At 71.8% G+C, this 57,671-nt stretch carries 48 protein-coding genes, 1 tRNA gene and 2 pseudogenes (2 of these 51 running past the window's edge); 29 read left to right on the top strand and 22 right to left on the bottom strand.

What is annotated here, in order from left to right; translation table 11 throughout:
• The 5 genes and pseudogenes from AB0I22_RS13250 to AB0I22_RS13230 form a co-directional block, all read left to right on the top strand.
• Positions 1–735, top strand: a pseudogene (locus AB0I22_RS13250) (ribokinase); its annotated part reaches 177 nt to the left of the window's first position; the annotation flags it as partial.
• 233 nt (positions 736–968) lie between these two features.
• Positions 969–1,367: a D-ribose pyranase gene (gene rbsD, locus AB0I22_RS13245; RefSeq protein WP_363130834.1), complete on the top strand. Its 399-nt coding sequence runs from the start codon at positions 969–971 to the stop codon at positions 1,365–1,367.
• 139 nt (positions 1,368–1,506) lie between these two features.
• Positions 1,507–2,910 carry a xylulokinase gene (gene xylB / locus AB0I22_RS13240; RefSeq protein WP_363130833.1) on the top strand — a complete coding sequence of 468 codons (1,404 nt, stop codon included), beginning with the start codon at positions 1,507–1,509 and terminating at the stop codon, positions 2,908–2,910.
• Between the two features lie 43 nt (positions 2,911–2,953).
• Positions 2,954–3,082, top strand: coding sequence for a hypothetical protein (locus tag AB0I22_RS13235; RefSeq protein WP_363130832.1), 129 nt, complete (start codon positions 2,954–2,956; stop codon positions 3,080–3,082).
• 192 nt (positions 3,083–3,274) lie between these two features.
• Positions 3,275–3,652, top strand: coding sequence for a hypothetical protein (locus AB0I22_RS13230; RefSeq protein WP_363130831.1), 378 nt, complete (start codon positions 3,275–3,277; stop codon positions 3,650–3,652).
• 60 nt (positions 3,653–3,712) lie between these two features.
• On the opposite strand, the gene AB0I22_RS13225 is transcribed toward AB0I22_RS13230, so the two are convergent.
• From AB0I22_RS13225 to AB0I22_RS13215, 3 genes are read right to left on the bottom strand one after another with little or no spacing between them, the layout of a single operon-like run.
• Positions 3,713–4,570, bottom strand: a complete 858-nt coding sequence (locus AB0I22_RS13225; protein ID WP_363130830.1) for a sugar phosphate isomerase/epimerase family protein — start codon at positions 4,568–4,570, stop codon at positions 3,713–3,715.
• Positions 4,567–5,724: a dihydrodipicolinate synthase family protein gene (locus AB0I22_RS13220; RefSeq protein WP_363130829.1), complete on the bottom strand. Its 1,158-nt coding sequence runs from the start codon at positions 5,722–5,724 to the stop codon at positions 4,567–4,569. The genes AB0I22_RS13225 and AB0I22_RS13220 overlap by 4 nt, the downstream gene beginning before the upstream one ends.
• Positions 5,721–6,872, bottom strand: a complete 1,152-nt coding sequence (locus tag AB0I22_RS13215) for a Gfo/Idh/MocA family oxidoreductase (RefSeq protein WP_363130828.1) — start codon at positions 6,870–6,872, stop codon at positions 5,721–5,723. The genes AB0I22_RS13220 and AB0I22_RS13215 overlap by 4 nt, the downstream gene beginning before the upstream one ends.
• Positions 6,873–7,236: 364 nt before the next feature.
• On the opposite strand from AB0I22_RS13215, the gene AB0I22_RS13210 reads away from it, so the two are divergent.
• From AB0I22_RS13210 to AB0I22_RS13190, 5 genes are all read left to right on the top strand, one after another.
• Entirely contained in the window at positions 7,237–8,049 is an 813-nt protein-coding gene (locus AB0I22_RS13210) for a sugar phosphate isomerase/epimerase family protein (RefSeq protein WP_363130827.1), read from the top strand.
• Between the two features lie 79 nt (positions 8,050–8,128).
• A complete protein-coding gene (locus AB0I22_RS13205) occupies positions 8,129–8,752 on the top strand; it encodes a helix-turn-helix domain-containing protein (RefSeq protein WP_363130826.1) in 624 nt (207 codons plus the stop codon).
• Positions 8,753–8,878: 126 nt separating this feature from the next.
• Entirely contained in the window at positions 8,879–9,550 is a 672-nt protein-coding gene (locus AB0I22_RS13200) for a hypothetical protein (protein WP_363130825.1), read from the top strand.
• Between the two features lie 294 nt (positions 9,551–9,844).
• Entirely contained in the window at positions 9,845–11,746 is a 1,902-nt protein-coding gene (locus tag AB0I22_RS13195) for a glycoside hydrolase family 3 N-terminal domain-containing protein (protein WP_363130824.1), read from the top strand.
• Between the two features lie 132 nt (positions 11,747–11,878).
• Complete coding sequence (locus AB0I22_RS13190; RefSeq protein WP_363130823.1) at positions 11,879–12,502, top strand: hypothetical protein; 624 nt, start codon at positions 11,879–11,881, stop codon at positions 12,500–12,502.
• 92 nt (positions 12,503–12,594) lie between these two features.
• On the opposite strand, the gene AB0I22_RS13185 is transcribed toward AB0I22_RS13190, so the two are convergent.
• The 7 genes and pseudogenes from AB0I22_RS13185 to speB form a co-directional block, all read right to left on the bottom strand.
• Complete coding sequence (locus AB0I22_RS13185) at positions 12,595–14,022, bottom strand: S28 family serine protease (protein WP_363130822.1); 1,428 nt, start codon at positions 14,020–14,022, stop codon at positions 12,595–12,597.
• 329 nt (positions 14,023–14,351) lie between these two features.
• Positions 14,352–18,191 (bottom strand): ABC transporter ATP-binding protein, encoded by a 3,840-nt coding sequence (locus AB0I22_RS13180; RefSeq protein ID WP_363130821.1) that lies wholly within the window; start codon positions 18,189–18,191, stop codon positions 14,352–14,354.
• Between the two features lie 395 nt (positions 18,192–18,586).
• Positions 18,587–18,823 (bottom strand): annotated as a pseudogene (locus tag AB0I22_RS13175) (helix-turn-helix transcriptional regulator); the annotation flags it as partial.
• Between the two features lie 196 nt (positions 18,824–19,019).
• A complete protein-coding gene (locus tag AB0I22_RS13170; protein WP_363130820.1) occupies positions 19,020–21,740 on the bottom strand; it encodes a discoidin domain-containing protein in 2,721 nt (906 codons plus the stop codon).
• A gap of 193 nt (positions 21,741–21,933) precedes the next feature.
• A complete protein-coding gene (locus AB0I22_RS13165) occupies positions 21,934–22,542 on the bottom strand; it encodes an RloB family protein (RefSeq protein WP_363130819.1) in 609 nt (202 codons plus the stop codon).
• Between the two features lie 68 nt (positions 22,543–22,610).
• On the bottom strand, positions 22,611–23,870 hold the full coding sequence (locus tag AB0I22_RS13160) for an AAA family ATPase (protein WP_363130818.1): 1,260 nt from the start codon (positions 23,868–23,870) through the stop codon (positions 22,611–22,613).
• Positions 23,871–23,950: 80 nt separating this feature from the next.
• A complete protein-coding gene (gene speB / locus AB0I22_RS13155) occupies positions 23,951–24,922 on the bottom strand; it encodes an agmatinase (protein ID WP_363130817.1) in 972 nt (323 codons plus the stop codon).
• Between the two features lie 218 nt (positions 24,923–25,140).
• Between speB and AB0I22_RS13150 the strand changes: the two genes are divergently transcribed.
• The gene (locus AB0I22_RS13150; protein ID WP_363130816.1) at positions 25,141–25,920 is read left to right on the top strand and encodes a phosphatase; all 780 of its coding nucleotides are present in this window, start codon (positions 25,141–25,143) and stop codon (positions 25,918–25,920) included.
• 165 nt (positions 25,921–26,085) lie between these two features.
• On the opposite strand, the gene AB0I22_RS13145 is transcribed toward AB0I22_RS13150, so the two are convergent.
• From AB0I22_RS13145 to AB0I22_RS13130, 4 genes are all read right to left on the bottom strand, one after another.
• Entirely contained in the window at positions 26,086–26,976 is an 891-nt protein-coding gene (locus AB0I22_RS13145; protein ID WP_363130815.1) for an acyl-CoA thioesterase II, read from the bottom strand.
• 158 nt (positions 26,977–27,134) lie between these two features.
• A complete protein-coding gene (locus AB0I22_RS13140; RefSeq protein ID WP_363130814.1) occupies positions 27,135–28,292 on the bottom strand; it encodes an acyl-CoA dehydrogenase family protein in 1,158 nt (385 codons plus the stop codon).
• Positions 28,293–28,376: 84 nt separating this feature from the next.
• On the bottom strand, positions 28,377–28,520 hold the full coding sequence (locus tag AB0I22_RS13135) for a hypothetical protein (RefSeq protein ID WP_363130813.1): 144 nt from the start codon (positions 28,518–28,520) through the stop codon (positions 28,377–28,379).
• 62 nt (positions 28,521–28,582) lie between these two features.
• Positions 28,583–29,176: a TetR/AcrR family transcriptional regulator gene (locus tag AB0I22_RS13130; protein ID WP_363130812.1), complete on the bottom strand. Its 594-nt coding sequence runs from the start codon at positions 29,174–29,176 to the stop codon at positions 28,583–28,585.
• Positions 29,177–29,312: 136 nt separating this feature from the next.
• Between AB0I22_RS13130 and AB0I22_RS13125 the strand changes: the two genes are divergently transcribed.
• From AB0I22_RS13125 to AB0I22_RS13110, 4 genes are read left to right on the top strand one after another with little or no spacing between them, the layout of a single operon-like run.
• Complete coding sequence (locus tag AB0I22_RS13125) at positions 29,313–30,944, top strand: carboxyl transferase domain-containing protein (protein ID WP_363130908.1); 1,632 nt, start codon at positions 29,313–29,315, stop codon at positions 30,942–30,944.
• A gap of 13 nt (positions 30,945–30,957) precedes the next feature.
• Positions 30,958–33,156 (top strand): biotin carboxylase N-terminal domain-containing protein, encoded by a 2,199-nt coding sequence (locus AB0I22_RS13120; RefSeq protein WP_363130907.1) that lies wholly within the window; start codon positions 30,958–30,960, stop codon positions 33,154–33,156.
• Positions 33,153–34,121, top strand: a complete 969-nt coding sequence (locus tag AB0I22_RS13115) for a hydroxymethylglutaryl-CoA lyase (protein ID WP_363130811.1) — start codon at positions 33,153–33,155, stop codon at positions 34,119–34,121. Before AB0I22_RS13120 ends, AB0I22_RS13115 begins: the two co-directional genes overlap by 4 nt.
• A gap of 5 nt (positions 34,122–34,126) precedes the next feature.
• The gene (locus AB0I22_RS13110; RefSeq protein ID WP_363130810.1) at positions 34,127–35,293 is read left to right on the top strand and encodes an acyl-CoA dehydrogenase family protein; all 1,167 of its coding nucleotides are present in this window, start codon (positions 34,127–34,129) and stop codon (positions 35,291–35,293) included.
• Positions 35,294–35,581: 288 nt separating this feature from the next.
• On the opposite strand, the gene AB0I22_RS13105 is transcribed toward AB0I22_RS13110, so the two are convergent.
• Positions 35,582–37,195 carry a beta-N-acetylhexosaminidase gene (locus AB0I22_RS13105; RefSeq protein ID WP_363130906.1) on the bottom strand — a complete coding sequence of 538 codons (1,614 nt, stop codon included), beginning with the start codon at positions 37,193–37,195 and terminating at the stop codon, positions 35,582–35,584.
• A gap of 222 nt (positions 37,196–37,417) precedes the next feature.
• On the opposite strand from AB0I22_RS13105, the gene AB0I22_RS13100 reads away from it, so the two are divergent.
• The 3 genes from AB0I22_RS13100 to glmS all read left to right on the top strand — a co-directional run bounded on the left by AB0I22_RS13100 (position 37,418) and on the right by glmS (position 40,713).
• Positions 37,418–38,335: a DUF4429 domain-containing protein gene (locus AB0I22_RS13100; protein WP_363130809.1), complete on the top strand. Its 918-nt coding sequence runs from the start codon at positions 37,418–37,420 to the stop codon at positions 38,333–38,335.
• Positions 38,336–38,523: 188 nt separating this feature from the next.
• Positions 38,524–38,799 carry a hypothetical protein gene (locus AB0I22_RS13095; protein WP_030875438.1) on the top strand — a complete coding sequence of 92 codons (276 nt, stop codon included), beginning with the start codon at positions 38,524–38,526 and terminating at the stop codon, positions 38,797–38,799.
• Positions 38,800–38,892: 93 nt separating this feature from the next.
• Positions 38,893–40,713, top strand: coding sequence for a glutamine--fructose-6-phosphate transaminase (isomerizing) (gene glmS / locus AB0I22_RS13090; protein ID WP_363130808.1), 1,821 nt, complete (start codon positions 38,893–38,895; stop codon positions 40,711–40,713).
• A 769-nt stretch (positions 40,714–41,482) separates the two neighbouring features.
• Here the strand turns inward: glmS and AB0I22_RS13085 are convergent.
• Positions 41,483–42,004, bottom strand: a complete 522-nt coding sequence (locus tag AB0I22_RS13085) for a universal stress protein (protein WP_363130807.1) — start codon at positions 42,002–42,004, stop codon at positions 41,483–41,485.
• Between the two features lie 444 nt (positions 42,005–42,448).
• Here AB0I22_RS13085 and AB0I22_RS13080 point away from each other — a divergent pair, with 444 nt between their 5' ends.
• From AB0I22_RS13080 to AB0I22_RS13065, 4 genes are all read left to right on the top strand, one after another.
• A complete protein-coding gene (locus tag AB0I22_RS13080; RefSeq protein ID WP_363130905.1) occupies positions 42,449–42,721 on the top strand; it encodes a hypothetical protein in 273 nt (90 codons plus the stop codon).
• Between the two features lie 368 nt (positions 42,722–43,089).
• Positions 43,090–44,364, top strand: a complete 1,275-nt coding sequence (locus AB0I22_RS13075) for a helix-turn-helix domain-containing protein (RefSeq protein WP_363130806.1) — start codon at positions 43,090–43,092, stop codon at positions 44,362–44,364.
• A 5-nt stretch (positions 44,365–44,369) separates the two neighbouring features.
• A complete protein-coding gene (orn, locus tag AB0I22_RS13070) occupies positions 44,370–44,978 on the top strand; it encodes an oligoribonuclease (RefSeq protein WP_363130805.1) in 609 nt (202 codons plus the stop codon).
• Between the two features lie 95 nt (positions 44,979–45,073).
• Positions 45,074–45,146: transfer RNA gene (locus AB0I22_RS13065), tRNA-His, on the top strand.
• 98 nt (positions 45,147–45,244) lie between these two features.
• Here AB0I22_RS13065 and AB0I22_RS13060 read toward each other — a convergent pair.
• A complete protein-coding gene (locus AB0I22_RS13060; RefSeq protein WP_363130804.1) occupies positions 45,245–45,778 on the bottom strand; it encodes a hypothetical protein in 534 nt (177 codons plus the stop codon).
• A 158-nt stretch (positions 45,779–45,936) separates the two neighbouring features.
• Between AB0I22_RS13060 and AB0I22_RS13055 the strand changes: the two genes are divergently transcribed.
• From AB0I22_RS13055 to AB0I22_RS13040, 4 genes are all read left to right on the top strand, one after another.
• Entirely contained in the window at positions 45,937–47,169 is a 1,233-nt protein-coding gene (locus AB0I22_RS13055) for a helix-turn-helix transcriptional regulator (RefSeq protein WP_363130803.1), read from the top strand.
• 108 nt (positions 47,170–47,277) lie between these two features.
• Positions 47,278–47,712, top strand: coding sequence for a hypothetical protein (locus tag AB0I22_RS13050; RefSeq protein ID WP_363130802.1), 435 nt, complete (start codon positions 47,278–47,280; stop codon positions 47,710–47,712).
• A gap of 150 nt (positions 47,713–47,862) precedes the next feature.
• Positions 47,863–48,033: a DUF6415 family natural product biosynthesis protein gene (locus AB0I22_RS13045; protein ID WP_363130801.1), complete on the top strand. Its 171-nt coding sequence runs from the start codon at positions 47,863–47,865 to the stop codon at positions 48,031–48,033.
• The gene (locus tag AB0I22_RS13040) at positions 48,030–48,653 is read left to right on the top strand and encodes a hypothetical protein (RefSeq protein ID WP_363130800.1); all 624 of its coding nucleotides are present in this window, start codon (positions 48,030–48,032) and stop codon (positions 48,651–48,653) included. The genes AB0I22_RS13045 and AB0I22_RS13040 overlap by 4 nt, the downstream gene beginning before the upstream one ends.
• 700 nt (positions 48,654–49,353) lie before the next feature.
• On the opposite strand, the gene AB0I22_RS13035 is transcribed toward AB0I22_RS13040, so the two are convergent.
• Complete coding sequence (locus tag AB0I22_RS13035) at positions 49,354–50,019, bottom strand: YdcF family protein (RefSeq protein WP_363130799.1); 666 nt, start codon at positions 50,017–50,019, stop codon at positions 49,354–49,356.
• A gap of 411 nt (positions 50,020–50,430) precedes the next feature.
• On the opposite strand from AB0I22_RS13035, the gene AB0I22_RS13030 reads away from it, so the two are divergent.
• On the top strand, positions 50,431–50,862 hold the full coding sequence (locus AB0I22_RS13030; RefSeq protein WP_363130798.1) for a pyridoxamine 5'-phosphate oxidase family protein: 432 nt from the start codon (positions 50,431–50,433) through the stop codon (positions 50,860–50,862).
• Positions 50,863–51,502: 640 nt separating this feature from the next.
• On the opposite strand, the gene AB0I22_RS13025 is transcribed toward AB0I22_RS13030, so the two are convergent.
• The 3 genes from AB0I22_RS13025 to AB0I22_RS13015 form a co-directional block, all read right to left on the bottom strand.
• Positions 51,503–51,865, bottom strand: a complete 363-nt coding sequence (locus AB0I22_RS13025) for a DUF4180 domain-containing protein (protein WP_363130797.1) — start codon at positions 51,863–51,865, stop codon at positions 51,503–51,505.
• 61 nt (positions 51,866–51,926) lie between these two features.
• Positions 51,927–52,853: a class A beta-lactamase gene (gene bla / locus AB0I22_RS13020; RefSeq protein WP_363130796.1), complete on the bottom strand. Its 927-nt coding sequence runs from the start codon at positions 52,851–52,853 to the stop codon at positions 51,927–51,929.
• Between the two features lie 77 nt (positions 52,854–52,930).
• Complete coding sequence (locus AB0I22_RS13015) at positions 52,931–54,652, bottom strand: penicillin-binding transpeptidase domain-containing protein (protein ID WP_363130795.1); 1,722 nt, start codon at positions 54,650–54,652, stop codon at positions 52,931–52,933.
• A 360-nt stretch (positions 54,653–55,012) separates the two neighbouring features.
• Between AB0I22_RS13015 and AB0I22_RS13010 the strand changes: the two genes are divergently transcribed.
• Both AB0I22_RS13010 and AB0I22_RS13005 read left to right on the top strand, forming a co-directional pair.
• Complete coding sequence (locus AB0I22_RS13010) at positions 55,013–56,026, top strand: LysR family transcriptional regulator (protein ID WP_363130794.1); 1,014 nt, start codon at positions 55,013–55,015, stop codon at positions 56,024–56,026.
• Entirely contained in the window at positions 56,023–57,027 is a 1,005-nt protein-coding gene (locus AB0I22_RS13005) for a serine hydrolase (RefSeq protein ID WP_363130793.1), read from the top strand. Before AB0I22_RS13010 ends, AB0I22_RS13005 begins: the two co-directional genes overlap by 4 nt.
• A gap of 88 nt (positions 57,028–57,115) precedes the next feature.
• Here the strand turns inward: AB0I22_RS13005 and AB0I22_RS13000 are convergent, their stop codons facing one another.
• A protein-coding gene (locus tag AB0I22_RS13000; RefSeq protein WP_363130792.1) for a class I SAM-dependent methyltransferase crosses the window boundary here: on the bottom strand, positions 57,116–57,671 show its 3' portion. 224 nt of this gene lie beyond the right edge of the window; only the last 556 of its 780 coding nucleotides appear in the window; its start codon lies beyond the right edge, outside the window; the stop codon is at positions 57,116–57,118.

The following is a 57,671-nucleotide window of genomic DNA, read 5'->3' as shown; positions in this document are numbered from 1 at the left end:
ACGGCCCTGCTCGCCCGGGTCGGCGACGACGCGCACGGCAGGCTGCTGCTGGACGCGCAGCGCGCGGCGGGCGTCGACACCGGCGGCGTCCTCGTCGGCGGCGCGCCCACCGGAGTCGCGCTGATCACCGTCGACCCGTCCGGCGACAACAGCATCGTCGTCTCCCCCGGCGCCAACGCCCGGCTCTCCCCCGAGGACGTACGGGCGGCGGGCGACCTGCTCGCGGCGGCGCGGGTCGTCTCCTTGCAGTTGGAGATCCCGCTGGACACGGTCGCCGAGACCGTACGGGCCGCGGGCCCCGAAACCCGCGTCGTACTCAACCCGTCGCCCCCCGCGCCGCTGCCCGACGATGTCCTGGCGGCCTGCGACCCGCTCATCGTCAACGAGCACGAGGCCCGTTATCTGCTCGACGGGCACCCGTCGGGGGCCTCCGACGACCCCGAGGCGTGGGCCGCGGCGCTGCTGGAGCGCGGCCCCCGCTCGGTGGTGGTCACCCTGGGCGCGGCCGGCGCGCTCCTCGCGGACGGGGACGGGCCGCCGGTCCGTGTGCCGGGCATCAAGGTGGCGGCGGTGGACACGACCGGCGCGGGCGACGCGTTCACGGCGGCGCTGGCCTGGCGGCTGGGCGTCGGCGACGGCCTGGAAGCGGCGGTCCGCTTCGCCACACGGGTCGCGGCGGCGGCTGTCACGCGGGCCGGCGCCCAGGAGTCGTATCCGGCAGCGGGGGAGGCACTGCCCGGCGGTGCGGAGGGGGGCGGGGCGGAGGAGGGCCGTCCCGATGAGGGCGGTGCCGACGAGCTGCCCGATCGACCGGCCAAGACCAAGGACGAGGCCGACACCGGCTCCGGCTCCGGCACCGGCACCGGCACCGGCACCAAGACCAAGGCCGAAGCCGAAGTTGAAGCTGAAACTGAGACCGACACCAAGGCCGACGGCCCGGCTTCCGCGCCCCAACAGGGAGAGCGCCGGTGAAGAAGTCCGGCATCCTCAACCGTCATCTCGCCGGGGCGATAGCCCTGTTGGGCCACACCGACACGGTGCTGGTCTGCGACGCGGGCATGCCCATCCCGGACGGCCCCGTCGTCGTCGACCTCGCCTTCCGGGCCGGAGTGCCCTCCTTCGCCGAGGTGCTGACCGGGCTGCTCGACGAGTTGGTGGTGGAGTCGGCGACGGCCGCCCAGGAGGTGCGGGCCGCGAACGCCGGGGCCACGGAGCTGCTGAACGGTTTCTTCCCAGCCCCCGACGCCCTGCGATTGATCCCCCACGAGGAACTCAAGGCGCGTACGGCCCGCGCCCGCCTGGTGGTCCGTACGGGCGAGGCGCGCCCATACGCGAATGTGCTGCTGCACTGCGGGGTGCCGTTCTGACGGCCCCCATGGTCACCACAGGCCCCATCACCACCACACCCCCCAAGCCCCCCGCCCCGGCCCTTGACACCCGCCCCTAGGATCCAATGGCGTCCCTGCGCCTGACCAGGCGTCATTCCCGTACGGAAGTGGATCCGCCATGCCGACAGTCGCCGGAGTGGACTCCTCCACTCAGTCCTGCAAGGTCGTCGTCTGCGACGCCGACACCGGAGAGGTGCTGCGCCAGGGCCGGGCCACTCACCCGGACGGCACCGAGGTCGCCCCCGAAGCCTGGTGGCGGGCGCTCCTCGACGCGGGCGACGGACTGCTCGCGGACGTGGACGCCATCGCGGTCGCCGGCCAGCAGCACGGGCTGGTCGCCCTGGACGACCAGGGGGCGCCGGTGCGCGACGCCCTGCTGTGGAACGACACGCGTTCCGCGGGGGCCGCGGCCGACCTCGTGGCCGAACTCGGCGGCCCGGAGCGGTGGGCCGAGGCGGTCGGCACCGTTCCGCTCGCGGCCATCACCGTGGCCAAGCTGCGCTGGATGGCCGAGCACGAGAGCGCCCTCGCGGACCGCACCGCGCAGGTGATGCTGCCGCACGACTGGTTGACGTGGCGGCTGCGCGGCGGCCCCGGCTCGGGCGCCGAACCGGTCACCGACCGCGGCGACGCCTCCGGCACCGGCTACTGGTCCCCGGCCTCCGGCGACTACCGCCGCGACCTTCTCTCCCTGGCCTTCGGCGGCCGCTCCCCCGCGCTGCCGCGCGTCCTCGGCCCGTACGAGAGCGCGGGCCGCACCCCGCACGGGGCGCTCGTCGCGCCCGGCACCGGCGACAACATGGGCGCGGCGCTCGGGCTCGGCATCGGTCCGGGCGACGTGGTCGTCTCGCTGGGCACCAGCGGCACGGTCTTCGCGATGGCCGAGCGGCCCACCGCCGACCCGTCCGGCGCGGTGGCCGGCTTCGCCGACGCCACCGGCCGCTTCCTGCCGCTGGTGTGCACGCTGAACGCGGCCCGGGTGCTCAGTTCGACCGCCCGCATGATCGGCACCGGGCTCGGCGACATCGACCTTCTCGCCCGTACGGCCGAACCGGGCGCGGGCGGTCTGGTCTTCCTCCCCTATCTGGGCGGTGAGCGCACCCCCAATCTGCCGGACGCCACGGGCAGTCTGCTGGGCATGCGCACCGACAACATGCGGCCGCCGCAGCTCGCGCGGGCAGCCGTGGAGGGGATGCTGTGCAACATGGCCGAAGCGCTGGACGAACTGCGCGCCCGGGGCGTCGAGGCGCGCCGGGTGCTGCTCATCGGAGGGGCCGCGAAGGCCCCCGTGGTGGGCGAGATCGCCGCCGACATCTTCGGGGCGCCGATCACGGTGCCCGAGCCCGAGGAGTACGTGGCGCTCGGCGCGGCCCGCCAGGCCGCCTGGACACTGGCCGGCACCCCCGAACCGCCGTCCTGGCCGCTCACCAGCTCCCGACTGATCCCCGCCCCCGCTGACGGCGCGTCGGGCCGCCGGGTCCGGGCGGCATACGCGCGGGCGCGCGCGTCGTCGCACGGCTGACCCGCCCCGGCGGCACCGCACCCAGGCCCGATTTCTCACAGCGATGCGATGTACGGCGCCGTACTACGAGGTGACGCGCTACAAGGCGCACTGCGAGACGTACTACGAGGCGACGCACTACAAAGCGCACTGCGAGACGCACTACGAGGGGGCCCGACCGGCTGTCCGCTGAGCGGCGTTGCACCGGTCCGACCCCCTCGGCCCCCCTCAAGGCCGGCTTCCCTGATTCCCCCCGGATCCCTCCCCAGGAAGCCCGATGCCAATTACGACCCGCCGATGCCCCCGAGGGTTGCAGTGATTTCCCGGAGTTATTCATCCGTTACTCAAGGTGCTGGGATATCGGCACAAACGTAGCGTTGTGACCATGACTGAGGATGCGCTGCACAACGATGTCATCGACGCGCTGGGCGATCAGCGGCTCAAGGCAGTCGCGGGTCTCCTCGGTACGGACACCAAGGAGGCCGCGTCCGTCGTACGCGCCGCGGCGACCGCGCTGAAGGTGCCGGCGGCCGAGGTGGCGGCGGCCGACGAGCAGCCGCTGGTCGGGCAGGTCACCTTCGGCGGCTTCGGCGAGGGCACCGGCGGCGGCACGACCGCCGACGGGCTGGCCAGGGCCATCGGGCCGGTCGCCAGGGCCCTCGCCAACAGGACCGGGCGGCCCGAGACCGAGGTCGCGGCCGCGCTGCGGGTGATCGCCCCGGTGCTTGTGACGGTGCTCGGCCGACGGTCCGCGCGGCGCTGAGCTGGGCGGCGCTGAACGGGGCGGCGCTGAACGGGGCGGCGCTGAACGGGTGACGCCGGCTCACAGCACATGGGCGCGGTAGCGGTCGACGGTCTCGGCGAGGACCGCCGCGCCGTCGCGCGCCCATAGCTCAGGGTTGAAGATCTCCGCCTCGACGGGCCCGTCATACCCCGCCGCGTCCACCAGCTCGCGGAAGCGACGCAGGTCCACGCAGCCGTCCCCGAGCTGCCCCCGCCCCAGCAGGACCCCTTCGGGCAGCGGCGTCACCCAGTCGGCGAGTTGGAAGGCCGCGATCCGGCCGCCGCGCCCGGCGCGGGCGATGCCCTCGGCCACCGTGTCGTCCCACCACAGGTGGTACGTGTCGACGACGACGCCCACCTGTTCGGCGGGGAAACGTTCCGCGAGGTCCAGGGCCTGGGCGAGGGTGGAGACGACGCAACGGTCCGCGGCGTACATCGGGTGCAGCGGTTCGATCGCGAGCCGCACCCCGCGCTCGGCGGCGTACGGGCCGAGCTCCGCCAGCGCGTCCGCGACCCGCTCGCGGGCGGCGGCCAGGTCGCGGCTGCCGGGCGGCAGGCCGCCGGAGACGAGGACGAGGACTCCGGTGGGCAGGGTGGCGGCCTCCTCGACGGCGGCCCGGTTGTCGGCGAGGGCGGCGGCGGGGTCGGCCGCGGTGAGGAAGCCGCCCCGGCAGAGGCTGCTGACGCTGAGTCCCGCGTCCCGTACGAGGCGAGCGGCGCGGGCCGGTCCGTACTCCTGCACCGGCCCGCGCCACAGCCCCACGTGCCGGACTCCGGCCGCCGCGCAGCCGTCGACCAACTCGGGCAGCGACCACTGCCGGACGGTCTCCTGGTTGATGCTGAAGCGGTCCGCGCCGCTCGCCCCGGCCGTCTGCGACCGGGGGCCCAGGCCGCTCACCCCGGCCCGCCGTGGCCGGCGATCAGCGCCTTCATCCGGGCCTCGGCCCGTTCGGGGTCCGGGAACAGGCCGAGCGTGTCGGCGAGTTCGTACGCGCGGGCGAGATGCGGCAGGGAGCGGGCGGCCTGCGCGCCGCCGACCATCGTGAAGTGCTCCTGGTGCCCGGCCAGCCAGGCGAGCAGGACGACGCCCGTCTTGTAGTGCCGGGTCGGCGGCTGGAACAGATGGCGGGCCAGCTCGACGGTCGGGTCGAGGAGCGCGTGGAAGCGCCGGACGTCACCGGTGTCGAGGACGCGTACGGCCTCGGCGGCGAACGGGGCCAGCGGGTCGAAGACGCCGAGGAGGGCGTGGCTGAAGCCGCGGTCGTCGCCCGCGATCAGCTCCGGGTAGTGGAAGTCATCGCCGGTGTAGCAGCGCACGCCGCGCGGCAGGCGGCGGCGGAGCGCGACCTCGCGGCGGGCGTCGAGGAGGGAGATCTTGACGCCGTCGACCTTGTCGGGGTGGGCGGCGATGATGTCGAGGAAGGCGCCGGTGGCGGCGTCGAGGTCGGAGTTGCCCCAGTAGCCGTCGAGGGCGGGGTCGAACATGGGGCCGAGCCAGTGCAGGATGACGGGTTCCGCGGCCTGGCGCAGCAGCCGGCCGTAGACCTCGTGGTAGTCGTCGGCCGTGGCGGCGCGGGCCGCCAACTGGCGCGAAGCCATGATCACGGCCTGCGCGCCGCTCTCCTCCACGAGGGCGAGCTGCTCCTCGTACGCGGCCGTGATCTCGCCCAAGGTGTGCGCGGTGCCGGGCGCGCCGAGCTGGTCCGTTCCGACGCCGCAGGCGATCCGGCCGCCGACGGCCTTCGCCTCGGCGGCCGAACGGCGGATGAGTTCGGCCGCCGCCGGCCAGTCCAGTCCGGCGCCGCGCTGCGCGGTGTCCATCGCCTCGGCGACGGCGAGTCCGTGCGCCCACAGGTGGCGGCGGAAGGCGAGGGTGGCGTCCCAGTCGAGGGCGGCGGTCCCCCGGTCGGCGGAGGGGGCCGCGACCACGTGGGCGGCGGCGAAGACCGTACGGGAGGCGGGCGGGGCGCCCGCCGGGGCGTGCGCGGCCGGTTCGGCGCGCGGCTCGTACGTGCGCGTCCCGCCGTCCTCGGTGGGGAGTTCGATGGTCACAGGGACAGCTCCGGTACGTCCAGGCGGCGTCCTTCCGCGGACGAGCGGAGGCCCAGTTCGGCGAGTTGCACGCCGCGCGCGCCCGCGAGGAGGTCCCAGTGCCAGGGCTCGTCCAGGACGACATGGCGCAGGAACAGTTCCCACTGCGCCTTGAAGCCGTTGCCGAACTCGCCGTTGTCCGGAACCTCCTGCCACTGCGCCCGGAAGTCCTCGGTGGCGGGGAGGTCGGGGTTCCAGACAGGCCGCGGAGTCCCGGCGCGGTGCTGGAACCGGCAGCGCCGCAGCCCGGCGACGGCCGAGCCCTCGACGCCGTCGACCTGGAACTCGACCAGTTCGTCGCGGGCCACGCGCACCGCCCAGGAGGAGTTGATCTGCGCGACGGCCCCGCCGGCCAGCTCGAAGATGCCGTACGCGGCGTCGTCGGCGCTCGCCTCGTACGGCTCGCCGTGCTCGTCCCAGCGGCGCGGGATGTGCGTGGCGACGTGCGCCTGCACGGTCCGTACGGGGCCGAAGAGCCCGTGCAGGACGTACTCCCAGTGCGGGAACATGTCGGCGGCGATGCCGCCGCCGTCCTCGGCGCGGTAGTTCCACGAGGGGCGCTGGGCGGGCTGCCCGTCGCCTTCGAAGACCCAGTAGCCGAACTCTCCGCGCACGGACAGCACGCGGCCGAAGAAGCCGCTGTCGACGAGCCGCTTCAGTTTGCGCAGGCCGGGGAGGAACAGCTTGTCCTGGACGACGCCGGTCTTGACGCCCGCGTCGCGCGCGAGACGGGCCAGCTCCAGGGCGCCGTCCAGGGTGGTGGCGGTGGGTTTCTCGCAGTAGACGTGCTTTCCGGCGGCGACGGCCTTCCGTACGGCGTCCTCGCGGGCCGCGGTGACCTGGGCGTCGAAGTAGACGTCGACGGCCGGGTCGGCGAGAACGGTGTCGAGGTCGGTGCTCCATGCGTCGAGGCCGTACCGGGCGGCGAGGGCCTCCAGCCGGGGCGCGGAGCGGCCGACGAGGACCGGCTCGGGCCAGAGCGCGGAGCCGTCGCCGAGGTCGAGGCCGCCCTGCTCGCGGAGGGCGAGGAGGGAACGTACGAGGTGCTGGTGGTGGCCCATGCGACCGGTGACGCCGTTCATGGCGATCCGCACCGTCCTGCGCGTCATCGCGGCGCCCCCTTCCGCAGCCGCCCGCCGCGTCCGTGGCGGGCGCCGGCCACTGATCGAGAAGCTAGCGCGGGGCGGCGGCGTCCACAAGAACGACTTCTGGGCAACGGTCGTCCGCCGCACCCCCACGCGACGAGATCCGCGGCCGTCGTCCGCCACGCCCCGCGCAACAAAATCGACGGCTGTCGTCCGCCACGCCACAAGACCGACAGCCGTGGTTTGCCACAGCCCCCGCAACGAACTCGCCGACCGCGACCCGCCCGGCATCCCCGCCCGCCGCGCCGCGCGCGACATGGTTGACCGGCGCGGTGCCGCTGCCTAGCGTCCGGCGAGGGGATCCGCCGACCATCATCCGGGAGTCCGCATGAAGTTCGCCTTTTCCACTCTCGGCGTGCCCGGCACGCCCGTACTCGACACGGTGCGGCTCGCCACCGACCACGGTTACGACGGCGTCGAGCTGCGCGCCCACCCCGAGGAGGCCGTGCACCCCGGCATCGGGCCCGGGGAGCGGGCGGCGGTGGCCGAGGAGTTCGCGGGGGCGGGCGTCGCGATCCTGGCCGTCGCCGGCTACGCGCGCGTGGCCGCGCCCGGCGACGACGGGCCGGTCCTGGAGGAGCTGGCCGGGCTGACACGGCTGGCGGAGGAGTTGGGCGCGCCCTTTGTGCGGGTCTTCCCCGGCGGCGGGGACGAGCAGTCCCCGGAGGACGCCGACGCGACGGCTGCCCGGAGGCTGGGGGCCGCCGCCCCGGACGCCGCCGACCGCGGTGTGCACCTCCTCCTGGAGACCCACGACTCGCACGCCCGGGGCGCGGACGCGGCTCGGGTGCTCGGGCCGGTGGGCCACAAGAACGTCGGCGCGCTCTGGGACGTACTGCACCCCTGGCTGGCCGGGGAGAGCCCGACGGCGACCTTCCCCGCGCTCTCCCCGCACCTCGGATACGTACAGGTCAAGGACGTGGCCTCGGCGGAGGACACCGCGCCGCTGCCGCTCGGCGCGGGCACGGTGCCGCTGGCCCAGTGCGTCGGCCTGCTCGGGGCCGAGGGCTGGGACGGGTGGCTGTGCTGGGAGTACGAGAAGCGGTGGTACCCGCACGCGGAGCCGCTGGAGGGGCTGCTCGGGCCGGGCCTGGAACACCTCCAACGGCTGGTCGAAGCGGCTCCCGACAGCACCCGGTAACGCCCCTTCCCCCGCTGACCAGGGCGTTTAACCAGTCGGTTGAACCGTATGATTAAGACTCGGTGAGAGGCGGGGGCGCATGACGACGGACACGAAGGACCGGCTGATCGAGGCCGCGACGGCCGTGCTCAAGACGCACGGCTACGCCGGTGCCAGCGCCCGTACGATCGCGAAGGCGGCCGGCGCCAACTCGGCGCTGGTCTTCTACCACTTCGGCGGCGTCGACCAGCTGCTGCTCGCCGCGCTGGACCGGTCCTCCGCCGAACGGATGGCGCTGCACTCCGCCACCGTCGCCCCGATCCGCACCATCGAGGAGCTGGCCGACGCCGCCACCCGCATCTACCGCGACGACCTCGCGGGCGGGCATGTCGCCGTCTTCTGCGAGCTGGTCGCCGCCGCCGTCGCCAAACCGGAGCTGCGCGGTCCGGTCAGCGAACGGGCGCAGCCGTGGCTCGCCTTCGTCGAGGAGACCCTGGAACGCGTCCTCGGCGGAACGCCGCTGGCCCGGCTGACCCCGCCGCGGGAGCTGGCGAACGCGGCCATCGCCTTCTACCTCGGGGTGAACCTCTTCACCGTGCTGGACACCGACCGGTCGCGCACCGAGTCGGTGTTCGCGTTGATGCGACGGCTGGCCCCGCGCGCCAAATTGCTGACGCTGCGACTGCCCAAACGGCGTAACGGAGTACGGCGCGCCGCTGATTAACGCCGCCTCGGGGCGCACGATGGGCCCATGCGTAACGGTGGTTACCCATCCAGCCGACGATTCCGGGCTCGCGCGCCCGACGCGGAACCGCGCCGAGGCTCCGTTCGTCAAAGTGGCGTGCTGTTGGTGAGTCTCCGCAGAGCGGTGTCGGCCTCGCTGCTGGCTGCGTTGCTGACCTCCCTCTCCGCCGCCTGCGGCCAGCAGCACACCGCCGCCGGCGCGCCCCCCTCCACTAGCGCCGGTGGCGGTTCGCCCTCCGCGTCCACGAGGTCCTCCCCGTCCACCGGAGCCCCCGCGACCACGCCCCCGGGACCGTCGTCCACGTCCCTGGGGCCGTCCACACCCCCGGGCGCGTCCACGGCCGCCCCTGGCTCGACCACGGTCTCCCCTGGCGCGTCGTCCTCTCACGACGACGGCCGTCCCCCCGCGGGCCGTATCGACACCGGCCTCGCCTATTTCGCGAGCGCCCCCGGCGCGGGCCCCGACCTGCACTCCGTCATCCGCGACCGGGCGGCCCTCGACGCGTTCGCCGCCAAGTTCGGCCGGCGCGGCCAGGACATCCGCGCAGCGGCGGCGGACACGGACTTCTCCCGGACCGCGCTGGTGGGCTGGTCGCGGACGACGGGCTGCGACCACTGGCCGTCGGCGTCGCTGGTCCGGTACGGACACACGCTGACGATGCGGGTGCCTCGGCACGCCGAGCCGCCGCCCGAGTGCCTGGCGGCGTTCCAGGTGGTGGCGGTCTTCGAAGTGCCCAAGGATCGGATCACATGGCAACCGCGTTTTGCCGCCAAGTGACCGGAACCGACCGCAGTCGACTGCCTCGTCTCGTCCCCAACCACACTCGTACCCAGGCCCGTCCTCGTCCGAACTATTGACCGATCGCGGCTCTACGGCTATCCGTTTCCTCCTGGGCCCCTCCGCACCCGAGGACCCGCCGGCCCGCAAGCCCCTCCGGCCCACCGCCCTCAGCTCCGCTTCGACCAGCCCTTCTCCGATCAGCCCTTCTCCGACCACCCGAGGAAACCCGGGGCGACGCCCGCGGCCCACCCCGCGGCGGCGCACACCACTCGGCCTCCGGAAGGAGCACACGTGCCCCACCCCACCTCCCGCCGCTCGCTGCTCACCGCCTCCGCGACCACCGCCCTCGCCGCCCTGACCCTCGGCACCCGAGGCATCGGAGAGGCCGAGGCCGTCGAGAACACCCGGGCCGCCCGGCCCGCCGGAACCGCCGGGACCACCGGCACCGCCGCGACCAGCGCCGCGCAGCGCGCCGGACGCGCCCGCGTGGACGCGCTCATCTCCCGGATGACCCTGCCGGAGAAGGTCGGCCAGCTCTTCGTCATGCGGGTCTACGGGGCCTCGGCGACCGACCCCGCCCCCGCCGACGCCGCCGCCAACCGCAAGGAGCTCGGCGTCTCGAACGCCGCCGAGCTCATCGCCAAGTACCACGTCGGCGGCATCATCTACTTCGCCTGGGCGCACAACACCCACGACCCGCGCCAGATCGCCGCCCTCTCCAACGGCATCCAGCGGGCGGGCCTGGCCCAGCGCACGCCCGTCCCGCTGCTGATCTCCACCGACCAGGAGCACGGCGCCGTCGCCCGCATCGGCGCCCCCGCCACGGGGCTGCCCGGCGCCATGGCGCTCGGCGCGAACGGCTCGCGCACGGACGCCCGCAACGCCGCCCGGATCGCCGGGGCCGAACTGGCCGCCATGGGCATCCGGCAGGACTACGCCCCGGACGCGGACGTCAACGTCGACCCGGCCAACCCCGTCATCGGCGTACGGTCCTTCGGCAGCTCCCCGCGGGCCGTCGCGGGCCTGGTCGCGGCGCAGGTCCGGGGCTTCCGGTCGGCCGGGGTCGCCGCCACCGTCAAGCACTTCCCGGGCCACGGGGACACCGGCACCGACAGCCATGTGGACCTGCCCGTGATCACCCATTCGGAGGCCGAGTGGGAGCGGCTGGACGCGCCGCCGTTCAGAGCCGCGATCGCCGCCGGAGTCGACTCGGTGATGACGGCGCACATCGTCTTCCCCGCCTTCGACCCCAGCGGCGACCCGGCCACCCTCTCCCGCCCCATCCTCACCGGCCTGCTGCGCGAGCGCCTCGGCTTCGACGGCGTCGTGATCACCGACTCGCTCGCCATGGAGGGCGTGCGCAAGAAGTACGGGGACGCGCGCGTGGCGGTCCTCGCGGTCAAGGCGGGCGTGGACCAGTTGCTCAACCCGCCGGACCTCCCCGTCGCCTGGAACGCGGTGCTCAGCGCCGTACGCGGCGGCGAGATCAGCGAGGCGCGCCTGGACGCCTCCGTGCGCCGCGTCCTCGAACTCAAGCTGCGCAGGGGGCTGTTCCAGAACCCGTACGCGGGCCGCCACGGCGTGGACCGGGCCGTCGGCATCCGCTCCCACCTGACCGAGGCCGACCGGATCGCGGACCGCACCACCACGCTGCTCGTCAACAAGGACAAGCTGCTGCCACTCTCCCGGAGACGCCAGAATTCGCTGCTCGTCGTCGGCGCCGACCCGGCCGCCCCCTCCGGCACCGGCGGCCCGCCCACCGCCGTCCTCGCCGCGGCCCTGACCGAGCTGGGCTTCACGGCCACCGCGCTGTCCACGGGCACCGGCACGCAGCCCGATCCGAGCCGGGCGCGGATCGACGCCGCGGTCGCGGCGGCCCGCGACAAGGACGCGGTGATCGTGGCCACGTACAACGTCACCGCCGCGTCCTCCCAGCGTGCGCTGGTGTCGGCGCTGGCCGCCACGGGCCGGCCGGTCGTCCAGGTGGCCATCCGCAACCCCTATGACATCGCGCTGCTGACCGGCGCCGGCGCGGCGCTGGCGGCCTACGGCTGGACCGATGTGGAGGTGCGGGCCGCCGCCCGCGTCATCGCCGGGAAGACCCGCCCGTACGGCAGGCTCCCCGTCTCCGTGCCCCGCGCGGACCACCCGGACCGCGTCCTCTACCCGATCGGACACGGCCTGCGGTACTGACCCGGCCGTACGGCCCGTACGCCCTGCCCCGCCGCGCGCCCCCGCCACGGGCGCAAAGCCCCCGGCACGCCTGGCGTGCGCCCGCCCGGCGGGCCACGCTGGCTGCGTACATGTCGGGGGATGGGGGACATCATGGGCCATCGCGCGCCGCCGTTCGCGGTGCTGGCGCTGCTGCTGCCGCTGGCGGCCGGGCTCCTGACGGCGTGTCAGCAGCAGTCCGGCCGCTCCGGCGCGGGGAACGACACGGGCACCGCCTCCGCCCGGCAGCCGACGGGCTACGGCGCGCTCTTCCTGGCCCGGGGCGAGTGCGGCACCCGCGGGCGTACGTCCTTCACGGAGGTCGCGTGCACCAGCGAGCGGGCGGCGGCGCGGGTCCTCGCCCGCTACAACGGCCCTCGCGAGAGCGGGCCGCGCTGCCCGGACGCCACGGACTTCGTCCTGTACATCAACGCGCTGAACAGGGGCGCTTCGGAGGAACGGAGCGTTCCGGAGGGCTACGCCTGTATGCGCAGCCTCCAGCCGCCGCACCCCGGCGACCCCGGCATGGGCGGCGGGCCGCTGACCGTCGCCGGGGACTGCGTCTACACCGAGCGGCGCGGCCTGGTGAAGGAGACGGCCTGCGACGGCTCGGGGGCGCGGACCCCCGAGTACCGGGTGACGCGCACGGTCCGCACCCGCGCCGCCTGCCCGCCGTCCACCGCGCTGTACGTACGGGTGGGCGGCCCGGACCCGGTCGGCTGCGCCCGCCGCCTGTAGGGGCGGCGGGCGGCCGTACGACGTCACACGGTCACGTCGTTGACAAGAACGACAAGGTCGACAAGGTTCGGCAAGCCCACGACGTCAGCGCGTCACGGACGCAGCGAGTGCTCCCGGTCGAGCGTCTGCCGGTCCAGCTTCGCGTCGTACGGCGCGAGCGGCTTCGCCAGTTTCGCGTCCTTCTTGACCGCGGCCGGGGCGACGCCCGCCCAGTCGAGGACCTCGGCCGTGGCCTTGGCCCGCTGGTCGGCGACGAGCTGGGCGATGTTCGAGCCGTGGTTGCCGCCGGGGGCGAAGAAGCGGTAGTCCTGCCGCTCCGCCGCGTCCCTGCCGAGCCGGAACGGCTCCGCGCCCCACGGGTCGTTCTGCCCGTACACGAACAGCATCCGCTCGCTGTCGTTGCGCACCCAGCGGTCGACGTCGCGCATCGCGCCGGGCTGGAACTTCATGGGAATGTCGCGCGGCACGTACGAGCGCGGCTGGTAGATGCCGGGGTACCGCAGCAGGCCCTTGAGGTGCGGGGACTTGAAGCTGGGCGCGCCGAGCTGGGTGCCCGCCTGGTAGTAGTACGGGGTGTACTTCTCCAGGCCCTGGTCGGTGTAGGCGTCGAAGCCCGAGATCGTGTCGACGAACTTGTACAGCTCATCGGTGGAGGCGCTGGTCGCGGGGACGGTCGCGCAGTCGCTCTGCAGGTGGTACTGCCAGAACGCCCAGATCAGGTCGAGCACGACGTTCTCGTACGCCTTGTCGGCGCTGCCCACGACCTTGAACGTCCTGCCGTTCGCGTCGGCCCACTTCTGGTAGCGGGCCACGATCTCGTCGCGGCGCACCAGCGCCTGGCGCTGGACGGAGTTCAGCTGCGCGCGGCACGCCTTGTCGCCGACGGTGGCGAGGAACCGGTCGTACGCCGAGTCCTCCTTGTTGTTCACGTCGTTGGGCGCGACGTACGCGACGGTGCCGTCCATGTCGTCGGGGTAGAAACGGCGGAAGTAGGTCGCCGTCATACCGCCCTTGCTGCCGCCCGTGGCCAGCCAGTTCTTGGTGTAGATCGGCTTGAGCGCCTTGTAGAGGCGGTGCTGGTCGTCGGCGGCCTGCCGGATGTCGAGCTTCGACCAGTCGGCGGGCTGCGGCCGGGACGGCGTGAAGTAACGGTACTCCAGGGAGACTTGGTTACCGTCGACAATGCGGGTCGGCTCGCTGCGGCTGGGCGTCGTGGAGACGTTGTAGCCGGAGGTGAAGAAGACCGTCGGCCGGTCCGTGGACTTGTTCAGCAGGGTGAAGCGCTGCTTGAACGTCCCCTTGGACGGGTGGCGGTGGTCGATCGGCTGGTCATAGGTGAACACGAGGTAGCGGTAGCCCTCGTAGGGCTTCTCCTCGACGAAACTCATCCCTGGAATCTTCAGGACGCGTTCCTTGACGTCCGGCTCCGCGGCAGTGGCCGCTCCTGCCGGTGCGGTGCCGGCTCCGACGGTGCCTATGAGCACCGCGAACGCCGGCAGCCATCTGAGTGCCTTGCGCATTCGCCCTCCCTGGGGTCCCTGGTTTCACAGAGATCGCCGTGAACCTATCGGGACACCACCCGCTCCGACTAGCCCTGTTCGGGGCGCGATCGGTCGGGGGCGGGGCGGAGGGCGGGCGGCCGGCGTCGGGGGCCTCGCCCGGAGGCCGCGCCCGGAGCGCCCCGGCGGGGGCCGCTCCGGGAGTGCCCCGCCGGGGTCGTACGGGCCCCCGTGCCGTACCGGCGTGCCCTCCGGCACGGCCTCGCCAAGGCTCACGCCGGTACGACCGCACAGCGGCTCACACCGGTACGGCCTCACCGGGGCTCACACGAGTACGGCCCCACCAAGGCTCACACCGGCAGGGCCTCGCCCGTGAAGGTCCGCCACAGGTGCGCGTACCGGCCGTCCGCCGCGAGGAGTTCGGCGTGCGTGCCGTCCTCCACGACGCGCCCGTGGTCCATGACCACCACCCGGTCCGCGCGCGCCGCCGTGGTCAGCCGGTGGGCGACGACCAGGGTGGTGCGCTTGCCCGCGAGCCGGTCCGTGGCCTGGTTGACCAGCGCCTCGCTGTGCAGGTCGAGGGCGGCGGTGGCCTCGTCGAGCAGCAGGATGTCCGGGTCGACGAGTTCGGCGCGGGCCAGGGCGATCAACTGCCGCTGGCCGGCGGAGAGGTTGCGGCCGCGCTCGGTGACCGCGTGCAGATAGCCGCCGTCCAGGGTGGCGACCATGTCGTGCGCGCCGACCGCCCGCGCGGCCGCCTCGACCTCGGCGTCGCTCGCGTCGGGCCGCCCGTACGCGATGGCGTCGCGGACCGTGCCGGGGAAGAGATACGGCTCCTGGGGCACCACGCCGAGCCGGTGCCGGTAGGCGGTCGGGTCCAGTTCGCGCAGGTCGTCGCCGTCGGCGCGGACCGCGCCCGCGGTGGGGTCGTAGAACCGGGCGACGAGCTTGACGAGCGTCGACTTGCCCGCGCCCGTCTCGCCGACGAACGCGACCGTCTGCCCGGCGGGGATCGTCAGATCGATCCCGGACAGCGCCTCCTCCGCCTCCTCGCCCGGTCCGTAGTGGAAGCGCACGCCCTCGAAGGCGATCTCCCCGCGCAGCCCCCGGACATCGCGCGGCTCCCGCGCGAGCGGCGTCGTGGTCGGCTCGCGCAGCAGTTCCTGGATGCGGCCGAGCGAGACGCTCGCCTGCTGGTAGCCGTCGAAGACCTGTGAGAGCTGCTGCACGGGGGCGAAGAACAGGTCGATGTAGAGGAGGTAGGCGACGAGCGCGCCCGCCGTGAGGGTGCCCGCGCCGACGCGTCCCGAGCCGACGGTCAGCACGAGGGCGGCGGCCACGGAGGACAGCAGTTGCACGAACGGGAAGTAGACCGATATCAGGAACTGCCCGCGCACGCGCGCCTGCCGATACCCGTCGCTGTGCTCCGCGAAACGCCGCGCGCTCGTGTCCTCCCGCCGGAACGCCTGCATGATGCGCAGCCCCGCCACGCTTTCCTGGAGGTCGCCGTTGACGGCGCTGACGCGCTCGCGCGCCAGCTCGTACGCCTTGACGCTCTGGCGGCGGAAGAAGACCGTCCCGACGATCAGCGGCGGGAGCGTCGCGAAGACGACGAGCGCGAGCTGGACGTCGATGACGAGCAGGGCGACGAGGATGCCGAAGAAGGTCAGCAGCGAGACGACGGCGGTGACCAGGCCGGTCTGGAGGAACGAGGACAGGGCGTCGACGTCGGTGGTCATCCGCGTCATGATCTTGCCGGTCAGCTCGCGCTCGTAGTAGTCGAGCCCGAGCCGCTGCAACTGCGCGAAGATCTTCACGCGCAGCGCGTAGAGCACCCGCTCGCCGGTGCGGCCCGTCAGCCGCGTCTCGCTGGTCTGCGCCGCCCACTGCCCCAGCACCACCAGCAGGGCCAGCCCGGACGCTGCCCAGACCGCGCCGAGCGCCAGCCGCTGCACGCCCTGGTCGATGCCGTGCCGGATCAGTACGGGCAGCAGCAGCCCGGCCACCGCGTCGACGGCCACGAGCGCCAGGCTGACGGCGAGCGGCTTGCCGAAACCGCGCAGCAGGCGGCGCAGTCCGTAGGACTCCTCGGCGCGCGCGGCTCTCGCCTCGTCCACGTCGGGAACGTCGTCGGCGGGCGGCAGCGCGGCCACCTTCGCGAGCAGTTCGGGCGTGGCGGGCATGCCGGCGAGAGCGCTGTCGGCGGGGGTCGAGGCGGTTGGGGAGGACGATGCCGCCTCGGGGCGGACCCAGAGTTCGGGGGTGACGGCGCCGGGGCCGCGCGGGTCGGCGACCGCCGCGGACTCCGCTTCCTCCGGGGCGGCGGCCACATCGATGAGCCCTGTAGCCGACGCCTCGCCCCCGAAGCCGCCGACGGTCGCGCTCGTACGGGCCCGGTCGGCCGTACCCGCTCCCAGCTCCTCCGGGTCCGTGAGCAGCCTGCGGTACAGCTCGCAGCGCTCCTCCAGCTCCTCCCGGGTGCCGATGTCGACGAGGACGCCCGCGTCCAGGACCGCGACGCGGTCGGCGAGGGCGAGGGTGGAGGCGCGGTGGGCGATGAGGAGCGTGGTGCGGCCCGCCATGATGGAGCGCAGCGCCTCGTGGATCTCGTGCTCGACCCGCGCGTCGACCGCCGAGGTGGCGTCGTCGAGGAGCAGCAGCCGGGGGTCGGTGAGGATCGCGCGGGCCAGGGCGACGCGCTGGCGCTGGCCGCCGGAGAGGGTCAGGCCCTGTTCGCCGACCTCGGTGTCGTAGCCCTGCGGAAGGTCGCTGATGAACCCGTCGGCCTGCGCGGCGCGCGCGGCGGCGCGCACCTGCTCGTCGGTGGCGTCCGGGAGCCCGTACGCGATGTTGTCGCGGATGCTGACGGAGAACAGGAAGCTGTCCTCGGGCACCAGCCCGATCGCGCCGCGCAGCGAGGCGGCCGTCAGGTCGCGTACGTCGTGGCCGCCGACGCGCACCGCGCCGCCGGTGACGTCGTAGAAGCGGGGCAGGAGCAGCGAGACGGTGGACTTGCCGCTGCCGGAGGAGCCGACGAGAGCGACGGTCTCGCCCTCTTCGATGCGCAGTGAGAACCCGTCGAGCACGGGGCGCTCGACGGCGGCCCCTCCCCCCTCTTCCTCGGCCGTGTCCCGCTTCGCGTAGCCGAAGGACACGTCGTCGAACTCGACCGTGGCGGGCGCGTCGGCCGGCAGCGCGATGGCGTCCGGGCGCTCCTTGATGACGGGTTCCGTGTCGATGAGCTCGAAGACGCGCTCCACGCCGGCCCGCGCCTGCTGCCCGACGGTCAGCATCATGGTGAGCATCCGCACGGGCCCGACGAGCTGCGCGAGGTACGTGGAGAAGGCGACGAACGTGCCGAGCGTGACCTGTCCCCGGGTGGCCATCCAGCCGCCGAGCGCGAGCATGGCGACCTGGCCGAGCGCCGGTACCGCCTGGAGGGCCGGGGTGTAGCGGGAGTTCAGCCGTACGGTGCGCAGCCGGCCCGCGAAGAGCCGGCGGCTGACCTCGCGGAGCTTCCCGGTCTCCTGTTCCTCCTGGCCGAAGCCCTTGACGACGCGGACGCCGGTGACGGCGCCGTCCACGACGCCGGCGACCGCGGCGGCCTGCCCCTGCGCGTACCAGGTGGCGGGGAAGAGCCGGGTGCGGCTGCGGTTGGCGAGGAACCACAGGGCGGGGGCGACGGCGAGGGCGACGACGGTCAGCAGCGGGGAGAGCGTCGCCATCACGACGAGCGAGATGATGAAGAGCAGGATGTTGCCGATCATCATCGGCAGCATGAAGAGCAGGCCCTGGATCAGCTGGAGGTCGCTGGTCGCGCGGCCGACGACCTGGCCGGTGGACAGCTCGTCCTGGCGTCTGCCGTCGAGCCGCGATATCGACCCGTACATCTCGGTGCGCAGGTCGTGCTGGACGTCGAGCGCGAGCCGCCCGCCGTAGAAGCGGCGGATGTAGGTGAGGGCGTAGACGGCGACCGCGGCGACGACCAGCAGCGTCGCCCAGGGGGCGAGCGGCCGGCTGTGCGAGCCGATCACGTCGTCGATGATCAGTTTGGGAACGAGCGGTACGAGCGCCGTGACGGCCATCCCGGCGAGCGAGGAGCCGAGCGCCAGCAGTACGTTGCGCCGATACCGCCAGCAGTAGCCGACCAGCCGCCGCGCCCAGCCCTGCTCCGTGTCCTGTGCCGTCACCCGAGTCCTCCCACCGGCGTCCACTACCGGAAGGCTGCAACACTCTGGCGTGCGGATTTCATCCTGCGGCAACAATCCGCAGCGATCTATGGCGATCTGTAACGACAAATCGATACTGCGATCGGGCGTAGGGGACGTACGCACGGCACCTCGATCGCACGCCTGGAAGGTACGTACGGAGCCGTGCGCAGGGCGCTATCACGAGGCGGACCGGCAGACAGGGCGGGCGCGCCGGCGCCGAGGCGGCGGCAGGCCCGCTCAGAGCCCTCTCAGGCGGCTACCGGCCCACCCACAGCGCCGGGCAAGCCGGACAGGCCAGGCAGACCGGACGGGCCTGACGGCCTCGGCACGCCCGGCACGCCCGGTACGTCCGGCGACTCCGCCGGCATGACCGCCGCGCACTGCGCCGCGAGCTCGTCCAGGGGCAGCCCGAGCGCGGTGGCCAGCGCGGTGACGGTGAAGAAGGCGGGGGTCGGCGCCCGGCCGGTCTCGATCTTGCGGAGGGTCTCGGCGGAGATTCCGGCGAGCGCGGCGATCTCGGCCATGCTGCGTGCGCCGCGAGCCTGCCGGAGCAGGATGCCGAGGTGGCGGCCGCGTTCGCGCTCCAGCTCGGTGAGAGGGGTGCGTACCATGCCTGCGATACTAATACCGGTATAAGAATTGTGCACGAGTCGGTGGAGAAGAACACTGGACCTGAGGGACAGGGCCTGCGTGGAGGCGATGACCCGCGCGTACTGACTGACGCTCCCTTGAGCGCCCGCCGCCTTGAGCACGGGCCCCGGAGTCACCCACTCCCCAGCACACACGGCCCACGCCTCCCTAGCCCTCCTACCGCTCCGCCTCCAATTCGGCAATCCCCGCGGGCTTCTTGGCGTCCGAGGAGCGGACCGTCACCTTGATGTAGCGGACGGCTCCGGCCTCGGTGCCCCGCCGGACACCACTCCAGTGCCGCCCGTCCGGCGAGGTGCGGATCTCGTACGAGGCGGGCCGTACGGCCGTCCAGCGCGGCGTGACCGCCGAGAGGCGCACGGGGCGGCCCAGGTCGGCGGTGAGGGCGCCGGCCGCGCCGTTCGGGACCCAGGCCGTGGCCGGGTTGCCGTCGAGGGCGGCGGGCGCGTACTGCCCCGGCTGCTCCGAACTCGCCGTCGCCGTCCGGCACCTGGCCGCGTTGCCGGTCGGCGCGAGGTCGGGCCGCCGGGTCTCCAGCACCGCCGGGGCCCCTGCCCGTACGGACCGCGTGCCCTGCGGGCTCTCGATGTCGAAGGGCGCGCCGTGGGTCAGGGTCACGGTGGTGCGGTGCGCGCCGAGCGCGATGTCGTACGTACGGCCCTGCCAGCGCTGCCCGCGCAGGGTGACGCCCCGGGCGAGCTGCGGCGGCAGCATCGGGTCGAGGTGCAGCCGGTCCTCGCGCGGGCGCTGCCCGGTCAGACCGTGCGTGAAGACCTGGAGGAAACCGCCCTTGCCGGTGGTGAAGTCCTGGGCCGGGGAGCCGGACAGCGGGTCCGAGGCGCCCGCCTTCTCGCCGCGCGCCTCGGAGAACAGCTTGAAGGGGCCGCGTACGAACGGCTCGATGGAACGCCGCAGATAGGTGAAGGTCGAGCACCCGGGCTCGCCGATCGCGGCGGCGTCGACGGCGTGCACCGAATCGGTCATGGCGGGGCCGTCGGGGTCGGTGCGCGCGGCGTAGTAGTCGAGGGTGGCGGCCGCGGCCCCCTTGGTCATCGGCCACTCCAGCGGGTACATCAGCAGCACGGTGTCCGCCTGCTTGATGACCGAGCCTCGGTAGCCGTCGTACTGCTGGAAGACCTGCTTCTTGGCGTCGTAGGGGATGCGCAGCTTGCCTGCGATGGCGTTCCAGCGCGCGGGGGCGGACCGGCCGAGGAGCGCGGCGGCGCGGGTGGCGGTGCGCAGGGTGGTGGCCGCGCCCGCGTTGGTGAAGACGCCGTCGTCGACGCCGTTGCTGTACTCGTCCGGCCCGGCGACGTCCTTGATGGAGTACGTGCCGTCCGCGTTGCGCGTGGCCCGTCCCGCCCAGAACCGTGCGACGCCCTCGATCACGGGCCAGCCCCGGTCGCGCAGCCAGCGGGTGTCCTTGGTGGCGAGGTAGTACTGCCAGGCGGCGAGGGCGACATCGCTCTGGAGGTGGTTCTGGGTGCGGCAGTGCGGCGGCTCCCAGCTGTGGCACTCGGTCCACAGTCCGCCCCGGCTGCCGCTGGTCCAGGGGTAGAAGAGGCCGGGGTAACCGAGCTTCTTCGCGTTGGCACGGGCTCCGGCGCGAGTGCGGTAGCGGTAGTCGACGACGGACTTGGCGAGTCCGGGGTGGGCGGCGAGCAGGGCGGGGTACATCCAGGTCTCGGCGTCCCAGAAGACCAGCCCGCCGTAGTTGTCGCTGGACAGCCCGGTGGGCGCGATACTGTCGGCCGCCCCGGCCCGCGTACTGGCGAGCAGCCCGTACTCGGCGGACCGCACCCACGACTGGAGCGCGGGCTTGCCCGCCACCTCGATGTCGGCGCGCCACAGTTCGCGCCAGGCGGCCTCATGCCGGGCGAACAGCGCGCGCCAGCCGCGGTCGGCGGCGCGCCGGGAGGCGTCGAGGGCGGCGCGCTCGGGAGCGCGGGAGGTGAGGGCGGTGTCGACGCCGACGTATTTGACGAACTCGTAGCCGCGCCCGTCGCGCACCGGGAAGGTATGCGCCTGACGCACACTCAGCTTCCGAGCCGCATCGGCCTTTTGTTCATGTGTTGTACGAACTTCCGCGCCCGCCCGCAGAGTGGACGCCACGGCTCCGTCGGTGCGCGTCCCGTCCGTACGGAACGTCACGGCCATGGACCGCCGATCCCCCGCCCGCTCACCGCCCCCGGTCTGCACCACCCGCCGCGCCCCGCGCCCGTCGATGAGGTCCGTGACGGTCGCCTCACCGCTCCAGTGCGGGGTCATCCGCAGCCGAACGGCCCCCACATGCGGGTCGGCCCGGTCGGCGACGACGTCGTACACCAGGTCGGTGGCCCGCCCGTCCGCGGCCGTCCAGGTCAACGAGGTGGTGACCAGCCCGCGCCGCAGGTCGAGATCCTGGCGGTAGTGGGAGATCCGGCCTACGGGCGTACTGGCGGTGAACGTCTCGCCGCGGCGTCCGCCGGTGCTGACGGTCAGCGGCGTCCAGGTCGGGATGGCGGCGATGACCTGCCGGTTCTCGGTAGTGGCCCGATTGTGCGCGTACAGCCCGGACACGAACGAACCGTCATAGCGCGGAGTGAACAACGGCCACCCCGTCTTGTCACCGCTCGCCGCATAACCGACTCCGGCGGGCGGCACACGCTGGCCGAGATAGCCGTTGCCGACGAAGGCGTGGTGACTGTCCTTCGGGTCGATATGAGTGGCAGTCAGTTTCCAGGGATCGGCGTGGGGGGTGGCGGCGGCGGTACGAGCGGACACGGCAGAGTCGGCCGGAGCGGCGGAGGTCGCCGGAGGGAGCGCGGCCACGAGAACGCCCGCGAGAAGGGGGGCGATCAACTGGGTGGCGCGTGAGGGGGTCGTCACCGCAGCGAACATAAAGTTGTGAACGCTTCACGTCAACGAAGCTCGCATTGGTGTGAAGAAATGAATCACTATGGCGGATGCCGTGACGCATGGCGGATACCGCGCCGCGTTGCCGATGCTGTGACGCATGGCGGATGCCGCGCGACGCACGGCCGATGCCGTGCCGTGGCGGAGAACTCCGCTGAGCCCTACGGGGGCAGAGCGGTCAGTATGAGGCGACTCCCAGCCCCTTCTCGACGAATTCGTACACGTCGGTGTAGGGGTCCCGCTTGTGGCGCGGCACGCGGTCAGGGTGCTCGGCGTTCATCTTCAGAGCGCGCCCCTTGGCGTCCTCGTACTGGTGCCTGACCTGTTCGGGCAGCACGGCCTTGATCCCGCCGGGCGCCTTGTGCCAGCCGGCGGGCAGCCGCCGCTCCGCCATGCCGCACACGCCGCCGAAGCTTCCGCTGGCGGCCTTCAGGTGCAGGACACGCCAGAGTTCGAAACAGGGGTGCGAGAAGGCCACCGGGAGTTCGTGGCTCTCCGCGCGGGCCAGGGCGGTGTCCACGCCCGGATGGTTGTCGTGGTCGAAGAGGCACCAGACCTGGGTGTGCAGCGGAGGCGGCAGCTTGGCCTTCCTGTCGTCCCTCTGCTTCTCCTGCTGGAGGAGGATGGCCCGGCCCACCAGATCGAGCGGCATCCTGCGCGAGCCGTCGTCCTTGGCGTTGGCGATATGCACCTCGACCGTGAGCGCCGGGTCCTTGGGCACGCCCTGCTTCCAGACGAATCTGATGTACTCCGGCTCCGTCACCTTGCCTTCGGTGAAGACGTACACGGCTCTACTGCGCTTGCCGCGGGAGGGCCGGGACGACGGGAAATCCGCCTTACCCCTTGTACGCGCCATCAGGCCGGCCCCCGCTCCCCCGGCGCGTCGCCGCTTCCGCGCTCGTCGGTCATCAGCCGACGGGCGATCTGACCCTCCAGGAGTGCGGGAACGCCGCCGAACACCCCCGCCAGGTAGGACTTCATCAGGTCTTCCCGCTCGCCCGGGGAGGCGGCGCTGAGCGGGTACAGCTCGGTCGCCCCGGTCTCGTCCTTCTCCGTCAGCCAGGCTTGGGCCGGCTCCAGCAGCCGCTCGCCGCTGGGGCTGCTCAGGGCGGTCGCGTCGTGGGAGGTGAACACGAGCTGGGCGTCGCGGGGGTTGGAGTCCGGGTCCTGGAAGATCCGGATGACCTCGGCGGCGAACCGCGAGTGGAGACTGGCGTCCAGTTCGTCGATGAGGAGGACCGCGCCCCCGTCCAGGGCCAGCAGCATCGGCCCGAGCAGTGCGAACCACGAACGGGTGCCGAAGGACTCCAGCGCCCAGTCGAACGGCACCTCGCCGTCCGCCGCCTTGTGCGTCAGCCGGACCGACGCGGCCCCGCCGTCGCCCGGCTGAACCTCGGCCCCGGTGATTCCGAGGTCTGCGACGCGCAGCAGCTCTCTGATCCGTTCTCCTTGCTGCCCGGTGAGCTGCCGGGCGGTGAACGCCTCGCGCTGGGCCCGCTCGGTCTCCGGGCCGATCTCCCGGAGGTTGCGGCGGAACCAGTGGAAGAGCGGGGAAAGCTGGGGGTGGTTGTCCGTACCGGCCGTCGAGAGCAGCAGCGCGTTGGGGCGGGTGCGCCGGGCCAGTTGGGCGCGGTCCTTGACCCTGTTGCCCGGCCACCGGTAGGTCTCGTCCCGGGACGCGTCCCGGTCCAGCCACTCCTGGCGTCTGCCGTGCGGGTAGCTGTGCACCCACTCGGACTCCACCCGCTCGGGCCCCAGTTCGAAACCGTATGTCCAGCGCACTCCGTCGATGGCGACGTCCACCTCGAAGAACGACGGCTCGCCCCCGCTCTCCGGGGCGAGGGCGAACACCTCACGCGGGGTGCCCTCGTAAGACGCCCACGCGGCATACGAGTTGAGCACCGCCTCGCGCATCCGGGCCATCGACGTCAGGACATTGGACTTGCCGGACGCGTTGGCGCCGAAGATCCCGACGAGCGGAAACACCCGGAGGGGGCCGTCGGCCAGCATCACCTCGCGCGTGCCCGACGCGTCCTCCCCCGGCGGCACGACGAACGACAGCTCCTGCTCCTCGCGCAGGGACCGCACATTCGCGACCCGGAACCTCAGCAGCATGCTGTCCACCTCACGCGGCACAGAGTAGCCGCAGGCTCTGACAGCCGCTCCCTCACTGAGCCGTCGGGCCAGGTCAGGCCCTACGCCCGCGCCTCCGCGATCTGCCGGGACATCAGCGTCGTCAGCTCGTACGCCGTGTGGGACGCGGCTACGGACGTGATCTCCGCGTGGTCGTAGGCCGGGGCGACCTCGACGAGGTCGGCCGAGACGAGGTGGCAGTCGGAGAGGCCGCGCAGGATCTCCAGGAGCTCGCGCGAGGTGAGGCCACCGGCCTCCGGGGTGCCGGTGCCGGGGGCGTGGGCCGGGTCGAGGACGTCGATGTCGATGGAGATGTAGAGCGGGCGGTCGCCGATGCGCTGGCGGAGCTGGTCGGCGACCTCGTCGACGCCGCGCCGCATGACGTCCGCCGACGTCACGATGCCGAAGCCCATCTTCTCGTCGTCGTCGAGGTCCTTCTTGCCGTACAGCGGGCCGCGCGTGCCGACGTGGGAGAGGGCCGAGGTGTCGAGGATGCCCTCCTCCACGGCCCGCCGGAAGGGCGTGCCGTGGGTGTACTCGGCGCCGAAGTAGGTGTCCCAGGTGTCGAGGTGCGCGTCGAAGTGCAAAAGGGCGACCGGACCGTGTTTACGGGCCATCGAGCGCAGAAGGGGAAGCGCGATGGTGTGATCGCCCCCAAGGGTCATCAGCCGGGCCCCGGTGTCCAGGAGGTCGTCGGCCGCCGCCTGGATCGACTCGACGGCCTCTTCGATGTTGAAGGGGTTGGCGGCGATGTCGCCGGCGTCCGCGACCTGCGCGAGGGCGAAGGGGGAGGCGTCCTGGGCCGGGTTGTACGGGCGCAGCAGCCGCGACGCCTCGCGGATCGCGTTGCCGCCGAACCGCGCGCCGGGCCGGTAGGAGACGCCGGTGTCGAAGGGCACGCCGACCACGGCGACGTCGGCGGAGCCGACCTCGTCCAGGCGGGGCAGCCGGGCGAACGTCGCGGGCCCGGCGTAGCGCGGCACGCGGGAGGAGTCGACGGGGCCGCGAGGGACACGGGGGGCGGGGCTGGTCATGCGATGGCCTCTCGTACGGGGTCGGGGCGGACCGGCTCGGGGCGGACCGCCTCGGAACGGTACGGGCCCGGGCGCGGGCCCGCACGGCGGTGCGGCTGCCAGGAACGTACCGAGCGTAGGCAGCGCCACGGATTCCGCACATGTACGTATCCGAGCATCCAGCCGCCCCATATGGACATCACGTCCAGCTGAAACGGATACGGGGGACAATGGGTCCCATGCCGATACCCAGCCGCAGCGAACTGATCGACCACCTCGTCCGTACGCGCATCGCGGGCGACGTCGCGACCCCTCGGGAGAACAACCTCGACCACTACCGCAAGCTCGCCAACGGCGACCGCCACTACTGGCTGGGGCTGGAGCTGGGCGACCGCTGGAGCGACGAGCAGGACGTGCTGGCCGTGATGGCGGAACGGTGCGGCGTCAGCGACGATCTGGGCCACCGCACCGGGCAGGACACCATCGACCCGGAGCTGACGGTCGCCGCCCTGGACCGCGCCGCCGTCGTGCTGGCCAAGGCCGCCGAGGACCGCAAGCGGGTGCTGTTCGCGACCGGTCACCCAGGCGGGATGCTGGACGTGCACCGGGCGACGGCCGCCGCGCTTCGCGCTGCGGGGTGCGAGATCGTGGTGATCCCCGAGGGGCTTCAGGCGGACGAGGGCTTCGTGTTCCAGTTCGCGGACGTGGCGATGCTGGAGCGCGGCGCGACACTGTGGCACACGCACTCGCCCGAGCCGATGGCCGCCATCCTCGACGGCCTCGCCCGCGAGGGCCGGCCGCTCCCCGACCTGGTGGTGGCCGACCACGGCTGGGCCGGCTGCGCGGGCCAGCGCGGCATCGACGCGGTGGGCTACGCGGACTGCAACGACCCGGCGCTCTTCCTCGGCGAGGCGGAGGGCACGCTCCAGGTGACGGTGCCGCTCGACGACCATGTCACCAGCCCGCGGTTCTACGACCCGATGACGGCGTATCTGCTGCACGCGGCGGGCCTGTCCTGAGCCGGCGGTGACGGCGGCGGGACGACCGTGGCCACAGCGGCTGCTCCGGGGCGGCTCCGGCCGGTACGCGCCCGGAGCCGCCCCGGGGGGCCTTCGCCACTCCGCCCCGCCCGCCTACCCGCCCGAAGAATCGTTTCTGCTCCCTTGCCCACCGCCGGCCGCTACTCACCGCCGGCCGCGAGGAACGCGGATCACGCCCTCCTGGATCACGGAGACGGCCAGCTGCCCGTCCGCCGTGTAGATGCTGCCCTTGCCGAGCCCGCGGCCGCCCTGCGCGGTGGGGCTCTCCTGGTCGTACAGCAGCCACTCGTCGGCCCTGAAGGGGCGGTGGAACCACATCGCGTGGTCGAGGCTCGCCCCGACGACGTCGCCGACGGCCCAGCCGCCCCGCCCATGGGCGAGCAGTACGGAGTCGAGGAGCGTCATGTCGGAGACGTAGGTGACCAGGCAGACATGGAGCAGGGGCTGGTCGATGGCGCCGTCCAGTTTGCCGTGCGTACGGAACCAAACCTGCGACTTCGGCTCGCGCGGCTCGCCCACGCTGGCGAACGGCGGGGCGTCCACGTACCGCAGGTCCACCGCCGCCCGCGCCTCCAGCAGTCGCTCGACGACGTCCTCGCTGAGGACCCGGCCCGCGTACTGGGGCAGCATCTCGGCGGCCGTCGGCAGGGTGAGCGGGTCGGGCGCCTCCGGCATCGGCTCCTGGTGCTCCAGCCCTTCCTCGTACGCCTGGAACGACGCCGAGAGGTGGAAGATCGGCTGCCCGTGCTGCACCGCCACCACCCTTCGGGTGGTGAAGGAGCGGCCGTCGCGTATGCGGTCGACGGTGTAGACGATGGGCGCGCCGGGGCCCCCGGGGCGCAGGAAGTACGCGTGCAGGGAGTGGGCCGCGCGGTCGTCCGGGACCGTGCGGCCCGCGGCGACCAGCGCCTGGGCCGCGACCTGACCGCCGAAGACGCGCGGCACCACGGAGGGGCGGCTGCGGCCGCGGAAGATGTCCTGCTCGATCCGCTCCAGGTCGAGCAGTTCGAGCAGGGACTCCAGTGCTTCGTTCATCTTTGGAGTATCCGTTGAAAGTGCCGTGCGCCGCCGAGGGGCCGCCGGGCGTTCCGACGGCCCCTCGGCACGGGCGTTCTGGTTCGGACGTTCCAGCCTGGGTGTTCCGGCCCGGACGTCCTGGTCTACGAGACCTACGGCCCTACGGCCCTACAGTCCTACAGGCCCATCGACTTGGCGATGATGGAGCGCATGACCTCGCTGGTACCGCCGTAGATGCGGCTGACGCGGGTGTCCGCGTACAGCCGGGCGATGGGGTACTCCATCATGTAGCCGTAGCCGCCGTGCAGTTGGAGGCACTTGTCGATGACGACGCCGGCGCGCTCGGTGGTGAAGAGCTTCGCCGAGGCGGCGTCCGCCGGGGTCAGCTCGCCCGCGTCATGCGCCTCCAGGGCGCGGTCCACGACGGCCTCCATCGCGTCGACCTCGGACTTGCAGTCGGCGAGGACGAACTTGGTGTTCTGGAAGGACGCGACGGACTTGCCGAAGACGGTGCGGTCCTCGACGTAGGCCTTGGCGAAGGCGACGGCCGCCGCGGCCTGCGCGTACGCGCCCACCGCGATGCTCAGCCGCTCCTGCGGCAGGTTCTGGCCGAGGTAGCCGAACGCCTTGCCCTCCTCGCCGAGCAGGTCCTCGACCGGGACCTTGACGTCGGTGAAGGACAGCTCGGCGGTGTCGGAGGTCTTCAGGCCCAGCTTCTCCAGCTTGCGGCCGACCGCATATCCCTCGGACGTGGTGTCGACGACGAGGATGGAGATGCCGCCGCGCCGGTCCTCGGGGGTGGGCGGGGCGGTACGGGCGCAGACCAGTACCCGGTCGGCCAGTACGCCGCCGGTGATGAACGTCTTCGCGCCGTTGAGGACGTAGTGCGTGCCGTCCTCGGAGAGCTTGGCGGTGGTCTTCATGCCGGCCAGGTCGGAGCCGGTGCCCGGCTCGGTCATGGCGATCGCGGTCATCATGTCGCCGGAGACGAAGGAGGGCAGCCAGCGCCGCTTCTGCTCCTCGGTGCCGTACTTGAGGATGTACGGGAGGCAGAGCGCGGAGTGCACGCTGGAGCCGCCGAAGCTGACGCCCGCGCGGGCGCACTCCTCGGAGACGACCGCGCTGAACTTGAAGCTGGTCTCGCCCGCGCCGCCGTACTCCTCGGGGACCTCGATGCCGAAGATGCCCAGCTCGCCGAGTTTCTTGTACAGGTCGCGGGGTACGCAGCCGGCTTCCCGCCACTCGTCGTAGTAGGGCACGACCTCGGCGGCGATGAAGTCGCGAATGGTCTCGCGGAACGCCTCGTGATCCTCGTTGAACACCGTGCGACGCACTGCACGCCTCCCTGGATCGGCTTGTGAGCCCGTAGCGCCGGCCAGGAATGGCTAAGCGCTTGCTCAGAAAAAGCTACCCGCCGGTCACTGAAACTGTCCAGAGGTGGAGAAGCGCCCGAAGGCGAGCGGCACGGCGGCGGTCAGGGTGCCGACGCGGCGGCGGAATCGATTCAGCGGCGTCAAGGCGGCGGGCTCGACCCAGCAGCAAAGCACAGTCGCGGGATCCATTCAGCGGCATAGTCGCGGGCTCGGTTCAGCGACGGCGGCTCGGCGGGCTCCGGCGGCGGGGATCAGTACGGCGACACGGCCGCGAGCGCGCCGTGCGCCAGGCGGCGCAGCAGCGCGGCCATGGAGGCGCGGCCGGGCAGCGAGGTCCGGCGGCTGAGGTGCGGAGTGGAGTTGAGCAGGCCGAAGACGGCGTGCACGGCGGTGCGCACCTGCGGCTCGGGGGCTTCCGGGTGCAGCTGGCGCACGGCGTCGACCCACAGCTCGACGTACTGCCGCTGGAGCTGACGCACCAGCTTGCGGTCGCTGTCCCGCAGCCGGTCCAGCTCGCGGTCGTGGAGGATGATCAGGTCCCGGTCGTCGAGGGCGAAGTCGATGTGCCCGTCGATGAGCAGGTCGAGCAGGGCCGCCGGGTCCCCCGCGGCCGCGTCCACGTGTTTGCGACCCCCGGCGTAGAGCCGCCCGCTGATGCCGACGAGCAGCTCGGCGAGCATGGCGTCCTTGCCCGCGAAGTGGCGGTAGAGGCCGGGGCCGCTGATACCGACCGCCGCCCCTATCTCGTCGACCCCGACGCCGTGGAAACCGCGCTCGGCGAAGAGGCGTGCGGCCTCCTTCAGGATCTGGTCGCGGCGGGTGGGGGCGGCGGCGTGCGTCGTCATGAAATCAATTGTAGACAGCGGCGTTAGTGGTCGTTAACCTGGACACGAAGCGTTAACGACCACTAACTAAGATCATCACCGAGCAAGGGAGCTCGCACGGATGACCGCATCCCCGCCGGGGGCCGACCCCCGGTCCTTGGCCGAGGCGCCGGTGCTGACCAGTTCCGCCGATCCGGCGTCCGACGCCTGGCGGGCGAACGAGGCCGGGCACCGCGAGCTCTCGGACCTCCTCGCGGACAAGCTGGCCGCCGCGCGGCTGGGCGGCGGCGAGCGGGCCCGAGCCCGGCACACCGCGCGCGGCAAGCTGCTGCCGCGCGAGCGGGTGGACGCGCTGCTCGACCCCGGGTCGCCGTTCCTGGAGCTGGCGCCGCTGGCCGCCGACGGGATGTACGACGGCGCCGCCCCGGCCGCCGGGGTGATCTCCGGGATCGGGCGGGTGGCCGGCCGCGAGGTGGTGATCGTCGCCAACGACGCCACCGTCAAGGGCGGCACGTACTACCCCATGACCGTCAAGAAGCACCTGCGGGCCCAGGAGATCGCGCTGGAGAACCGGCTGCCGTGCCTGTATCTCGTGGACTCCGGCGGCGCGTTCCTGCCCATGCAGGACGAGGTCTTCCCCGACCGCGAGCACTTCGGTCGGATCTTCTACAACCAGGCCCGGATGTCCGGCGCCGGCATCCCGCAGATCGCCGCGGTCCTCGGCTCCTGCACGGCGGGCGGCGCGTACGTCCCGGCCATGAGCGACGAGGCCGTCATCGTGCGCGGCCAGGGCACGATCTTCCTGGGCGGGCCGCCGCTGGTGAAGGCCGCCACGGGCGAGGTCGTCACCGCCGAGGAGCTGGGCGGCGGCGAGGTGCACTCCAAGGTCTCGGGCGTCACCGACCACCTCGCCGAGGACGACGCGCACGCCCTGCGGATCGTGCGGACCATCGTCTCCACCCTGCCCGCGCGCGGCGCGCTGCCGTGGACCGTACGGCCCGTGGAGGAGCCGAAGGCCGACCCGGCGGGGCTGCGCGGGGCGGTCCCGGTCGACTCCCGCACGCCGTACGACGTGCGGGAGGTGATCGCGCGGGTGGTGGACGGCTCCCGGTTCGCGGAGTTCAAGGCCGAGTTCGGGCAGACGCTGGTCACGGGGTTCGCGCACATCCACGGCCACCCGGTCGGCATCGTCGCCAACAACGGCATCCTCTTCTCCGAATCCGCCCAGAAGGGCGCGCACTTCATCGAGCTGTGCGACCAGCGCGGCATCCCCCTGGTCTTCCTCCAGAACATCTCCGGTTTCATGGTCGGCCGCAGCTATGAGGCGGGCGGCATCGCCAAGCACGGCGCGAAGATGGTGACGGCCGTCGCCTGCACGCGCGTGCCGAAGCTGACGGTCGTGGTCGGCGGCTCGTACGGCGCGGGCAACTACTCCATGTGCGGGCGCGCGTATTCGCCGCGCTTCCTGTGGATGTGGCCGAACGCGAAGATCTCCGTGATGGGCGGCGAGCAGGCCGCCTCCGTGCTCGCGACCGTCAAGCGCGACCAGCTCGAAGCTCGCGGCGAGGAGTGGAGCACCGAGGACGAGGAGTCCTTCAAGGCCCCGGTCCGCGAGCAGTACGAGACCCAGGGCAACGCCTACTACGCGACGGCGCGGTTGTGGGACGACGGGGTCATCGACCCGTTGGAGACCCGGCAGGTGCTGGGGCTCGCCCTCACCGCCTGCGCCAACGCACCACTCCCCCAGCGGGACAGCGCGGCGCCGGGCTACGGCGTCTTCCGGATGTGATGGGGGGATGAGCATGTTCGACACCGTCCTGGTGGCCAACCGCGGCGAGATCACGGTCCGCGTCATCCGCACGCTGCGCGCCCAGGGCGTCCGCTCGGTCGCCGTCTTCAGCGACGCGGACGCGGACGCCCGGCATGTGCGGGAGGCCGACACCGCCGTGCGGATCGGCCCGACGGCCGCCGCCGAGAGCTATCTGTCCATCGAGCGCCTGCTGGCGGCCGCCGCCCGCTCCGGCGCCCAGGCCGTCCACCCCGGCTACGGCTTCCTCGCCGAGAACGCCGCGTTCGCCCGCGCCTGCGCTGACGCCGGGCTCGTCTTCATCGGCCCGCCCGCCGACGCCATCGAGCTGATGGGCGACAAGATCCGCGCCAAGGAGACCGTGCGGGCGGCCGGCGTACCCGTCGTCCCCGGCTCCTCGGGCAGCGGCCTCGGCGACGCCGAACTGGCCGCCGCCGCCCGCGAGATCGGCATGCCCGTGCTGCTCAAGCCCTCGGCGGGCGGCGGCGGCAAGGGCATGGTGCTGGTCCGCGACGAATCGGCGCTGGCCGAGGAGATCGCCGCCGCCCGGCGGGTGGCGCGCGGCGCCTTCGGCGACGACACGCTCCTGGTGGAGCGGTGGGTCGAGCGGCCCCGCCACATCGAGATCCAGGTCCTGGCGGACGGACACGGCAACGTGCTCCACCTCGGCGAGCGCGAGTGCTCCCTCCAGCGCCGCCACCAGAAGATCATCGAGGAGGCGCCGTCCCCGCTGCTCGACGAGGCCACCCGCGCCGCGATGGGCGAGGCCGCGGCCTCGGCGGCCCGCTCCTGCGGCTATACGGGCGCGGGCACCGTCGAGTTCATCGTGCCGGGCGACGCCCCCGCCTCGTACTTCTTCATGGAGATGAACACCCGCCTCCAGGTCGAGCACCCCGTCACGGAGCTGATCACCGGCCTCGACCTGGTGGAGTGGCAGCTGCGGGTCGCCGCGGGCGAGCGACTGTCCTTCGGGCAGCAGGACATCTCCCTGACCGGTCACGCGGTGGAGGCCCGTATCTGCGCGGAGACCGCCCGCGCCGACGACGGCCAGGTGAGTTTCCTGCCCTCGGCCGGGACCGTCCGCGCGCTGTCCGAACCCCGCCGGGACGACGTGCGCGTGGACTCCGGCCTCTCCAGGGGCACCGAGGTCGGCACCGCGTACGACCCGATGCTCGCCAAGGTCATCGCGTACGGCCCCGACCGCCCCACCGCGCTGCGCCGGCTGCGTGCCGCCCTGGCCGAGACGACGATCCTCGGCGTCGACACGAACACCGGCTTCCTGCGCCGGCTCCTCGCCCACCCCGAGGTGGCCGCGGGCACGATGGACACGGGCCTGGTCGACCGCGACGCGCACACGCTGGTGCCGCGCGGCGTGCCGGACGAGGTGTACGCGGCGTCGGCGCTGCTGCGCCAGGCCGCGCTGCGCCCGGCACAGGGCACGGCGGGAGCGGAGGACGACGACCGGCCCACCGGCTGGACGGACCCGTTCTCGGTGCCGAGCGGCTGGCGGCTCGGCGGCGAGGCGGCGTGGACCGTGCACCATCTGCGCGTTCCGGGCCACGCCCCGGTGGCGGTCCGGGTCCGGGGGCTCGCCGACGCGGCGGAGGTCCTGATCGACGCCCCGGACACCGGGACCGCCGACGCCGGAACTGCCGAGACCGGAACTGCCAACACCGAGACCGCCGACACCGAGACCGCCGACACCGAGACCGCCGACGCCGGTACCGCGGTCGCCGCGAGGCTGACCGCGCGGGACGGCGGGGGTGCGTCCCCCGCGTCCGGACGCGACGAAGTGGGAGCGCAGGCCGCCGGAACCCGCCACGTCACCGTCGAGTACGCGACCGTCACCCACGCCTTCACCCACGTCCCCAGCCCGGAGGGCAGGTGGCTGGGGCGCGACGGCGACGCCTGGCACGTACAGGACCACGACCCCGTCGAGGCCCGCGGCGCCGCGGCGGGCGCGCACGCCGGGGCGCTCACCGCGCCGATGCCCGGCACGGTGACCGTCGTCAAGGCCGCCGTGGGCGACGAAGTGACGGCCGGGCAGAGCCTGTTGGTGGTGGAGGCGATGAAGATGGAGCACGTGATCGCCGCCCCGCACGACGGGAGGGTCACCGAACTGGATGTGACGGCGGGCAGCACGGTCGCCATGGACCAGGTGCTCGCCGTAGTGACACCGCGGGAGGAATCATGACCGACCAACCGCCCACCGGGCTGCCGATGGCCGTGCCGGCCGCCGGCCTGCCCGCCCGCGTCCGCATCCACGAGGTGGGCGCCCGGGACGGGCTCCAGAACGAGCGGGCGGTGGTGCCCGTCGAGGTGAAGACGGAGTTCATCCGCCGGCTCGCCGCGGCGGGGCTGACGACCATCGAGGCGACCAGCTTCGTGCACCCCAAATGGGTGCCCCAACTCGCCGACGCCGAGCAGCTGATGGAGGCGCTGGGGGACCCCGCGGCCCCCCTCGGACCGGACGTCCGGCTCCCGGTCCTGGTGCCGAACGAGCGCGGACTGGACCGCGCCCTGGCGCTCGGCGTGCGGGAGATCGCCGTGTTCGGCAGTGCGACCGAGTCCTTCGCCAAGGCGAATCTCAACCGCACCGTGGACGAGTCGCTGGCCATGTTCGCGCCCGTCGTCGCCAAGGCCGAGGCCGCCGGCGTCCGGGTCCGCGGCTACCTCTCCATGTGCTTCGGCGACCCCTGGGAGGGCCCGGTCCCGATCGCCCAGGTCGTGCGCGTCAGCCGCGCGCTCCTCGACCTCGGCTGCGACGAACTGAGCCTCGGCGACACGATCGGCGTGGCCACACCCGGTCACGTCGCCGCGCTGCTGACCGGCCTCGCCGAGGCCGGGGTCGCGGCGGACCGGCTGGCCGTGCACTTCCACGACACCTACGGCCAGGCGCTCGCCAACACCCTCGAAGCCCTGCGGCACGGCATCGCCGTCGTCGACGCCTCGGCGGGCGGCCTCGGCGGCTGCCCGTACGCGAAGAGCGCCACCGGCAACCTCGCCACCGAGGACCTCGTGTGGATGCTCAACGGCCTCGGCATCCACACCGGAGTCGATCTCGGCCTGCTCACCGCCACCAGCGTGTGGATGGCCGCCCACCTGGGACGACCCAGCCCGTCCCGCACCGTACGCGCCCTCTCCCACAAGGAGCAGTGAAAACGATGTCGATCGACCACCGGCTCAGCGCCGAGCACGAAGAACTCCGCCGCACGGTGGAGGCGTTCGCCCACGACGTCGTCGCGCCGAAGATCGGCGACTTCTACGAGCGGCACGAGTTCCCGTACGAGATCGTCCGCGAGATGGGGCGCATGGGGCTGTTCGGGCTGCCCTTCCCCGAGGAGTACGGCGGCATGGGCGGGGACTACCTCGCCCTCGGCATCGCCCTCGAAGAGCTGGCCCGCGTCGACTCCTCCGTGGCGATCACCCTTGAGGCGGGCGTCTCGCTCGGCGCGATGCCGATCTTCCGCTTCGGCACCGAGGAGCAGAAGCGGGAGTGGCTGCCGCGGCTGTGCGCGGGCGAGATGCTGGGCGCGTTCGGCCTGACCGAGCCGGAGTGCGGCTCGGACGCGGGCGGCACCCGCACCACCGCGCGGCTCGACGAGGCCACCGACGAATGGGTGATCAACGGCGCCAAGTGCTTCATCACCAACTCCGGCACGGACATCACCGGCCTGGTCACCGTCACCGCCGTCACGGGGCGCAAGGAGGACGGCCGGCCGCGGATCTCCACGGTCATCGTGCCGTCCGGCACCCCCGGCTTCACGGTCGCGCCCGCGTACTCCAAGGTCGGGTGGAACGCGTCGGACACCCGCGAGCTGGCCTTCTCCGACGTCCGTGTCCCGAAGGCCAATCTGCTGGGCGAGGAGGGGCGGGGGTACGCGCAGTTCCTGCGCATCCTCGACGAGGGCCGGATCGCGATCTCGGCGCTCGCCACCGGGCTGGCGCAGGGCTGTGTGGACGAGTCGGTGAAGTACGCCAACACGCGGCAGGCGTTCGGGAAGCCGATCGGGGCGAACCAGGCCATCCAGTTCAAGATCGCGGACATGGACATGCGGGCCCACACGGCCCGTATCTCCTGGCGCGACGCCGCCTCCCGGCTGCTGCACGGCGAACCGTTCAAGAAGGAGGCGGCGCTCGCGAAGCTCTACTCCTCGGAGATCGCCGTGACGAACGCGCGCGAGGCCACGCAGATCCACGGCGGGTACGGCTTCATGAACGAGTACCCGGTGGCCCGCATGTGGCGCGACTCCAAGATCCTGGAGATCGGCGAGGGCACCAGCGAGGTCCAGCGCATGCTCATCGCCCGCGAGTTGGGCCTGGCCGGCTGACCCTTCGGGCGCCGGGCGGGCGGACCGGTGCCCGAAGGACGGAGCCGAGCGGACGGGCGGCCGGCACCAGGCGGCCGGGCGGTCAGGCGGCCAGGCGGTCAGGCGGTCAGGCGGTCAGGCGGTCAGGCGGCATCGAAGGAGCGACCGGCACCGGGCGGGGAGCCGACGCCAGGCGCGGCGGACCGGACACCAGTCCGTCCGGCGAATGCGCGCGACCAGCCCTGCGACTGGCGCGTCCCGCCCGGCCGCTGCCCGAACGCCCCGCCCGGCTCTCGCTGTACAGAGTCGCTACCGCGCCGGCGGCCAGGGGACCTGGGGCGAGCGGTAGTAGTCGAAGCCCAGCGCGTTCCAGCGCTCCGCCTGCGCGGCCAGCCGTAGGCGGTACGCGTCCCAGTCGTGCGTACGAGCCGGGGACCAGCCGAGCTCCGCGATGCCCGGCAACCGGGGGAACGCCATGAAGTCGAGCTGCTGAGTCGTGGCGAGGGTCTCCGTCCACAGCGCCGCCTCGACGCCCAGGACCGAGGACGCCGGCGCGCCCGCCAGGTAGTCGCCCGGGTCCCAGTCGTAGGCCCGCTTCACCTCGACGAGCCCGGCCCAGTGCAGGCCCAGCGGTGTGTCCTTGGTGTACTTCATGTCGAGGAAGGACCGGTCGGCGGGCGACAGGATCAGACCGGCGCCCTTCTTCGCGGCCTCGGCGACCTGGGCCCGCTCGGCGGGAGGCGTCTTGTCGTAGCCCCAGTACTGGGCGACCGCGCCCTTGACCGGGTGCGCACCGGTCAACTGGTGCCAGCCGATCACCGTCTTCCCGTACTTGGCGACGATCGGCTGCGCCTTGTCCATGATCGTCACGTAGTCCTCGTGGTTGGTGGAGTACGCCTCGTCGCCGCCGATGTGCAGATACGGGCCGGGCGTCAGGGCCGCCAGCTCGCGGAGCACGTCGTCCAGGAAGTCGTACGTGATCTGCTTCCGCGCGCACAGCGTGCTGAAGCCGACCTCCGTGCCGGAGTACAGCGGCGGCGCGATGCCGTCGCAGTTCAGCGGCGCGTACGAGGCGAGCGCCGCGTTGGTGTGGCTGGGCAGGTCGATCTCGGGGATGACGGTCAGATAGCGGCTTTGCGCGTAGCGGATGATCTCCTGGTAGTCGGCCTTGGTGTAGTAGCCGCCCGGCCCGCCGCCGACCTGGGTGCTGCCGCCGTACGTGGCCAGCCGGGGCCAGGAGTCGATGGCGATGCGCCACCCCTGGTCGTCGGAGAGGTGCAGATGCAGCTTGTTGATCTTGTAGAGCGCCAGCTGGTCGATGTAGCGCTTGACCTGGGCGACGGTGAAGAAGTGGCGGCCGACGTCGAGCATCGCGCCGCGGTAGCCGTAGCGCGGGACGTCGACGATGGTGCCCCCGGCGACCGGCCACGGTCCGGCCTGCCGGCTGCCCTTCTCGATGTCGGCGGGCAGTAGTTGCCGCAGGGTCTGCACCCCGTGGAAGAGCCCGGCCGCCGTGCGGGCGCTGATGGTGACGGAACGGTGGGTGATCGAAAGGCGGTACCCCTCCGCACCGAGCCCGCGCGGCTCGCCGCCCTCGCCGGCCGCGTCGCCCCCATCCCTCTCGTCGGCGAGCAGCAGCCGGATGCCGTCGTCCCCGCCGCGCGTGGTGACCGGCAGCGCGTACCCGGTGGCGGGGCGCAGCAGGTCAGCCAGGTAGTCGCCGACCCGCTGGGTCTCGCGCGAGCCGGCGGGCACCCGAACGCGGGTTCCGGCCCCGAGCGCGTACGGGCGTCCGTGCGGCCGTACGGACGCGGGAGCGGGGATGACGCGGTCGAGCGGGATCGCGGCGGGCGTGCGGCCCGGGGGCTCGGCGGGCGTACGGCCGGGCGGCTCGGCGGCGGCGCTGCCCGCTCCGGCCGCCATGGCCCCGGCGGCGACGACGAGCAGCAGGGAGCAGAACAGCAGGGACAGGGGGCCGGCGGGGCGGGAGTGGGGTTGGTGCCGGGCGCTGCGTCTCACAGGAAGTCCCTTCACGGGCTGTGTACGGAAAGTGGCGCGCACGAACGTCCACCTGGGTACCAACTGCCCCGCGCACGGTCAAGACGGGGCCCGCACCGGCCGCTTTCGCCTGAAAGAATTCATTCCATGGCGGAAATCATGCAGAAGGACGGTGTGTGGACGTTCGACGGCGACACGGTGCGCATCGTGCCGGGCCGCGAACGCGGGGTGCACCTCATGCGCCGGACGCTGGGCGAGTTGGCGGTGCCGCTCGCCGCGGTGGCGGGGGTCGCCTTCGAAGCGGGGCGCAAGAGCGGGCGGCTGCGGCTGCGGCTGCGGCTGCGCGAGGGCGCCGATCCGCTGCTCCAGGTCATTCGGGGGCAGCTGCCGGACGCGGCCGATCCGTACCAGCTCTCGGTCGATCCGGACCGTACGGGTGTGGCGGAGTACTTCGTCGCCGAGGTGCGCAACGCGCTGCTGCTGGACCAGATCGACAGCGGTCCCTGCGACCGCTACCTGCTGCCGGGCCCCACGGTGCCGCTGTCGATGGGGGCCGGGGACGGCGTCGCCGCCTTCGACGGGGAGCAGGTGCGCCTGGAGTGGAACTGGAAGACGGAGGAAGCCAAGAAGTCCGCCGGAACCCGTCTGTTCTCGGTGTCGGATGTGGAGTCGGTGGTGTGGCAGTCGTCCGTGGGGCTGGAGAACGGTTACCTCCGCTTCGTCCTGGCGAACACGTCCACTCAGGCTCCGCCGAAGTACGACCCGTACGCCGTCGAGCTGTACGGCTTCAAGAAGGACCCTCTGATGGCGCTGATCGCGGCGGCCGTGACGGCCCGCATGCCGCACCCCTCCGGCCTGGACCAGACCCCCGTGGCGCTGGCCAAGCCCGCCGACGCCGCGCCCGGAGGGGAGGCCATCGGGGGCGACGGCGGGCCGGGCGGCGACGGGAACGATCACGACACGCTGCTGCGCAGGCTCCGCGAGCTGGGCGAGCTGCACCAGGAGGGGATACTGACGGCCGAGGAGTTCGCGGCGGCCAAACAGGCCGTACTGAAGCGCTTCTAGAGCTCTTCTGAAAGCTCTCCCGAAGCTCTTCTGAAGCGCTCCCGCAAGCTCTTCGGCAGCTCTTCAGCAGCTCTTCGGAGACGCTTCTGAGGCCCTTCGGAAGCGCACCTCGCACGCCTCAGCAAGAATCCTGCCCGATATCGGGCAGGATTCTTGCTAATAACCCCGCGAGTCATCAGTATCAACGAGTGCTCGAACGCCGTACGTCCCATGACGACCTCGTCGACCACCTGGTGCGCAGCACCCCGCTGCAACGCGGCGAGGCCGCCCGGGTGGTGCTCGACGTGCTCGCGTACTTCGACGAGACGGCCGAGGAATTCGTACGCCGCCGCCACCGGGAACTGCAGTCCGGCGGGCTGACCAACCCGGACATCTTCGAACGGATCGCGGCCGAGCTGCCGCACCGCGCGGTGGCGCCGCCGGAACTCTCGCTGCGGCAGCTGCGCCGCATCGTCTACGGCTGAGCCGCCCGTCGGGCCCCGACCACACCGTCGCGCGGCCCGGCCGGGCAGCCGCTCGGCACCCACGACCACCGACCCTGGGAGGGCCAGAACACTATGTGCGGGATCGTCGGATACATCGGCAAGCGTGACGTCGCACCACTGCTGCTGGAGGGCTTGCAGCGGCTGGAGTACCGGGGCTACGACTCGGCGGGCATCGCCCTGCACCCGAGCGGCAAGACCGGCGGCCTCAAGTCCGCGAAGGCCAAGGGGCGCGTCCGCGACCTGGAGGCGCGGCTGCCCAAGCGCTTCGCGGGGAACACCGGCATCGCGCACACCCGCTGGGCCACCCACGGCGCGCCCAACGACGTCAACGCGCACCCGCACCTGGACGCGGAGGAGCAGGTCGCCGTCGTCCACAACGGCATCATCGACAATGCCTCGGACCTGCGCGCCAAGCTGACCGCCGAGGGCGTCGCGTTCCTCTCCGACACCGACACCGAGGTGCTCGCCCACCTGATCGGCCGCTCCCAGGCCCCCACCCTGGAGGAGAAGGTCCGCGAGGCGCTCCGCCTGGTCGAGGGCACGTACGGCATCGCCGTGCTGCACGCGGACTTCCCGGACCGCATCGTCGTCGCCCGCAACGGCTCGCCTGTCGTGCTGGGCATCGGCGAGAAGGAAATGTTCGTCTCCTCGGACGTCGCCGCGCTCGTCAGCCACACGCGCCAGGTCGTCACGCTCGACGACGGCGAGATGGCGACCCTGAAGGCCGACGACTACCGCACGTACACCACCGAGGGCTCGACCACCTCCGCCCAGCCGACCACCGTGGAGTGGGAGGCCGAGTCGTACGACATGGGCGGCCACGACACGTACATGCACAAGGAGATCACCGAGCAGGTCGACTCCGTGGACCGCGTGCTGCGCGGCCGCATCGACGACCGCTTCTCCACCGTGCACCTCGGCGGCCTCAACCTCGACGCCCGCGAGGCGCGCGCGGTGCGCCGGGTGAAGATCCTCGGCTGCGGCACCTCCTACCACGCGGGGCTGATCGGCGCCCAGATGATCGAGGAGCTGGCGCGCATCCCCGCGGACGCGGAGCCCGCCTCCGAGTTCCGCTACCGCAACCCGGTCGTGGACCCCGACACCCTCTACATCGCGGTGTCGCAGTCCGGCGAGACGTACGACGCCCTCGCCGCCGTGCAGGAGCTCAAGCGCAAGGGCGCCCGCGTCCTCGGCGTGGTGAACGTCGTCGGCTCGGCGATCGCCCGCGAGACCGACGGCGGCGTGTACGTCCACGCGGGCCCCGAGGTCTGCGTCGTCTCCACCAAATGCTTCACCAACACGGTGGTCGCCTTCGCCCTGCTCGCGCTGCACCTCGGCCGCATCCGCGACCTGTCCGTCGCCGACGGCAAGCGGATCATCGCGGGCCTGCGCAAGCTGCCCGAGCAGATCGCGGAGGTCCTCCGCGACGAGGAGCACATCGCGAAGCTGGCGGCCGAGTACGCGAACGCCAAGTCGATGATGTTCATCGGCCGGGTACGGGGCTACCCCGCCGCCCTGGAGGCGTCGCTGAAGCTCAAGGAGATCAGCTACATCCACGCCGAGGCGTACCCGGCCTCCGAGCTGAAGCACGGCCCGCTCGCGCTCATCGAGCCCGCGATGCCGACGGTCGCGATCGTCCCGGACGACGATCTGCTGGAGAAGAACCGCGCCGCGCTGGAGGAGATCAAGGCGCGCAGCGGCAGGATCCTCGCGGTCGCGCACCGGGATCAGGAGAAGGCCGACCACACGATCGTGGTGCCGAAGAACGAGGACGAGCTGGACCCGATCCTGATGGGCATCCCGCTCCAACTCCTCGCCTACCACACGGCGTTGGCGCTGGGCCGGGACATCGACAAGCCGCGCAACCTCGCGAAGTCCGTGACGGTGGAGTAGCCGCTGGAGCCCTCTGCGCCGCGAAGCGCCTCCCTCGGCGAGGGCGCGGACGAAGGCGCGTACGAGGGCGCGAACGAAAGAGAGCGAAAGCGGGGGCGAGAACGGGGCGATAGCAGGGGGGATGAGAGCGGGGACGAGAGCGGGCCGGCCACGGGGGTGCCGGTCGGGGGGCTACCCCTCCGCGCGTGCCACCACGCGCGCGGAGGGGCCGCCTCCCCTGCGCCGATGCCGCCCTCGCACCGGCGACTGCCGCGCCGGGAACCGTCACCTCCCGGTCGGCGGCAAGCCGTGTTCGAGGTCTACCCCCTGCCCACGCGCATTCCACCCCTACGCGCGGGTAGATTTGTCGACTGTTTGAGACGGACCGAAGTCAACTCGACCGATAACCGTCGGCGTTTCTTGTGGCTGAGTCGCGCACGAGGTAGTGGGGACCGCCGTTGCGCGCGGGCGCGCCCCGAGGGCGCCCGAGGACTGTCGCGTGTGGGGTCGCACCCCCTATAGGGCGCGGGCCGGGCGTCGGGGGGGGCGGCTCCGGTCCGTACGAGCGCGTGGCGGACCACCATTCCGTACGGTGCGGACGCTCGCGGGACAGAACGTGCCGAGGGGCTGCCACGGGGCGAGCAACCGCCCGTACGAGGACGACGGCACACCCGCCCGTTTGCACTCCTGCATCTCCCGACGCCACCTGCCCCGCGGACCGCGCTCGGCTACGGACCCACGCCGCCCGGGATCCACGCCGCCCGGGGAACGCCAAGGGGACGGGCGTCGGCTACGGAATGACGACGACGGGGCGCTGGGCCCGGCGCGCGAGACGACCGGCGACCGAGCCGAAGATGCGGCCGACCAGGCCGTGCGTGGTGCCGACGACGATGGCGTCCGCCGAGTACTCCCGGCCGACCTCCTCCAGCTCGTGGCAGATGTCGCCGCCGCGCTCGACGAGGATCCAGGGCACCTCGGACAGATAGTCCGCGCAGGCCAGTTCCAGGCCGAGCACTTCGGTCCGGTGGTCGGGCACATCGACGAATACGGGGGGCTCGCAGCCTGCCCAGACGGTCGTCGGCAGCCGGTTCGCCACATGGACGATGATCAGGCCGGAGCCCGAGCGGAGGGCCATGCCGATTGCGTACGCAAGCGCTCGCTCACTCGACATGGATCCGTCGAAGCCGACGACGACGCCGTGCCGAAAAGCCGGGTCGCAGGAGTGACGTGTTTCTTCCGCCGCTTCGGGGGCCGCCGCGTGATCGGCAACCCTCTTGCGGTCCGCGGGTTCGGGGAATTCGTGACCGGCCATCGATGTCTCGGCGAAGGAAATCCTCTTGCGGAGGGATCAGCGGTGGGGTTCGGCGGTGGGCTGGTTGGAGTTGTCTTCGGACAGCGAACCACGGGCGGATCATGGTGCACGAAATCCGTCCGGGATTCATCTTTCCAAGTCCTTACCCACCAGGGTACGGCGACACTCGCCTCCTGCCCAGAGGCCGCCCCATGGGACGAACCGCCCGGAGGCGGGTTCCGAGGAGCATGCACGAGGGCGGCTCGTAGCGCAATGCCTTGGGGGCGGCCCTGACGCGTACGGTGCAGTGACCCGGCGGCCCGGCCCGCGTTGTAGTACCGCCGACCGCCGCCAGTAGGGAGCTCTCCAGTGCCGGGAATCCCGCGCTACGCGCACCGTGACGACGCCCCCGGACGCCCCGGCGGGCCCCCTGTCGACGCCCCCTTCGGAGGCGCCGCCGATTCGGTGGGCGACGTTGTGCGCTGGGCCGTCTTCAGCTGTGCGCTGGTCCCCGTCGTACTGCTGGCATGCGGCCGGTCGTTCGGCGGCGCGGCCGGCACCGCGGTCGGGCTAGCGGCCGTCACCTGCGCCTGCCGGGCCCTGCTGCGCCGGGCCGAACGGAACGCCGCCCGGTCGGCCGCCGAGCGCGCCGCTCCGCACCGCGGCCGCCATGGGCGTACGGGCGTGGGAGCGCACAGGGGCGGACACCTCAGCGAGGGTAGTGCGCCGGTCGACTGACGCATCGCCAGCTATGCGCCCGTTCCTTTTCAGCCAACTTCAGGCCGAAGCGCATCCCTTGATGGAAAGGGCCCCCAACAGCCGCTCGACCAGCAACGAAAGGACCGAGGAGAGCGGTTGCGGCCCTCTGGGATTGGGCATGGGCGAGAGGCGTACTTTTCAGCGGGGCCTGCAAGTGCAACGCTTCGTGATCGAACGCTTTACGCCAAGTTGCCATGTCGACATAGAGCCGGGTGGTGAACTGGTCACCGCGACCACATGCGACACAGTAGATTCGATCTTGGCCATGACCGGCGGGGGAACCGTTCAGGACCGAGGGGAAACGTGCAGGACCGAGAGGACTCGACCGCCGAGGGGGGCTTAGCGCCATGAGCCAGGACTCCACGACCGTACCGGAGACCACGCGCAAGCTCTCCGGACGCCGCCGCCGGGAGATCGTCGCTGTACTGCTCTTCAGCGGCGGCCCCATTTTCGAGAGCTCCATCCCGCTCTCCGTGTTCGGAATCGACCGCCAGGACGCCGGCGTTCCGCGCTACCGACTGCTGGTCTGCGCGGGCGAAGATGTGCCATTGCGAACGACCGGCGGACTGGAACTGACAGCACCGTACGGCCTGGAGGCGCTCTCCAGGGCGGGCACCGTCGTCGTGCCCGCCTGGCGATCCATCACCGGGCCACCACCGACCGCGGCGCTCGACGCGCTGCGGCGCGCGCATGAGGAGGGCGCCCGGATCGTAGGGCTGTGCACGGGCGCCTTCGTACTGGCCGCGGCCGGCCTGCTCGACGGCCGGCCGGCGACCACCCACTGGATGTACGCGCCGACACTCGCGAAGCGCTATCCATCCGTGCACGTCGATCCACGAGAGCTGTTCGTGGACGACGGCGACGTGCTCACTTCGGCGGGCACGGCCGCGGGCATCGACCTGTGCCTGCACATCGTCCGCAACGACCACGGCGCCGACGCCGCGGGGGCCCTGGCCCGCCGGCTCGTCGTGCCACCGCGGCGCACCGGCGGTCAGGAGCGCTATCTCGACAGGTCTTTACCAGAGGAGATCGGCGCGGACCCGCTGGCCGAGGTCGTCGCGTGGGCGCTGGAGCACCTTCACGAACAGTTCGACGTGGAGACGCTGGCGGCCCGCGCGTATATGAGCCGCCGCACCTTCGACCGGCGTTTCCGTAGCCTCACTGGGAGCGCTCCACTGCAGTGGCTGATCACCCAGCGGGTGCTTCAGGCGCAGCGGCTCCTGGAGACCTCGGACTACTCGGTGGACGAGGTGGCGGGTCGCTGCGGGTTCCGCTCGCCGGTGGCACTGCGCGGCCATTTCCGCAGGCAGCTGGGGTCTTCTCCGGCCGCCTACCGGGCCGCGTACCGGGCTCGCCGACCACAGAGCGGCCTGGTCGAACGGGTGGACCGTACGGATCGGGGGGACCGATCGGACCGTCCGGACCGTCCGGAGCTGGTGGAACAGCGGACCGGCGAGTCGGCGTCCCTGCCGATGCGCCGGACCGCCGTCGCCACCGCGCACGCCATCTCGGGGACGGCCACCGCGGCGCCCCCGGCCCCGGACCGCCCCGAACCGGGGAAGCCGGAGTCCGACCTGTACACCCCACGCCTGCCCGGCCAGCGGGAACGCCCCGTAGGGTGAGACGCATGAACGATCGCATGGTGTGGATCGACTGCGAGATGACCGGGCTCTCGCTGTCGGATGACGCGCTCATCGAGGTGGCCGCACTGGTCACCGACTCTGAGCTGAACATCCTCGGCGACGGCGTGGACATCGTGATCCGCCCGCCCGCCGAGGCCCTGGGCACCATGCCCGAGGTGGTCCGGAGGATGCACACGTCCTCCGGGCTCCTCGCGGAGCTGGATGCCGGGACCACGCTGGAGGACGCGCAGCAGCAGGTCCTGGCGTACATCCGCAAGCACGTCCCGGACGCGGGCAAGGCCCCGCTGTGCGGAAACTCCGTCGGCACGGACCGCGGCTTCCTGCTGCGCGACATGCCGGAACTGGAGAGCTACCTGCACTACCGGATCGTCGACGTGTCGTCCGTGAAGGAACTGGCCCGCCGCTGGTTCCCGCGCGCGTACTTCAACAGCCCGGACAAGAACGGCAACCACCGGGCCCTCGCCGACATCCGCGAGTCCATCGCCGAGCTCCGCTACTACCGCGAGGCGATCTTCGTCCCGCAGCCCGGCCCGGACTCGGACACCGCGAAGGCCATCGCGGCCAAGCACGTCCTGCCCGCTCAGGAACAGTGACCCAGCTCGCTCCCGGCCCCACGAAAAGCCGGGAGCGAGCACCCCTGAAGACCCTGTACACTTTTCCTCGGCCGGTGCGAAAAGCGCCGGACATGGTGGGTATAGCTCAGCTGGCAGAGCACCTGGTTGTGGTCCAGGATGTCGCGGGTTCAAGTCCCGTTACTCACCCTTGATGATCAAGGCCCGACCTGCGAAAACAGGTCGGGCCTTCTTCATGCCCTCGTTTCTGGGAACGCCACGGGAACACCGGGCCCCGGCCACCGGTACTACCCGATCGTGGCGAGAGCCTTCTCGTACTCCTTCGCCTGCGTCGGCGTGAGCACTGCTGACACCCGTAGGACTGCCGTGCCGTGCAGGTAGTCGTATTCCTTCATCAACGGGTTCGTCTTCGCCAGCGCTGCGAGGTAGTCACGCCGTACTTTTGCGCCGGCCTCGTCGGGGTACGCCTCGATCGATCCGCCGCGGACGATGGCGTCCGGGCGTTCTCCGTCCGTTTCGGTCTTGGGGATGCGGGAGTCAGCGAACGCGGTCTTCGAGGCGTAGCCGCCTGGTCTGCCGAGCAGGTGGTTCGGGTCGGATGCCTCGGTGTAGACCACGATCGTCTTGTGGGTGGGGATCGCCGTGGTGAGCTTGTCGCCGACCTCTTTCGCTGTTGGTGTCGTGGCCTTCTTCTCCTGCTGCTTGGCTGCCTGCGAGGGTGAGGCGGTGGCCTTGGTGCTGTCGCCGTCCGACGAGGAGCAGGCGGTGAGCAGACAGGCTGCGGCGAGTAAGACGGCGGCGGCCGGGCGTGCGTGGCGCATGGTGTGGTTCCCCCCACGGGTGCGTGTGTCCTGAGATCGCGCACCGTACCGGCATCCACGCCATCCACGCTGCTGCGCCATGGTCACGATCATCCCTACCGACCCAGACCATCGCGTCCTACGCTGAGGGCCTGAACCACACCTCGGCTGGGGGAAGCATGAACACCGCGCAGCATGACGTCGGACGGCGCATCCGGGAGTTCCGCAAGGTCCGGCAGATGAGCGTGCGCCAGCTCGCCGGCAAGGTCGCTATCAGTACGAGCACCCTCGAAAAGTACGAGTCCGGCGACCGCAACCCACCCCCAGGCACCATTGCCCGCCTCGCCCGCGCCCTCAAGATCGGCCCGGACCGGCTCACCGGCCAGCCCTACATGAACGGGGCCGAAACCGAAGAGCAGGTACAGGCGGTCATCCCCGAGCTCCGCCGCATCCTCCTCACGTACGACAACCCTGATGACCTCGACGCCCAGCCACGCCCCCTGCCCGTCCTCGCGGCCGAGATGGACCACGTCGCGCAGATGCGGCAGGACGGGCACTACGTGCCCATGGGCCCGCTCCTTCCCGGCCTGCTGTCGGAGCTCACGCACGTAGCGCTCGACAGCTCGGGGCGTGACCAGCAGCAAGCCTTCTGGTGGCTCGCCCGCGGCTACCGCGCCACCAACTCGCTCGCCCACAAGCTTGGTTACCACGATCTCTCGCTGACCGCGATCGAGCGTGTGCGGTGGGCTGCTGGGCGGTCCGGCGACAGTCTGATGCAGGTCACCGCCGCCTACTTGAAGGCTGGCGCGATGGTCCGCATGGGTACGTACGCCTCCGCGCGCCGCGTTCTCGAAGGGCTCGCCACGGAGGTGGAGCACCTCGCGCCGGAGCAGAGCATGACGGCCGCGCAGATGGCGGTGCAAGGGGCGATATACCTCAAGCTCGCGATCCTCGAAGCGCGCGATGGTCACCCGCATCGGGCTCGGCAGCGCCTGGGGGAGGCGCGCGCGGCAGCCGAACTGCTGCGTGGGGACACCACGCACTACGAGATGTCGTTCGGCCCGACGAACGTCCGCATCCACGAGGTGGCCGCGCTCATCGACTCGGGCGACACCGAGCAGGCGCTCGCCCGCCTCCGCGAGTGGGGCAGCGAGCAGGACCGGGACGAGTGGGAGCTGCCCTCCGGCATCGTCGCCGAGCGCGCCTCTCACCACCACATCGACGTCGCAGCGGCGCGCCTCGCCGAGGGCGACCGGGCGGGTGCGCACCACGATCTGGTCACAGCTCGTCGGCTGTCTCCGAATCACGCACGCTTCCATCCGACGTTGCGTGCGACGGCCGCCACCCTGGTGCGCTTGGACCGCGGGGCGGATGACTCCATCGCTGGTCTCGCCCGATGGGCAGGAATGTAACCATCCGTCAAGGTTGGTCACAGAAAATCATCCGCACACTTTGTGCGTAACCAGCACCACCCTGAGCGACACGATCCCCTCACTGATCGCAACGAGGGGGATCCTGTCGTGCTCACCGCACCCGAAGTCGCCCGCGCCCGCGCCTGGCTGGCCGAAGCAGACCCGGACGAAGCCCACGCGCACCGCTGGCTCACGCAGACCACGATCATCATGCTGCCCATCGGCTACAAGTGGGCCATCATCAGGGCCCCCGAGACGGCCGGCCGTGCGGCGATTGCTGCCGGCATCACCGGGCCCGTCATCTGCGACCACGGCATCTGCTACTTCCTTGTGCCGCGCAGCACTCCCCACACGTGGACGCCCGTCCGCGCTGTCGAGTGCCTCGGTGACGCCTGCTGGCTAACTGTCCCCGCCCCCACCCGCGCTGCTCCGCCCGGTCCCCACTGGCTGATCCCGCCTGACGGTACCGGCGTTCTCTGCGACGCTCGCGCCCTGCACGCTTCGCTTCTTTCCGAGCTCGGCCACCGGACGGACGAGCGGTGACCGCGAAGTCCATCGACCGCGCCGCCCTCCAGCGGACGATAGACCGCGCCCTCATCCCGCGCTCGATCCGACCGCAGCACGACGACCTCGCCAAGCTGGAGCAGGTGCTACGCGAGCACGTCGACTTGCTGCTCACCCGAGTCCGCGAAAGTGCCGCCGCGCCCCGAGCCGGCAGCTTACTTCCAGCAGGCCAAGCTCACGGCCATCGAGCAGCAGGTACGCCAGCCACTCAGCGATACGACGCTCGGCGCGATTGTGCAGGTAACCCAACTCGCCCGCGACTGTCGATGGCTCCTCGATCACACCAGAGGTGACCAGTGACCACCACACCTCAGTCCAGCACCGTTCCCTACATCGCCACCTGGAGCGCCGAACAGCGCCTCAAGACCACCCTCATCACGGATAGCCGCGGGATCGCCGAGTTGCATGAGGGGCCGCACTCTCGTGACTCCCACGGCGTGCTGTGGTGGCACCGCACGCTTCACGTGGGCCGTGGGCGCCCGGAGTACGGCAGTGTCCACCCGCAGCGTCAGCAGCGCGCGATGCGCAGGTTGCTCTGTCAGGTGTGCGCAGGCCCGGCTGACCGGGATGAGCGGGGCGTGCTGTGGCTGCTCGAAGAGCACCGCAACAGCTGGGCGACTTGGCCATCCGACGCGCTGACCACGCACCCTCCGGTGTGTCTGCCGTGCGCTGTCGAGGCTGTTCGCCGGTGCCCTCATCTCGCCAGCGGGTACACCGCCGTGCGGGTTGGCGAGTCGGAGGTCTTCGGCGTCTATGGGATGCGGTTCCGGCCGGGCCGTCTGGCACCGGTCGAGGTCGGGATCGATGTGGTCTCTTACGGTGCTCCGGCGGTGCGCTGGGTCGTTGCCGGTCAGCTGGTTCGGGCGCTGGACTCGTGCACGGTTGTTGATCTTCAGGACGAGTTGGCCGCTCGCCCTTGAGCTGGGCCGCCGGTGAACCGTATCCCTGACCCCGCACCGGCGGTTTTCTTGACGGTCCTCACGGTCACGCTGCCCCCAGGCGGCGGCCGTGAGTGGCTGGCCGAGCCCCCTGGCAGTCAGCCGCCGGGGGGCTCGGTGTTGCGCCCCCCATGTATCGCGGAAGGGCACTTTTGCACTCACCCCGTGGACCGCCTGCCCTACTGCTGGCTCAGCGTGTTCCCACGGGAACACAGGCCAACATCCGGCAGCGTTTCGCGACATCCAGCGTCATCGAACTGCACCGATTTCAACCGGTATTCCGTATAGGCGCAGGTCACAATATTGGAAAGGATCTGGTCCAAGTCCCGTTACTCACCCTTGATGATCTAGGGCCTGACCTGCGAAAGCGGGTCGGGCCCTAGTCGTTTCCGAATCGACGAGGGCCCCGCGGGGGCCCGGGGCCGGCCACCGGTACTACCCGATCGTGGCGAGAGCCTTCTCGTGCTCCTTCGCCTGCGGCTGAGTGGGCGCCGCCTGCACTCGCAGGACCACCGTCCCGTGCGGGTAGTCGCACTCCTTGAGCAGTGCCTTCTTCGCTCGCCGCGTCGGGGAACACCTCGACCGACCCGCCCCTCACGATGGAGTCGGCGGCGGCGCCCTGAATATCCGAAGCAGGAAGTTCGGCTGGTGAATGGGGCACAGTTCGCCCGGCTGGGGCAGGTCAGCAGACGATGAGGCGACTCGTGAAACCGTCGCGGATGAGAGATTCGTACACTGCACGCACGTCCTTCGGGACCTCCTGTTCGATGGCGAATCCGAGCTTCGGGTACTCGATCACCCGCTGGAGGTCGCCGACGAGCATGTTCAGGACGAGCATCTCGTCGCCGATGGACTTCACGTAGTCGTCGAACTCCAGCCGCTCCGACGCACAGAGGATCTCGACGTCGGGCCACAGCTTGCGGGCGGTCGCGAACGACCGCCGTTCCATGTAGGGCTTGGAGACCAGCAGCACCGTGGTCGGTGTGATGCCGCCGGCGGCAAGGAGGTCGCGGGAGAAGGCGATGTTCTCGCCGGTGTTCGCGGCGTTGGGCTCCAGCAGGATCGCGTCCGCAGGGACACCGAGCTCGATAGCGTGCGCACGGAAGTGAACGGCTTCCCCGCGCGGGAAGACCTCGGCAGTGGTCGAGCTGTTGCCGCCGGTGAACAGGAGGGTCGGGAAGAGCCCGGCGCGATAGAGCTCGGCTGAGCGGGTGGCGACGCCGATGTCGTGGCTGCCCAGGCCGATCGCCACGTCAACAGGCCGCAGCTCGTGGTGCATCTGGTGGTAGTCCCAGATCAGACTGGCCTGACGCCACTGGTCGTCAGTGATCTGCTGGTTGTCGCTCACGCGTCTCTCCCTGGTCACCGTTGCCGGGGCCGGTCGCCCCTCGGCTGCTGGCACAGCTACCGACGCCCTGGGGAACACCCGTGAACGCTACCCGTCACGCAACAGGGACGAGCTTCCCGTCGGTGGTGTACCGGCTAGCCGTCACCTCCCCACAGCCCCGCGCCGTTCTCGTCCTCTGGGCACAAGGACAGACCGCCGCCCATCGGGCTGGGGACGCGTCATGAACCGCTGCTTCTTGACTCCGCGCCGCCCCTCCACTTGTTCCTCGGTCCGTTGGCACGCTGCTGCCCTGTGCGCGAGCGGGGAGGGGGTTGGGAGGGATTAAGCGGCGGGGCTGATCAGTCTGCGGGGCAGGGCGACTTGGGGGGCTCGGGCTCGTACGGCGGGCCTCGGGAGTGACATGATCAAGGCATGGCAGCACGAGAGTTCGATGTAGACGCTTTCCTCGCCCAGCCCCTCACCGCTCGGGTCGCGACCAGCGGGCCGACCGTGCGGCCGACCTGGTTTCTCTGGGAGGACGGGGCCTTCTGGATTCTGACCGGCTCATGGGCGAAGCTGCTGGGCCGCGTTCAAGCTGATCCCGCGATCGCTCTTGTCATCGATGTGTGTGATGTCGGTACGGGGTTGGTGAGGCAGGTAATCGCTCGCGGGGAGGCGGAAATCCTGCCGTTCGACGTGCCGCGCGGGCGGCGGAAACTCAGTCGGTATCTCGGGGCGGACGAAGCCGAGTGGGACGAACGCTTCCGGCGCTACTTGCTCGACGATCCCGCCGTGTCGGGGTCCGCCTGGCTACGGCTGCGTCCCACATCGCTGACCGCAAAGGACCTCAGCTACTCGGTTTGAGGGGCGGGGGCTGGGGGCTGGGGGCTGGGGACTTCGCGTTTGCTGAGCGGAGTTCGGTTCGTGGGTTCAGGGGGCGCTGCGTGGGGCGTGTGGTGCTGGGTGGGGCGATATTGACGGTGGGTGGGTGCTTGTTTCGTCTCGGACCCTCCGGGTCCAAGGCGCCAGCAGCGGGAGGGGAGGGGGCCAGGCTGCTGTCGGTTCGCTGACTGCGGGCGGGGCGGCGGCTGGGGTCAGAGAAGGCTCGCTGCGCTTTGCCGCTGGTTGCTGCCGCGATGAGGCTGGCGTGGGGGACTTCGGGTGCGGGTGGGTTCGTAGCTTGGGCCTGTGATCCACGGCAGTCGGCAGTGGAGTGTGGCTCGCTGCGCTGCGCCTTGGTCGTGGTTGCTGTCCGAGGGTGGTTTCCGCAGGCAAGGCAGGGGTCTGGGGGTGTGGAAACTCCCCTCCGACGGCCCGTGCGCCCGATATGCCCGGCCTGGCCGGTTGAATGGGCAACCGGTTGGGGTTTCCATCCGATTCCGCGTCCGCTATGGCGCTTTTGCCTGACGGTAACTCCGCTCTACTTGCGAGTAGCACCCGAAGACCCCGCACCCGCCACCTCGCGGCAGCAGCCCGCCGCGAAGCGCAGCGAGCCTCTTTGGTCTCAGCCCTTCAGCCTCTCCCCCAGCTCCTCCTCATCAGCCACGAACCACGTCTGGCGGCCTCGGTTGCATTCGCGGATGAAGTCCCTCAGCGACGAACTGGCCTCCGTGTGGCGGGAGATGTCGCCCACGACCACGAGACCCACGCGGTAATTGACGAATTTCTGGACGATGTCGCCGGCCACGCGGGTGCTCAGTCGGAAGAATGCGTCGTCGAATCGGGCGGCGGGGATGACGACCCATTGGGCGCCCTGGTAAGAGGCGTTGCCGATGAGGTCCAGTGCGTCGCGTTCGGCGGCGATGGCCTCGCCCTCGGGTTCGCATATCAGGACGGGTACGTCGTGGATCGTCCGCATAGTGCTCATAGAGGGCGAGGCTAGTTCCTGATGCTGACGTGGGCGATGTGGTTTCTGGGGGCGACGGGCGTCAGGTGAGTGCTTCGGCCAGCAGGGCGGCCGTCCTCGCCACCAGCGGGTTGTCCGTCGGGCCCTTCGGGTCGTATTTGGTCGAGAGCACCGACAGCACCAGCGGGGAGCGCTGCGGGGGCCAGACGACGCCTACGTCGTTGGCCACGCCGTACTGGGCGCCGCCGCCCGTCTTGTCCGCCAGGATCCAGTCGGCGGGCAGCCCGGCGCGGAATCGTTCGCCGTCGGTGGTGTTGGCCACCAGCCAGCCGGTCAGCCTCTTGCGGTCGTCGGGCGAGAGGGCGCGGCCCACGATGAGGCGGGCGAATGTCTTGCCGATGGCGCCGGGGGTGGTGATGTCCGTCTTGCGCCAGGGTTCCGCAGAGTTCAGTTCCGGCTCCCAGCGGTCGAGTCGGGTCGTACCGTCCCCCACCGAGCGGCAGAAGCGGGTGATCGCCGTCGGGCCGCCCAGTTCCTTGAGCAGAAGATTGGCCGCGGCATTGTCGCTTTCGCCGACGGCGGCGGCGCACAGTTGCTCTACGGTCAGTCCGTGCGCGATGTTCTCCGGTTTTCCGGTGACCGGGGTATAGCCCGACTTCTTGACGATCTTCTCGGTGTAGTGGACGCGCTTGGCCAGGAATTCGCCGTCGCGATCGAGATCCCGCAGGACCGCCGCGGCCGTGAGCACCTTGAACACCGAGCACATCGGGAAGCGTTCGGCGGCGCGGTACGACACCGTCGCACCCGTGTCCGTGTCCAGGGCGAACACCCCCAGCCGTGCCTTGTACTCCTCCTCAAGCGCCCGTAGCCGCTGGGAGATGTCGTTGTCGGACGGCGTCGGCGTCGAGGCGTACGACCTGCCGGAGAGGGGCAGCAGTGCCGCCAGCGCCGTACCGGCGCCCACGCCCAGTAGGGCTCGGCGGGACGGAGCGGCTTCAGTGATGTTCACAGGTGTCCTCCTCGTTCCATCTTTCTTTCAGCTGTACATGCGGCCAGCTGTACGAAAAGTGGTCATGCGCGCGGCGCTCAGCCGAGATTCCGCAAGAAGCGCGCCGCCACCGGCCCAGCGTCCGAGCCGCCGGAGCCGCCGTCCTCCAGGAGCACCGACCAGGCGAGGTCGGACGAGCCCTGGTAGCCGATCATCCACGCGTGGGTGCGCGGCGGGTTCTCGGTTCCGTACTCGGCGGTGCCTGTCTTGGCGTGCGGCGAGCCCGGCAGGTCCTTCAGCGCGTGGCCCGAACCCGAGGTCACGGTCGCGCGCATCAGGTCGCGCAGGTCGGCGGCCACCTTCGGGGCGAGGTCGCGGGAGGCCTTGAACTTCTTATGCACCGCGTCCGGAACCAGTACCGGCTGTTCGAACTTCCCGTTCTTCACGGTGGCCGCGATGGACGCCATCACCAGCGGCGACGCCTCCACCCGCCCCTGTCCGATGACGGCCGCGGCCTTATCGTTGTCGCTGGTGTTGGCCGGAACGCTGCCGTTGTACGTCTTGGCGCCCACATCCCACTCGCCCCCGAGGCCGAACGCCTGGGCGGTGTCCCGCAGAGCCGTGTCGGGGAGCTTGCCGCGGGCGCCGACGAAGTACGTGTTGCAGGACTGGGCGAAGGCGTCCTTGAACGTCGACCCCTCGGGCAACACGAACTGGTTCTGGTTCTCGAAGCGCTGGCCGTTCACATGCGCGAACTTCGGACACGGCGCGACGTCCGAAGGCCGCACGCCCTGGTCCAGCAGCGCCGCCGTCGTGACGACCTTGAAGGTGGAACCGGGCGGATAGCGCCCCTCCAGCGCGCGGTTCATGCCACCGGGCTTGTTGACGGCGGCGAGGATATGGCCGTTGTGCGGGTCCACGGCGACGATCGCCGCCGTCTTCTTCACTCCGGACAGGGCGTCGACGGCCGCCCGCTGTACGCGCGGGTCGATGGTGGTCCGTACCGAACGGCCCTCCGCGGCCTTCCCGGCGGACAGCGTCGTCACGGCCTGCCCGCTGCCGCGGTCCGCCACCACCACTGCCTTGCGCGGGCCCTTGCCCCCGGAGAGGCGCTCGTCGTAGTGGGCCTCCAGCCCCGAGACGCCCTTGCCGCTCGCGCTGTCCACCGCCCCGACGAGCGAGGCGGCCTCCAGCTTCTTTCCGTTGCTGTCGAGAATGTCCGCCCTGGAGGCGTTCGTCAGGGCGAGCGTCTGCCCGGGCCGCATCTTCGGGTGCACCATCGACGTGGTGAACTCCACCGTCCACTTGCCGGACCGCTGACGCACGTGCGCCTGCGAGTCCCAGCCGTACGCGCCGACGCCGGGTACGCGCATTTTCACCGTGAAGGGGACGCGCACGTCCCCGTCGCCCTTCCGCTCGCCGCGCCCGGCGGTGATCTCCGTGCTGGAGGGCTTGAGGTTCGTCATGACCGACGCGATGAGCGACTTGGCGCCGTCCGGGGTGTCCGTATACGTGCCGGCCTGCTCGGCCCGGCCCTTCTGCCATGCCCCGAGGAACTCCTGGAGACGCTCCCGCGCGGCGGTGACCTGCGGATCCGCGGCAGCGTCGTCGGATCCCAGGAGCCGGTAGCCCGCGTACCCGCCTCCCGCCAGCAGCACGACGAGGGCGAGCGCGCCGAACGTCCACCGTCTGCCGCTCCCCCGCCCGCGCGGACCGTGCGTCTTCCGGCCCCCTCGGTACGGCGGACCATCACCCGCGTACAGCATGTCTCCCTGGTACGGCGCGCCCTCTTCGTACGGCGCGTCTTCCTGGTTCGGCAAGGCGTCCTCCTTGGGGGTGCCGTTGTCGGTGTGCTGGTTTCTTGTGCCGGCTTCGTATGCCGGCTTCGTGTGCCGGCTTCTTGTGCCGGCTTCTTGTGCCGGCTTCTTGTGCCGGCTTCTTGTGCCGGTTCAGGGCGGCGGTTCGGTGCGCCTTGTTTACGCGGCTATGCGCACGTATGCGGCGGCGTACGGCAACCGCTGCCGCAGGCCCGGCGGGCACTCTCCCGAGGCCCTGCGAGCCCCTGCCCGAGGCCTGGCGGCATGGAGGTCAGTGAAGTCCGCGATCAAGCGCCATGTCGAATACACTCTCGACTCTGACGCGATTCGATCTGCATATCTGCGCACGTCAGAGGAGATGCGTTGCTTACCGAACGGCACCTGGAAATCTTTGTCGCACTGGCAGAGGAAGAGCATTTCGGCAGCGCCGCACAGCGCGTAGGCATCACGCAGCCGCCTCTGTCACAAGGGTTGCGCCGACTGGAGGCGATGCTGGGAGTCCGCCTCTTCGACCGCAGCCGCGGCGTCACCCTCACCGACGAAGGGGCGCTCCTGCTGCCCCATGCCCGCCGGGCGCTGGCCGCGCTCACCGAGCTCCGCGAGACCGGGGCCCGCGAGCAGGCCGACGGCCGCCGGCTCAGGCTGGGGCTGGCCCCCGAAGTGCCCGCATGGGTCGCGGCGGCCGTGGCGGCCGCGCCGGGCCGCGCCGGGAAGCGGAGCCGGATCACCGTGGTGACAGCGCCGACCGCCACGCTGCTCTCCGAGACCTCGGCGGGCCGGCTCGACCTCGCGGTGATCCGGCACCCGGCGGTGCTGCACGGCCTGGCCGCCGGCCGGGTGGTCCTCTTCCCGACCTGGCTTCTCTCCCCCGACGAGTCGCCCGAACCGTCGGAGCCACGGGAGTCGTCGGAGCCGGCCGATACGTCGGAACCCTCCGAGGCAGGCGGAGTTGCCGCGGACCGCGCCAAGACGCGGCGGAACGCCCATCGCCTCCCCGTCGCCGTGCGCCCCCGCGAGGAGGCTCCCGCGGCGTACGACCTGTTCATCGACACCCTGGCCAGTCGCGGGCGGCGCGTGGAGACCGTCCCGGTCACCGACGAACGTGCCGGACTCGCGCTGGTCGCCGCGGGCCAGGCCGTCATGGTGACGGCCGACAACACCCTCACCGCCGACGGCGTCGAGCGCGTCAGGGCTACGGACCCGCCGCTGCCGTTGCGGCTGCGGGTGGTGTGGGGCGCCAGGGGGCCTGATGGGGAGGGGATCACGCAGACGGCGCAGTTGCTGGTGGAAGCCCTGTCGTTGCAGGCCCAGGCCCTGGAGGCCCAGGCCCTCGAAGCCCAGCCGCCGACGGGCCCGGCACTGGAGACGGCGAAATGAGCGGGGCCGAGCGGGAGAACGGGACGATGCGAGACGGCGGTGACCGGCAGGACGGCGGGCCCGGGCGGGAGACCGAGACCAGGCGGGGAACCGGGTCCCGGCGGGAGAGCGGCGCGCAGCGCGCGATCCGCGGCATGTTCGCCGATGCCGGCGTCCGAGGGTGGCTGCACGTCGCGGACCTGCACCGGCCGGCCGCGCGCGTAGTGATCGACCCCGACGAGCCGGTGCCCATCGGCTCCGTCTACAAGGCGCCGCTGATGGTCGCCTACTGCCGGCTCGCGGACGCCGGGAAGCTCGACCCGCGCCGGCGCGTGACGCTCGGCCCGGCCGACCGTCTGCCCGGCCCGACCGGCATCTCGATCCTGCGGGACCCGGTCACGGTCTCGCTGCGCGACCTGGTCGTCCTCATGATGACCGTCTCCGACAACACCGCCGCCAACGCGGTGCTACACCTGGTCGGCACGGCGGCGGTCGACGAGGTGTGCCGCGAGCTCGGGATGGCGGACACGCGTATCCACGGCGGGGTGGCCACCACGTTCGCCCAGCTGGTCGCGGAGACCGGGACCGATTCGCTGAGCGACGCGCTGGAACGTATCTCCGACAACGACACGACGGTCCCCGCCGTCGTCTACAACCCGCTGTCCAAAGCCTCCGCCACGCCTGCGGACATGGCCCGGCTGCTGCACGCGATCTGGACGGACCGCGCGGCCTCCCCCGAGAGTTGCGCGTTCATGCGCGAGGTGATGGGGCGGCAGGCGTGGTCCCACCGGCTCGCCTCCGGGTTCCCGTACGACGACGTACGGGTGTCGGGGAAAACCGGCACCTTCGGGTCGATGCGCCACGAGGCGGGCGTGATCGAGCTGCCCGACGGCGGCGCGTACACCGCCGTGATCTTCACCCAGGCGGCCCGCGCCGACAACAAACTGCCGCGCGCCGACGCCGTCATCGGCGCCGCCGCCCGCGTCGCCGTGGAGGAGTTGCGGGGCATGGAGGGCACGTAGGAGGGCCGAGTCGGCGGCGCGGTACGACGTCTGCTTCGACCCGCTGGTGGGCGGCGTGCGGCGTGTCGTGTCGGGCGGCCGATGGCGTTCACAGCCGTTGGACGCGCAGCACGGCAGTCAGCATCGGGAGGATGAACTCGCCGCGGACGGTCTCCGTTCTGCTCGCGAGGTAGCCGCGGATCCGGCCCAGCGCGGCCTCTTGTTCCCGCTCGGGCATGACCAGCAGCCCCGCGCGCGTCGCGAGGGTCGCTACGAGGGAGTCGGCGGTGCGGCGCTGCCCGTGCGGGAATTCGGCCTGCTGCGGTGAGCTGAACCGGGCGGCCCCGCCGGTGTTCGGCAGGTGCATGCCGGCCGTCTCCGCGCGCCAGCCCGCGGGCGTGTCGCGCGGGCCGACAGCCGCGCTTCCGCCGACCCGCGCGAGCCCGGCGACCCACTCGGTCCCGTCGTCCATGACGTTCCACAGGCCGGCCAGGGTGCCGCCGGGTGCGAGGACCCTGGCGATCTCCGGTCCGGCGACGGCCATGTCGAACCAGTGCATGGCGTTGCCGGCCAGCACGGCGTCGACGGACGCGTCCGGCAGCGGTATCGCCTCTGCGCTGCCCGACAGGGCGCGGACGGCCGGCAGCGAGCGGCGCAGCTCGGTC

It is taken from the genome of Streptomyces sp. NPDC050610, from assembly GCF_040654875.1.
Taxonomy (GTDB): Bacteria; Actinomycetota; Actinomycetes; order Streptomycetales; family Streptomycetaceae; genus Streptomyces.
The sequence above is the reverse complement of the archived record's forward strand: the minus strand, read 5'-3'. Positions and strand labels throughout refer to the sequence as shown.

Excerpts from the sequence above, each read along its gene's own strand:
- AB0I22_RS13145 (WP_363130815.1), bottom strand. The coding sequence starts at position 26,976 with ATGAACGAAGCACTGGAGTCCCTGCTCGAACTGCTCGACCTGGAGCGG.
- AB0I22_RS13025 (WP_363130797.1), bottom strand. The coding sequence starts at position 51,865 with ATGAGCACTATGCGGACGATCCACGACGTACCCGTCCTGATATGCGAA.
- AB0I22_RS13210 (WP_363130827.1), top strand. The coding sequence starts at position 7,237 with ATGAAGTTCGCCTTTTCCACTCTCGGCGTGCCCGGCACGCCCGTACTC.
- AB0I22_RS13190 (WP_363130823.1), top strand. The coding sequence starts at position 11,879 with ATGGGCCATCGCGCGCCGCCGTTCGCGGTGCTGGCGCTGCTGCTGCCG.
- AB0I22_RS13105 (WP_363130906.1), bottom strand. The coding sequence starts at position 37,195 with ATGGCGGCCGGAGCGGGCAGCGCCGCCGCCGAGCCGCCCGGCCGTACG.
- speB (WP_363130817.1), bottom strand. The coding sequence starts at position 24,922 with ATGACCAGCCCCGCCCCCCGTGTCCCTCGCGGCCCCGTCGACTCCTCC.
- orn (WP_363130805.1), top strand. The coding sequence starts at position 44,370 with ATGAACGATCGCATGGTGTGGATCGACTGCGAGATGACCGGGCTCTCG.
- AB0I22_RS13100 (WP_363130809.1), top strand. The coding sequence starts at position 37,418 with ATGGCGGAAATCATGCAGAAGGACGGTGTGTGGACGTTCGACGGCGAC.
- AB0I22_RS13235 (WP_363130832.1), top strand. The coding sequence starts at position 2,954 with ATGCGATGTACGGCGCCGTACTACGAGGTGACGCGCTACAAGGCGCAC.
- AB0I22_RS13135 (WP_363130813.1), bottom strand. The coding sequence starts at position 28,520 with ATGGATCCCGCGACTGTGCTTTGCTGCTGGGTCGAGCCCGCCGCCTTG.
- AB0I22_RS13205 (WP_363130826.1), top strand. The coding sequence starts at position 8,129 with ATGACGACGGACACGAAGGACCGGCTGATCGAGGCCGCGACGGCCGTG.
- AB0I22_RS13085 (WP_363130807.1), bottom strand. The coding sequence starts at position 42,004 with ATGGCCGGTCACGAATTCCCCGAACCCGCGGACCGCAAGAGGGTTGCC.
- AB0I22_RS13185 (WP_363130822.1), bottom strand. The coding sequence starts at position 14,022 with ATGCGCAAGGCACTCAGATGGCTGCCGGCGTTCGCGGTGCTCATAGGC.
- AB0I22_RS13170 (WP_363130820.1), bottom strand. The coding sequence starts at position 21,740 with ATGTTCGCTGCGGTGACGACCCCCTCACGCGCCACCCAGTTGATCGCC.
- AB0I22_RS13005 (WP_363130793.1), top strand. The coding sequence starts at position 56,023 with ATGAGCGGGGCCGAGCGGGAGAACGGGACGATGCGAGACGGCGGTGAC.
- AB0I22_RS13115 (WP_363130811.1), top strand. The coding sequence starts at position 33,153 with ATGACCGACCAACCGCCCACCGGGCTGCCGATGGCCGTGCCGGCCGCC.
- AB0I22_RS13150 (WP_363130816.1), top strand. The coding sequence starts at position 25,141 with ATGCCGATACCCAGCCGCAGCGAACTGATCGACCACCTCGTCCGTACG.
- AB0I22_RS13055 (WP_363130803.1), top strand. The coding sequence starts at position 45,937 with ATGAACACCGCGCAGCATGACGTCGGACGGCGCATCCGGGAGTTCCGC.
- AB0I22_RS13075 (WP_363130806.1), top strand. The coding sequence starts at position 43,090 with ATGAGCCAGGACTCCACGACCGTACCGGAGACCACGCGCAAGCTCTCC.
- AB0I22_RS13060 (WP_363130804.1), bottom strand. The coding sequence starts at position 45,778 with ATGCGCCACGCACGCCCGGCCGCCGCCGTCTTACTCGCCGCAGCCTGT.
- AB0I22_RS13030 (WP_363130798.1), top strand. The coding sequence starts at position 50,431 with ATGGCAGCACGAGAGTTCGATGTAGACGCTTTCCTCGCCCAGCCCCTC.
- glmS (WP_363130808.1), top strand. The coding sequence starts at position 38,893 with ATGTGCGGGATCGTCGGATACATCGGCAAGCGTGACGTCGCACCACTG.
- AB0I22_RS13130 (WP_363130812.1), bottom strand. The coding sequence starts at position 29,176 with ATGACGACGCACGCCGCCGCCCCCACCCGCCGCGACCAGATCCTGAAG.
- AB0I22_RS13120 (WP_363130907.1), top strand. The coding sequence starts at position 30,958 with ATGTTCGACACCGTCCTGGTGGCCAACCGCGGCGAGATCACGGTCCGC.
- AB0I22_RS13215 (WP_363130828.1), bottom strand. The coding sequence starts at position 6,872 with ATGACGCGCAGGACGGTGCGGATCGCCATGAACGGCGTCACCGGTCGC.
- AB0I22_RS13160 (WP_363130818.1), bottom strand. The coding sequence starts at position 23,870 with ATGCTGCTGAGGTTCCGGGTCGCGAATGTGCGGTCCCTGCGCGAGGAG.
- xylB (WP_363130833.1), top strand. The coding sequence starts at position 1,507 with ATGCCGACAGTCGCCGGAGTGGACTCCTCCACTCAGTCCTGCAAGGTC.
- AB0I22_RS13230 (WP_363130831.1), top strand. The coding sequence starts at position 3,275 with ATGACTGAGGATGCGCTGCACAACGATGTCATCGACGCGCTGGGCGAT.
- AB0I22_RS13110 (WP_363130810.1), top strand. The coding sequence starts at position 34,127 with ATGTCGATCGACCACCGGCTCAGCGCCGAGCACGAAGAACTCCGCCGC.